50 protein-coding genes (1 of these 50 cut by a window edge) are annotated in these 57,127 nt (G+C 54.4%); 29 read left to right on the top strand and 21 right to left on the bottom strand.

Translation table 11 applies throughout. The annotated features are described in order from the left end of the window. Positions 1-52 precede the first annotated feature (52 nt). Positions 53-1,249, bottom strand: a complete 1,197-nt coding sequence (locus HNQ92_RS17270) for a molybdopterin molybdotransferase MoeA (RefSeq protein ID WP_184175456.1) — start codon at positions 1,247-1,249, stop codon at positions 53-55. Positions 1,250-1,339: 90 nt separating this feature from the next. Here HNQ92_RS17270 and moeB point away from each other — a divergent pair, with 90 nt between their 5' ends. Next, positions 1,340-2,419 (top strand): HesA/MoeB/ThiF family protein, encoded by a 1,080-nt coding sequence (moeB, locus tag HNQ92_RS17265; protein ID WP_184175455.1) that lies wholly within the window; start codon positions 1,340-1,342, stop codon positions 2,417-2,419. A gap of 19 nt (positions 2,420-2,438) precedes the next feature. On the opposite strand, the gene HNQ92_RS17260 is transcribed toward moeB, so the two are convergent. Genes HNQ92_RS17260 through HNQ92_RS17240 form a run of 5 tightly spaced genes read right to left on the bottom strand, consistent with a single transcriptional unit; the run spans position 2,439 to position 7,630 of the window. Next, a complete protein-coding gene (locus HNQ92_RS17260; RefSeq protein WP_184175453.1) occupies positions 2,439-3,365 on the bottom strand; it encodes a glycosyltransferase family 2 protein in 927 nt (308 codons plus the stop codon). A 3-nt stretch (positions 3,366-3,368) separates the two neighbouring features. After that, complete coding sequence (locus HNQ92_RS17255; RefSeq protein ID WP_184175451.1) at positions 3,369-4,580, bottom strand: FAD-dependent oxidoreductase; 1,212 nt, start codon at positions 4,578-4,580, stop codon at positions 3,369-3,371. Between the two features lie 34 nt (positions 4,581-4,614). Then, positions 4,615-6,141, bottom strand: coding sequence for a lipopolysaccharide biosynthesis protein (locus tag HNQ92_RS17250; protein ID WP_184175449.1), 1,527 nt, complete (start codon positions 6,139-6,141; stop codon positions 4,615-4,617). A 9-nt stretch (positions 6,142-6,150) separates the two neighbouring features. Next, positions 6,151-6,672 carry a cupin domain-containing protein gene (locus tag HNQ92_RS17245; RefSeq protein WP_184175447.1) on the bottom strand — a complete coding sequence of 174 codons (522 nt, stop codon included), beginning with the start codon at positions 6,670-6,672 and terminating at the stop codon, positions 6,151-6,153. Positions 6,673-6,715: 43 nt separating this feature from the next. Then, a complete protein-coding gene (locus tag HNQ92_RS17240; protein ID WP_184175446.1) occupies positions 6,716-7,630 on the bottom strand; it encodes a glycosyltransferase family 2 protein in 915 nt (304 codons plus the stop codon). A gap of 630 nt (positions 7,631-8,260) precedes the next feature. Here HNQ92_RS17240 and HNQ92_RS17235 point away from each other — a divergent pair. Next, on the top strand, positions 8,261-8,860 hold the full coding sequence (locus tag HNQ92_RS17235; protein WP_246440330.1) for a lytic transglycosylase domain-containing protein: 600 nt from the start codon (positions 8,261-8,263) through the stop codon (positions 8,858-8,860). Positions 8,861-8,952: 92 nt separating this feature from the next. Here the strand turns inward: HNQ92_RS17235 and HNQ92_RS17230 are convergent, their stop codons facing one another. After that, positions 8,953-12,138 carry a S41 family peptidase gene (locus tag HNQ92_RS17230; RefSeq protein ID WP_184175442.1) on the bottom strand — a complete coding sequence of 1,062 codons (3,186 nt, stop codon included), beginning with the start codon at positions 12,136-12,138 and terminating at the stop codon, positions 8,953-8,955. Positions 12,139-12,304: 166 nt separating this feature from the next. On the opposite strand from HNQ92_RS17230, the gene HNQ92_RS17225 reads away from it, so the two are divergent. Beyond that, positions 12,305-12,748, top strand: coding sequence for a peptidylprolyl isomerase (locus HNQ92_RS17225; protein WP_184175440.1), 444 nt, complete (start codon positions 12,305-12,307; stop codon positions 12,746-12,748). A 225-nt stretch (positions 12,749-12,973) separates the two neighbouring features. Here the strand turns inward: HNQ92_RS17225 and HNQ92_RS17220 are convergent, their stop codons facing one another. From HNQ92_RS17220 to HNQ92_RS17205, 4 genes are all read right to left on the bottom strand, one after another. Further along, positions 12,974-13,492, bottom strand: a complete 519-nt coding sequence (locus tag HNQ92_RS17220) for a peptidase associated/transthyretin-like domain-containing protein (protein ID WP_184175438.1) — start codon at positions 13,490-13,492, stop codon at positions 12,974-12,976. 195 nt (positions 13,493-13,687) lie between these two features. Further along, positions 13,688-15,307, bottom strand: coding sequence for a sodium:solute symporter family transporter (locus HNQ92_RS17215; protein WP_184175436.1), 1,620 nt, complete (start codon positions 15,305-15,307; stop codon positions 13,688-13,690). Positions 15,308-15,421: 114 nt separating this feature from the next. Next, positions 15,422-17,482 (bottom strand): sensor histidine kinase, encoded by a 2,061-nt coding sequence (locus tag HNQ92_RS17210; RefSeq protein ID WP_184175434.1) that lies wholly within the window; start codon positions 17,480-17,482, stop codon positions 15,422-15,424. A 99-nt stretch (positions 17,483-17,581) separates the two neighbouring features. Beyond that, entirely contained in the window at positions 17,582-18,415 is an 834-nt protein-coding gene (locus HNQ92_RS17205; RefSeq protein WP_184175432.1) for a hypothetical protein, read from the bottom strand. A 143-nt stretch (positions 18,416-18,558) separates the two neighbouring features. Between HNQ92_RS17205 and HNQ92_RS17200 the strand changes: the two genes are divergently transcribed. Beyond that, positions 18,559-19,527: an NAD(P)/FAD-dependent oxidoreductase gene (locus HNQ92_RS17200; protein ID WP_184175430.1), complete on the top strand. Its 969-nt coding sequence runs from the start codon at positions 18,559-18,561 to the stop codon at positions 19,525-19,527. Between the two features lie 113 nt (positions 19,528-19,640). Here HNQ92_RS17200 and HNQ92_RS17195 read toward each other — a convergent pair whose 3' ends face one another. Together HNQ92_RS17195 and purH are read right to left on the bottom strand one after the other, a co-directional pair. Then, complete coding sequence (locus HNQ92_RS17195; protein WP_184175428.1) at positions 19,641-20,372, bottom strand: lysophospholipid acyltransferase family protein; 732 nt, start codon at positions 20,370-20,372, stop codon at positions 19,641-19,643. A gap of 137 nt (positions 20,373-20,509) precedes the next feature. Beyond that, positions 20,510-22,030: a bifunctional phosphoribosylaminoimidazolecarboxamide formyltransferase/IMP cyclohydrolase gene (gene purH, locus HNQ92_RS17190; protein WP_184175426.1), complete on the bottom strand. Its 1,521-nt coding sequence runs from the start codon at positions 22,028-22,030 to the stop codon at positions 20,510-20,512. A 123-nt stretch (positions 22,031-22,153) separates the two neighbouring features. Here purH and HNQ92_RS17185 point away from each other — a divergent pair, with 123 nt between their 5' ends. From HNQ92_RS17185 to HNQ92_RS17150, 8 genes are all read left to right on the top strand, one after another. Then, the gene (locus HNQ92_RS17185; RefSeq protein WP_184175424.1) at positions 22,154-23,542 is read left to right on the top strand and encodes a cytochrome P450; all 1,389 of its coding nucleotides are present in this window, start codon (positions 22,154-22,156) and stop codon (positions 23,540-23,542) included. A gap of 183 nt (positions 23,543-23,725) precedes the next feature. Continuing rightward, entirely contained in the window at positions 23,726-25,072 is a 1,347-nt protein-coding gene (locus tag HNQ92_RS17180; protein WP_184175423.1) for a Na(+)-translocating NADH-quinone reductase subunit A, read from the top strand. Positions 25,073-25,137: 65 nt separating this feature from the next. Beyond that, positions 25,138-26,295, top strand: coding sequence for an NADH:ubiquinone reductase (Na(+)-transporting) subunit B (locus HNQ92_RS17175; RefSeq protein ID WP_184175421.1), 1,158 nt, complete (start codon positions 25,138-25,140; stop codon positions 26,293-26,295). Further along, entirely contained in the window at positions 26,288-26,995 is a 708-nt protein-coding gene (gene nqrC, locus HNQ92_RS17170) for an NADH:ubiquinone reductase (Na(+)-transporting) subunit C (RefSeq protein ID WP_184175418.1), read from the top strand. The genes HNQ92_RS17175 and nqrC overlap by 8 nt, the downstream gene beginning before the upstream one ends. 5 nt (positions 26,996-27,000) lie before the next feature. Then, complete coding sequence (locus HNQ92_RS17165; RefSeq protein WP_184175417.1) at positions 27,001-27,672, top strand: NADH:ubiquinone reductase (Na(+)-transporting) subunit D; 672 nt, start codon at positions 27,001-27,003, stop codon at positions 27,670-27,672. A 33-nt stretch (positions 27,673-27,705) separates the two neighbouring features. Then, positions 27,706-28,320, top strand: a complete 615-nt coding sequence (nqrE, locus tag HNQ92_RS17160; RefSeq protein ID WP_184175416.1) for an NADH:ubiquinone reductase (Na(+)-transporting) subunit E — start codon at positions 27,706-27,708, stop codon at positions 28,318-28,320. 12 nt (positions 28,321-28,332) lie between these two features. Further along, positions 28,333-29,583, top strand: a complete 1,251-nt coding sequence (gene nqrF / locus HNQ92_RS17155; RefSeq protein ID WP_184175414.1) for an NADH:ubiquinone reductase (Na(+)-transporting) subunit F — start codon at positions 28,333-28,335, stop codon at positions 29,581-29,583. After that, positions 29,567-30,598 (top strand): FAD:protein FMN transferase, encoded by a 1,032-nt coding sequence (locus HNQ92_RS17150; RefSeq protein ID WP_184175413.1) that lies wholly within the window; start codon positions 29,567-29,569, stop codon positions 30,596-30,598. Before nqrF ends, HNQ92_RS17150 begins: the two co-directional genes overlap by 17 nt. Positions 30,599-30,612: 14 nt before the next feature. Here the strand turns inward: HNQ92_RS17150 and HNQ92_RS17145 are convergent, their stop codons facing one another. Then, positions 30,613-30,837 carry a hypothetical protein gene (locus HNQ92_RS17145; RefSeq protein WP_184175411.1) on the bottom strand — a complete coding sequence of 75 codons (225 nt, stop codon included), beginning with the start codon at positions 30,835-30,837 and terminating at the stop codon, positions 30,613-30,615. Positions 30,838-31,000: 163 nt separating this feature from the next. Here HNQ92_RS17145 and HNQ92_RS17140 point away from each other — a divergent pair, with 163 nt between their 5' ends. The 11 genes from HNQ92_RS17140 (at position 31,001) to HNQ92_RS17090 (ending at position 41,383) form a co-directional block, all read left to right on the top strand. Beyond that, positions 31,001-31,435, top strand: coding sequence for a CBS domain-containing protein (locus HNQ92_RS17140; protein ID WP_184175409.1), 435 nt, complete (start codon positions 31,001-31,003; stop codon positions 31,433-31,435). A 177-nt stretch (positions 31,436-31,612) separates the two neighbouring features. Next, on the top strand, positions 31,613-32,401 hold the full coding sequence (locus tag HNQ92_RS17135) for an SDR family oxidoreductase (RefSeq protein ID WP_184175407.1): 789 nt from the start codon (positions 31,613-31,615) through the stop codon (positions 32,399-32,401). Positions 32,402-32,506: 105 nt separating this feature from the next. Beyond that, the gene (locus tag HNQ92_RS17130) at positions 32,507-33,634 is read left to right on the top strand and encodes a redoxin domain-containing protein (RefSeq protein WP_184175405.1); all 1,128 of its coding nucleotides are present in this window, start codon (positions 32,507-32,509) and stop codon (positions 33,632-33,634) included. A gap of 18 nt (positions 33,635-33,652) precedes the next feature. Then, positions 33,653-34,633: a DUF2961 domain-containing protein gene (locus tag HNQ92_RS17125; protein WP_184175403.1), complete on the top strand. Its 981-nt coding sequence runs from the start codon at positions 33,653-33,655 to the stop codon at positions 34,631-34,633. 94 nt (positions 34,634-34,727) lie between these two features. Beyond that, positions 34,728-34,994: a hypothetical protein gene (locus HNQ92_RS17120; RefSeq protein WP_184175401.1), complete on the top strand. Its 267-nt coding sequence runs from the start codon at positions 34,728-34,730 to the stop codon at positions 34,992-34,994. A 60-nt stretch (positions 34,995-35,054) separates the two neighbouring features. Further along, on the top strand, positions 35,055-35,600 hold the full coding sequence (locus HNQ92_RS17115) for a hypothetical protein (protein WP_184175399.1): 546 nt from the start codon (positions 35,055-35,057) through the stop codon (positions 35,598-35,600). A 150-nt stretch (positions 35,601-35,750) separates the two neighbouring features. Further along, a complete protein-coding gene (locus tag HNQ92_RS17110) occupies positions 35,751-37,058 on the top strand; it encodes a TolC family protein (protein WP_184175397.1) in 1,308 nt (435 codons plus the stop codon). Positions 37,059-37,116: 58 nt separating this feature from the next. Then, positions 37,117-38,208, top strand: coding sequence for an efflux RND transporter periplasmic adaptor subunit (locus HNQ92_RS17105; protein ID WP_184175395.1), 1,092 nt, complete (start codon positions 37,117-37,119; stop codon positions 38,206-38,208). A gap of 83 nt (positions 38,209-38,291) precedes the next feature. Further along, entirely contained in the window at positions 38,292-39,542 is a 1,251-nt protein-coding gene (locus tag HNQ92_RS17100; RefSeq protein WP_184175393.1) for an ABC transporter permease, read from the top strand. 37 nt (positions 39,543-39,579) lie between these two features. Continuing rightward, positions 39,580-40,296: an ABC transporter ATP-binding protein gene (locus HNQ92_RS17095; protein ID WP_221307475.1), complete on the top strand. Its 717-nt coding sequence runs from the start codon at positions 39,580-39,582 to the stop codon at positions 40,294-40,296. After that, positions 40,253-41,383 (top strand): sensor histidine kinase, encoded by a 1,131-nt coding sequence (locus tag HNQ92_RS17090; RefSeq protein WP_246440328.1) that lies wholly within the window; start codon positions 40,253-40,255, stop codon positions 41,381-41,383. The genes HNQ92_RS17095 and HNQ92_RS17090 overlap by 44 nt, the downstream gene beginning before the upstream one ends. A 579-nt stretch (positions 41,384-41,962) precedes the next feature. Here HNQ92_RS17090 and HNQ92_RS17085 read toward each other — a convergent pair. From HNQ92_RS17085 to atpA, 4 genes are all read right to left on the bottom strand, one after another. Further along, positions 41,963-42,505: a YceI family protein gene (locus HNQ92_RS17085; protein WP_184175389.1), complete on the bottom strand. Its 543-nt coding sequence runs from the start codon at positions 42,503-42,505 to the stop codon at positions 41,963-41,965. A 508-nt stretch (positions 42,506-43,013) separates the two neighbouring features. Further along, positions 43,014-43,748, bottom strand: a complete 735-nt coding sequence (locus HNQ92_RS17080) for an outer membrane lipoprotein-sorting protein (protein WP_184175387.1) — start codon at positions 43,746-43,748, stop codon at positions 43,014-43,016. Positions 43,749-43,982: 234 nt separating this feature from the next. Then, entirely contained in the window at positions 43,983-44,870 is an 888-nt protein-coding gene (gene atpG / locus HNQ92_RS17075) for an ATP synthase F1 subunit gamma (RefSeq protein WP_184175385.1), read from the bottom strand. Positions 44,871-44,969: 99 nt separating this feature from the next. Then, positions 44,970-46,550, bottom strand: coding sequence for a F0F1 ATP synthase subunit alpha (gene atpA / locus HNQ92_RS17070; RefSeq protein ID WP_184175383.1), 1,581 nt, complete (start codon positions 46,548-46,550; stop codon positions 44,970-44,972). Positions 46,551-46,893: 343 nt separating this feature from the next. Here atpA and bamJ point away from each other — a divergent pair, with 343 nt between their 5' ends. Together bamJ and HNQ92_RS17060 are read left to right on the top strand one after the other, a co-directional pair. After that, positions 46,894-47,604, top strand: a complete 711-nt coding sequence (gene bamJ / locus HNQ92_RS17065; RefSeq protein ID WP_246440325.1) for a BamJ family beta-barrel-assembly machinery protein — start codon at positions 46,894-46,896, stop codon at positions 47,602-47,604. Between the two features lie 9 nt (positions 47,605-47,613). Next, positions 47,614-49,722, top strand: a complete 2,109-nt coding sequence (locus HNQ92_RS17060; protein ID WP_184175379.1) for a carboxy terminal-processing peptidase — start codon at positions 47,614-47,616, stop codon at positions 49,720-49,722. Between the two features lie 88 nt (positions 49,723-49,810). Here HNQ92_RS17060 and HNQ92_RS17055 read toward each other — a convergent pair whose 3' ends face one another. Continuing rightward, positions 49,811-50,971 carry a cysteine desulfurase family protein gene (locus tag HNQ92_RS17055; protein WP_184175377.1) on the bottom strand — a complete coding sequence of 387 codons (1,161 nt, stop codon included), beginning with the start codon at positions 50,969-50,971 and terminating at the stop codon, positions 49,811-49,813. Positions 50,972-51,053: 82 nt separating this feature from the next. On the opposite strand from HNQ92_RS17055, the gene HNQ92_RS17050 reads away from it, so the two are divergent. Further along, a complete protein-coding gene (locus HNQ92_RS17050; protein WP_184175375.1) occupies positions 51,054-51,806 on the top strand; it encodes an SDR family NAD(P)-dependent oxidoreductase in 753 nt (250 codons plus the stop codon). Here HNQ92_RS17050 and HNQ92_RS17045 read toward each other — a convergent pair. Continuing rightward, positions 51,794-52,453, bottom strand: a complete 660-nt coding sequence (locus HNQ92_RS17045; RefSeq protein WP_184175373.1) for an alpha/beta hydrolase — start codon at positions 52,451-52,453, stop codon at positions 51,794-51,796. The two genes, HNQ92_RS17050 and HNQ92_RS17045, sit on opposite strands and share 13 nt — an antisense overlap. Before the next feature lie 55 nt (positions 52,454-52,508). Then, a complete protein-coding gene (locus HNQ92_RS17040; protein WP_184175371.1) occupies positions 52,509-53,453 on the bottom strand; it encodes a Ppx/GppA phosphatase family protein in 945 nt (314 codons plus the stop codon). A gap of 131 nt (positions 53,454-53,584) precedes the next feature. Here HNQ92_RS17040 and rpsU point away from each other — a divergent pair, with 131 nt between their 5' ends. From rpsU to HNQ92_RS17025, 3 genes are all read left to right on the top strand, one after another. Then, positions 53,585-53,782 carry a 30S ribosomal protein S21 gene (gene rpsU, locus HNQ92_RS17035; protein ID WP_184175370.1) on the top strand — a complete coding sequence of 66 codons (198 nt, stop codon included), beginning with the start codon at positions 53,585-53,587 and terminating at the stop codon, positions 53,780-53,782. A gap of 111 nt (positions 53,783-53,893) precedes the next feature. Next, on the top strand, positions 53,894-54,766 hold the full coding sequence (locus tag HNQ92_RS17030) for a tyrosine-type recombinase/integrase (RefSeq protein WP_184175368.1): 873 nt from the start codon (positions 53,894-53,896) through the stop codon (positions 54,764-54,766). A 69-nt stretch (positions 54,767-54,835) separates the two neighbouring features. After that, positions 54,836-57,127, top strand: partial view of a phosphoenolpyruvate carboxylase gene (locus HNQ92_RS17025; RefSeq protein ID WP_184175366.1) — the 5' portion only. The gene runs 294 nt beyond the window's last position; the window shows 2,292 of its 2,586 coding nt (coding positions 1-2,292); it begins with the start codon at positions 54,836-54,838; the stop codon falls past the right edge of the window.

Here is a 57,127-nt window from a genome sequence, read left to right as displayed (position 1 = left end):
TTCTGGTGTATTGATGAAGTAAAACTAAAAACGCCAACGGATTATTTTTCCTTTAACAAAAAAACGGGAGCAAATGTACCTCCACGAGCTCACCCGGCTGCACCGATGGCTGCGAGGCCGGAAGGTAGATGAGGGCGTTGGCTACGGCAAAGGAGCGGAGTATGAACGATTCCTGGCCTTCCAGCGGTGTGACGCCCGTGGGCGTGGCGGTGGCTTTGAGCAGCTCGTCGCGCTCGCCCCGAAACGAGTACGGGTGCGTAATGGGGAGCTGGAAGGTAGGCAAAAAACAGTCGGTACGGCCCGTGAGTCGGCGTAGCGCCGGTAGTACGTACTCGTAAAAACAGACCAGCGAGGCGGCGGGATTGCCCGGAAGCGCAAAAAAAAGTTTCTCCCCTTTTTTGCCAAAGAGCAGCGGCTTGCCGGGGCGCTGCCGCACTTTATAGAAAATCGTTTCGACACCTACCTGACCCAGCGCCGTGCCCACAAAGTCGTACTCTCCCACCGACACGCCGCCCGTGGCCAGCACCACATCATGCTGCTCGGTGAGTTGCTCCAGCGCCTGCCGGGTGGCCTGGGGGTCATCGAGCACGCGCTGCACACTCACCTGCGTGATGCCTTCCTGCAGGAGCGTGGCTACCAGCATGGCCGAGTTGGATTCGTAAACTTGCCCAAAGCGCAGCCCTTCGCCCGGCTGAATGAGCTCGTCGCCCGTGACGAGGATACCCACGCTGGGCTGGCGATGTACCTTTACGTGCAGCACGTTCATACCCAGCAAAAAACCCACCGAGCCGGGCGTAAGAAAAGTACCTGCGGGCATGGCCAGGTCGCCCTCACGGATCTGCTGGCCTACGTTCCGGATGTGCTGCCCGGCGGCCACGGGGTACTCCTGAATGTGCACGGAGCCATCCTGGAGTTCGGTTTTTTCCTGAATCACGATGGCCGTGGCACCCTCGGGCACCGGCGCACCGGTGAAGATCCGGATGGCCGTGCCGCGCGCCAGCGTCAGCGGCTGCGAAGTACCTGCCCGCGACTCCGCCACCAAAGGCAGCCAGGTACCTGACGGCGTAATGTCTTCGTGATGAACCGCGTAGCCATCCATCGACGACTGCCGGAACGCAGGGAGCGCCAAAGGCGAAAGTACCTCCTCGGCCAGCACGTAGCCCACGGCCTCCGTTACGGCGCGATCTTCCGGCGGCAGCGGGAACGTATTTTCCAGTACCTTTTGTTTTGCTTCCTGAACAGTGACCATGCGCTGCTGTTTACGGGTGGATGGAAGCCGAAATTTACGTACCTCAACCCGGAATGCCTACGAACGATTCTATCAATTTTACGTTACGCCATGCTTACTTCCGCCGACCGCTCCTTTTACGCCCGTCAGATCTCGCTTCCTGAGTTTGGAACCGAAGGACAGCAACGCCTCCAGGAGGCCAGTGTACTGGTGATTGGGGCGGGCGGACTGGGTTGCCCGGTGCTGACGTACCTGGCCGGAGCGGGGGTAGGTACTTTGGGTGTCATTGATTTTGATCGGGTGGAAATCAGTAATCTGCACCGGCAGGTACTTTTTTCGGTGGCCGACGTAGGACGGCCCAAAGCCGAAGTGGCGGCGGAGCGGCTGGGTACTTTGAACCCAAACATCCGGTTGAAAGCCTATACCGAAGCCCTCACGCCCGACAACGTCCTGCGCCTCTTTGCCGACTACGACCTCATCGTAGATGGCTCCGACAACTTCCCGACCCGTTACCTGGTCAACGACGCCTGCCTGCTGTTGAACAAGCCGCTGGTGTTTGGTTCTATATTCAAATTTGAGGGGCAGGTGAGCGTCTTCAACTACCAAAACGGCCCCACCTACCGCTGCCTGTACCCCGTGCCGCCCGCCGAGCACGAAGTACCCAACTGCGCCGAAATAGGGGTACTTGGGGTGCTGCCGGGCGTAGTAGGTACGTTGCAAGCCGTGGAAGCCATCAAGGTACTTACGGGGATTGGGGAGGTACTTAGCGGGAAAATCCTGGTCTATGACGCCCTGCGGGCTTCGTTCCAGACGTTTCGGTTTGCGGCCAATCCGACTACGCGGCAGGAGCGCGGCCTGCGCGCCGACTACGGCCTCCAGTGCGCCGCGCCGTTGGCTACCGAGATCGAAGAAGTGACCTACGATGAGCTTCTGGAGCTTCTGGAAAGTGAAAATCCGCCTTTTTTCATCGACGTACGCGAACCCCACGAGTACGACCGCTTCAACCTGGGCGGCGAAAACTGGCCGCTCAAAACCCTACCCCAGCACTTGCCGGAACTACTTAGCCATCCCGACATCGTACTTTGCTGCCAGTCGGGCGTGCGCAGCCGTCAGGCGGCCGAGCTGCTGGCCAAGGAATTTCCTGAGCACAGCCTTCGCCACCTGCGAGGCGGGGTGGGTGCCTGGGCGTGAGGGGTACTTGCGGGGCGCTTTACTCGCTGGACCCTATTCTTTCTTGCTTGGCGGTTGAGCGGTAAAAAAGCTTAATGCCAACCCATTTTTTAAGAGGCTCTTTTAAAGCTAAAGGAAAGAGCTTCAGGATTTTTTTTAGCATGTAAGTACCCCCAAGCGCAGCGTATACGGCTGTTTTTTTCGTAGCTGATAAAGGAGCATATTGAATGTATTCTCGAACCGTCCGATAGGATCTTCTTGAATAGTAATTGGTTGATTTCCAGTGATAATGGGTGCTATTTGTGTAGTGTAGCTTTACGCACAGCTGGCGCGTATTGTAAAAGAGCTTGCCGTGTAGTCCCAGTGCAAATACCCAATACAAGTCCGCATACTGATCATTCGGAGTGGAGTGACGGATCAGCAGATTATGCGCAAGTACCCGGTCTCGTCGAAAGACACCCCGAAAGGCAATACCCGGATTGTAGGTCGCCGCCAGCCGAACGCTATGTAGGGGGTGCCAAGGCTTATGATTGTAGTTGAGGTTGTCGGGTAGGTAGGAGAGTAATTTTGTTTTTTTTTCCTTATGAATAGCATACATATTGCCAAAGCTTAGCCAGGCTTCGGGATGGCGCTCCAGATCATGTACCAAATCAGCTACGTAGCCAGCGGGAAAGGTGTCGTCGTGGGGCATCCACATAAAGTACCTCCCCGAAGCCTGTTGAAGCAAGGCATTGTAGTGATCTACCCAGCCGATACCATCGTTGGTTTGTAAGAATCGAATGCGAGGATCATCCCCGAGTTCCTGACGTAATAAATCAAGGGCATCATCTTCACTGTGTCGATCAGAAATAAGGATTTCCACGTTGGGTAGGCGAAGCCTGCGTACGTTATGCTTGATGACGCGCACAAACCGTTTCGATCGGTAGAGCGGGATGGCTACTGAAACGAGGGGGGCATTAGGTACCATGGGCTATATTTTTTCCAATAACTGATGGGCAAAAAATGGTGCGGAGGTAAATTTTCCTGTATCTATTGAGTAATAGCCATCATGCGCATGGATACCGATTTTAAAACGGCGGTGCAGTTCGCTGCCGTGGTCGTCGATGTCGGTATTGCCCCAAGAAAAAATAGTACCAGCGTCGATATGTTGTATCTTAAACTGATCCATCCCCGGGAAGAAGGTAGTAAGGCCTTGCAGGGCTTCTTGGGCCCAATCCTGGTGCTCATCAAAGCTGGATAAGCCCCGGCAGGCATCTTCCCATTGTTTTGGAGGCGATACTTCCTCCGACCAGCCGCGCATACAAGATGGGTACCACGAAAGGTACGTGAGGCCGGTAGGGTACGTGACGATATCACCGAAGGGCCCCAGCACAAAGGTGTACGACTGAATAGAGGATAGATGCGCAGGAAGTTGCCCCAGCAGGCGGTACTTAAGGCGATAAATCCACTTTGGCTTGGTAGGGGCTAAGCCTAGCGTGGCATCGATTTGGAGCCGATTGTCCCAGAGGCAATTTACAATGATGCCCGCGTCTTCGGTCCAGGCCTTTCCCTCGTGGGTCTCACCCTCTACCCGAAACCCAAACGATGTCTTTTGCACGGCTTTGACCGTTCGGTTGGCTTCTATCTTTATTTTTTTGCTTTGAACAATCTGCGTAAGTAGCGCTTTAAATTTACGTAAATCAATGGCGAGCTCCTCGGTTTGAAGGGTACTTGTCACGGCGTTCTTATTCATGAGCCGGTGGGAGCGCTCGGGCTTTTGCCAGAGCGCGTCGGGGCGTCCCCCCAGGTAGTGATGGTAGGGTGTTTTGTACGCCTGGTAGTAGTCCTGCAAGGCTTGGTAGTGCCCCAGCAGCTGATCCAGCGGGACCATCGAATCTTTATGAATAACATAAGTAAACTTATTGGATATAAGCCGGTTCCAGTCAATTTTTTCGCAGGACCATTCTTCCAGCAAGGGCGCAAATAATAAAGATGACTCCAGCATCAGGGAGGCCGTTTGAAAGCTAGGGTCGTTGGCATACACAAAACCCATGTGAATCTTGCCCTCATTGCGGAGGCTGGCCCGGTTAAAAAGTTCGGAACATTTATCAATGAGCGTTACATCGTATCCTTTGGTTTGTAGAGCAAGAGCACAGGCAATGCCTTGAATACCGGCTCCGAGAATTAGCGCTTTTTCTTTCATAAGTTAGGTAGTTGAGGGTGCTTTATAGGTAGGTTTAACGTTGATTTTTTCGACGCTTGGGACTACCGGTACGAGCTAAAATACCGGCTATTTTTTTCTGCCTTACCCAAATTAGCAAACGCCAATAGAGCTTGCGGTCAAACCAATAGATGAGCGTGAGGTAGGTAGTGAGGCCCGTCAGAACCGTAATGATAAGCTCGGCTTCGTCTGCTACGTAGGAGGTAATAAGGTACCGGATACCAACGACGGCTACGAGCAAGATGAAGCTAAAAGCGGAACTCTTCGAAATGGCCCCGAAAACGGCCCGGTTGGTGAGCGGGATGAGTTGCCCTACGAAGTAGTTGAAGAGAAAGAAATTAAGCATACCGCTGACAACCAAACTAACGGCCACTCCGATCAATCCAAAGGGTAATGCTACGAGAATACCCAGAATGGTTAAGAAGCGGGTAGCCAGCATGGCCCGAAAGAAGAGGTCTGTCCGGCCTACAGCCTGATACACGGAGCCGGGAGAAATACACACTTCAAACAGGGAGGCCAGCCCCAGAAGCCGGAGCACCGGCACCACCTCCCGCCATTGCTCTCCCATGACGAGCTGCACCACCAGGTCACTTGTGGCTCCAAAACCAATAATGACGGGAAAAGAGAGGTAGGCAGTTAGCGACGTAAGCTTTAAGTAATACCGACTAATGGCCTGAGGATCGTGCTGTACCTTGGTCAGGGCCGCAAACGAAACCTGCGCAATGCGGCCCTTGATGTTAGCCAAGGGCCATAAGTATAAGCTATAAGCCATGCTGTATATTCCCAGGCTGGTGGTCCCGATCCACTTGCCAATCATTACGTCGTCGATCCGGCGGCCAACCAGCAGCACCAGCTGCGTGAGCGATTGGGGAATGCCAAAGCGGAGCAATTCTTTTATTTCCGCCCACCCTAACTCCCACCTGAAACGCGGCCAGGCCAAAAAACAATAGCTGATGGTCTGTATCAATTGAAAAGCAATGGATTTAGCGACCAGGGCTTTCCAGCCTAGGCCCTGACTAGCCAGGTATACCGCCAATATTCCAGACAGAAAGGTACTTATAAAATCAATGACAGCGATACGGTTGAAATGCAGGGAGCGTTGCAGCAAGGCCACCGGGACCGACCGCACTAGCCCGAACGGCAGCGTAAGGGCAAAAGCGTACAGAATCCACTGAATTTCGGCCTGCTGGTAAAAAGAAGCCACCAGGGGCGCTGCGACCCACATCAGGAGCATAGCGGTGCTGCCCGTAATACCCATGATCACGAAAGCCGCCGTGTAGTATTTATCGTTCAGCGTGGGCCTTTGCGTGAGGGCGGCGGTACTTCCTAGCTGTCCCAGTAAATCAACGACGCTCGAAAAGGCCAGGGCAATGGCTACTACTCCGTAATCTTTAGGGAGGAGTAGCCGACTAAGCCATAGGGTAAAAACAACGTTAATAGCCTGACCCAGTAGCGAAGCCACCAAATTCCACCGGATTCCGGATTGGATCGATCGTTCGAGGCGGCGGCTGGCACTACTCGCCCGCTCGTTCTCGATTTGCATACAGCTCGGTTAGGAAAATTGATAGGGAATGTGCGGGGTATTGCCCGGAATTCGCCAATGGTCCGGATCTTCGTACTGGTACGCCTGATCGACGATATTAAGCAGGCTGGCTGTAGTATCGGTGTAGTTTTGCACACCGTGCCATACCTGGGGCGGCACGATAATCAGCATGGGGCGTAGCGTGCCGCCACGGAATTCGTTGATCATGCCATAGGTTGGGGAGCCTTCGCGGCCGTCGTAAAGTACCACTTTGATGGAGCCTACATTGACAAAAATACGGTCAGTCGTAAATTGGTGAGCGTGCCAGGCCGAAATACCCTTGGGAAGCAGGGTAACCTGAAACACCTGATCCACAGGCAAGCCATCAACCTCCCACTCCTTCCGGTAGATTTCGGTCAGGTAGCCGTTATTCTTCAATACATTTTTTACTTCCTTCACCTGTACGCCTTCAATTAGCGTGAGCGCGGAGGGCGTCCAGTCAGCGGTGATACTCTGGGGATCTTTTTCGGTACCGGGTAAATTCCAGTTCATAAAGGGGGTGTTTTATTGTGTTAAACGTTTTGAGGACTCGCTATTAATCCTTGGGTGCCAGGCCGCGTCGTTGGCGGTAGAGCCTCAAGATGCCACCTTTCCCAAAGGTATAGCGACTTCGTAGTTCGGTAGAGTTAATTCCGAAGCTAATTAGTAAAGATTTTATTTTCCGGCGAAAAAAGCGGCGGAGGTATACCTTTTCGTCATAGTAGTGATCTTGCCCCCACTCAAACAGGATTTGCGTCAGGAGCTGCTCCCGGAAGCGCGAGTTGTGCTTTACTTGCTGATAGTACTTTTCGTTTTCGAGGTAGGCGCGGTCAAGGTAGGCATTTCGGCGTGAGCTGGAAGGCAGGGCGAGTACGGTAATTTGTTCCGTAAAGGCAATTTTTTTACCTAGTTTGTGTACCCTTTCCAGCCAGTCGTGGGAGGGAACCAGGTAGAGGTCCCGGGCGGGGCGCCAGAAACCTACTTCCTGAATCAGTTCTTTCCGAAAAAGCCAGTTGGAAGCGGGTACAAACAGCCGGGCAGGATGAAACCCGTGCTGCCGGGAAGGTAGCCCGCTAATGTCAAATTTTTTTCCGTCAGTGTAATCGATGATGCCTGCGGCCAGCATCAGATCGGCCTGTTTTTGCCTTAGACTATCCAGACAAACCTGAAGGTGATCCTGAAACCAAAGGTCATCGTGATTCATGAAAGCGATAAAAGGACCCCGGGCCTTTTTTAATCCTTCGTTATTGGGGCCCGACTGCTCACCAAAGTTTTCGGGAAGGTTGATGAACTGAATCCGGCTATCCTCAAAGGCGGAAACTACCTCTTGGGTATTGTCGGTGCAGCAGTCGCCAACCACGATCAGCTCCCAGTTGGAGTAAGACTGCTCGATGATGGAGCAAATGGTAAAGAATAGGACATTACTTCGATTGTAGGTAGCTAAAATAATCGAGATAAGGGGGGAATCCATCGTGATAGAGCAAGGTTAATCAGGGCAAAGGCATTAATCAAGATACGCCGCCTACTGGCTTAGGTACCTTTTAAAGCGTTTTTGTATACTAACTGAGGAAGATATTTAGCGTGTGAATATACTTGTTTGCGCCAATCATTCGTTCCAAAATTTGGAATTAGCTTTATTTCCGCAGCCCACCCCTCTTCAAAATTCGGACTGACCTGCCGAAACTCCGGTAAACGATTATTTGGCCAGGTACCTTTTCTTTAGAATTTATCTCCATTTGTACAATAGAGATATGAGACTCCTTGGTGTACTTCAGTAAGTACCATAGTGTGGATAGTGTTCCTCCTGTTAATCAGTTTTTTAGTGAACGGTAAAACTTTTTTATTTCTATTGCGTTATACTTGTTCATTATAAATAAATGTAGAACGAACGAAACCATGCATGATTCGAATTCTGTTTTTAGTAATTTCGATTATGTCTTTGGGCGTTTTTACAGTAGGCAAGCGTGAGAAAAAAGAAGTAAAAGTAGAGGAAGAAGTTGCCTATCCTGTTAAGCCAACCGAGGTTGAGTTGATCGCCATTCACTTTTGCGGTGATACAATTCCCTTACAAGAGACATACGTAGCCCGACGCTATCAGAACATGATTAAGAGCTACGACAACCCGACCTTCCGTCGCATGAGGGCTCGCTCCCGCCGGGACATGAAGGTCATTGAGCCCATCCTGAAAAGGTACGGAATCCCGTCCGACTTCAAGTACGTTCCTATTATCGAAAGTGCGATGAGCCCCTCGACCACCTCGCCCCGCGGGGCCGCTGGTTACTGGCAATTTATGCCCGAAACGGCCCGTTCACTGGGATTGACCGTAGACGAAACGGTGGACGAACGCAACAACCTGGTTAAGTCCACGCACGCGGCCTGCAAGTACCTGCGCCGCCTGCACCGCCAGCTGGGCTCCTGGACGCTCGTAGCGGCGGCTTACAACGCGGGCCCTACCCGCATCCAGCGGCGCATGGATGAGCAGGGCAAGGAAGACTACTACGACCTGCGCCTGAATCCCGAAACGACCAAGTACGTCTTTAAGCTGGTGGCCGTGAAGGAGTGGTTTACGAATCCGACGCGTTGCCTTGAGTGGACTGACGATACGGTTTTTGCCCGCGTGGCAGAAATTGACCGCTTGCAAAAGGTTTTTGAGGAAGCCAGCCAAAAAGTGATCGCCGAAGCCGATTTTGGCTCCTATTAGCTGGTAAGTACCTCCATTATACCAAGAAGCCCTTTCTCAAAGTACCTGAGAAAGGGCTTCTGTTTGAAATAGGTACCTGCCTTACCAGGTACCTATTTTAGCGATTTCATGATTTCTTCAATGGCTTTGTCGAGCTGAGGGTCTTGCTCGTTCAGCCGGTGCATGAAGGTTTGTTTGACGTAAATATCCGGCGTTACGCCTTCTTTTTCAATGTCTTTTCCGTCCAGCGTGTAGCAACCCCAGGAGGGCAGCCGGTAGAAGGAGCCATCCACCAGCCCTTTGCCCGAAGTGAAGATAATCCAACGGTAGGTTTCGGTCCCGATGATTTTGCCAAGTTGAAGTGCCTTGAAGCCGGTGGCGGTCATCTCGGCGTCGGAGAGCGATTGCTCGTTAATGAGCAGTACCATGGGCTTGGCGGCCACGCCGAAGTTGGGCTGGGGCGTAGGCTTACCCTCGCGGTATTTCCACTGTAGGTAGGGGCGCCGCGAAAGAAAGTCCAGCACCAGGTCGTGCACATTTCCGCCGGTATTGTAGCGAAGGTCCAGAATGAGCGCGTCTTTCTGGTACCAGTCGCGGGTCATGTCTACCACAAAGTCTTCGTACTCGCCCATGCCCATGTTTTTCATGTGTACGTAGGCAATCCGTTTGTTGCTGGCCTTGTCTACGTAATCCTGGTTCCAGTCCTGCCATTCGTCGTAGAGGTTTCCGTCCAGCGACGACTGCGGGTGCAGCCGTACGGTGTAGGTAGTATCGACCTTGTGGCGCAAGAAGGTCAGCTGCATTTCCTCGTCACGCGAGGGCTGGGTAAAGTACCGGTCGCGGTTTTGCGTGGTATCTACGGCTACCTGATTGACGTGCGTGAGGCGGTCGCCGGGCAGGATGTTTTTCTCGTGCTTGTCGGCGGCGCTCCGCTTTACTACCCGCTGTACCACGTAGGGGCGCTGGTTGTCAAACAGGATGCCCGTTTCGGCCGTGGCCTGCTTGTAAAATACCCGCTCTTCGGGCCCATTGGAATAAAAACCCAGGTGCGAGGCATTGAGCTCACCCAGCAGGTCGTTGAAGAGCGTCCGGAAGTCGCCGCGGTTGGTCAGGTAAGGCAGGAAGGTCACGTACTTGTCGCGCAGGGCTTTCCAGTCGTTGCCGTGGAAGGTTTCGTCGTAGAAATTTTCCTCCACGCCCGCCCAGGCTTCGTAAAACATCTGCTGAAACTCGCTTTCCATATTGCGCCGAAAAGTATACGCTATTTCGATGGGCTCGGCTTTGCCTTTCTCGTAGTCTAGCTTATGCAGCTGCCCTTTGGCCAGCAGGTAGTAGGTTTCGCCCGCGCGGGCCACTTCGTAGCCGTATACATCGTCAGTGACCTTCTCGGTTTTGGGCTCTTTGAAAGGCTCGTAGGTCGTTCGCCAGAGCGACGTCTTGCCTTCTTGGTGGTTAGATACGTAAAAAATATACGTTTTATCGTCTTTCTGAATCACGTAGGGCGTCCCCTGCTCCCCAAAAGACGGGCTGATCAGCTCCATGCGGTCCAAAAGGCGGTCTAAGTCTAGCTCCAGCGGCTCGGCTGGTTTTTCTTTTTCTGCGGTTTTTTTGGCGCTCGCTTTTCCTTTTTTCTTTGGTTTTTCTTCCGCTTTGGGTTCTTCTTTTTTCTCTTCGGGTTTAAAGAGCTCGTCTAATTTATCGGCGCGGTAGGGCTCATCGAGCTTGGTGAGCGGGAGCCGGTAGATTTTCTGGTTCCGGCTACCAAAGGGATAGCTGGGGTTCAGGCGGTCGCAGGCAAAAAACAGGTACTTGCCGTCGGCCGACCAAACGGGCTCACTTTCGCTGACGCCGGTTTGGGTGAGGTTGGTGGTTTCGTTTTTCTTGAGATGATGCAGGAAAATATCCCGCTCAAAGTCCCGGTAGGCGGTAAAGACCACGTACTCGTCGTTGGGCGAAAAGTAGGGTACATCGTTGTAAAAAGCCCAGAGCTCTTCCTTCAGCAGCGTTTTGCTTTCAAAGGTCTTGAGGTCCATGGTACGTACCTCGCTGCGGCCGCTCAGGTACACGCCCAGGCTACGGTCTTTATTGAGGCTGAGGTTGCGGTTGCTCTGGGTGTCGGTGGTGAGCTGCTTTTCGGTGCCCTTGCCGTCGGCCCGGAGCGTAAACCAGTTGGGGTAGCCCGCTACCGTCTGGCTGTAGAGCAGCGTCAGGCTGTCGGCCAGCCACTTTACTTCCAGTACCCGCTCGTTGGGCCGGGTACGTAGCTGCTTCACGAAGGTACCTTCCACGTCCGACACAAACAGCTCGCCCCTGGATACAAACGCCAGTTTTTTATTGTCGGGCGCTACGTCAAAGGCCGAGATGTTGCCCTTTACGTCGAAGTCCTGGGCCTTGGGCAAGGTAAAATGGCGCGCCAGGCTCAGGCGCAGCGGGCGGGTACTTCGGGTGGGGACGTCGTACAGCCAGAGCTGGTAATCTTTCTCAAACACCACCAAATTCCCGTTGGCGCTCACCTGGGGCCGCTTGATGGACTCCTGAAAGCTGGTAAGGGGTACTTTGGAGGTACCTTCAAAGGTGTACAGGTTATACTGCCCGTTGGCCTCGTCCGACACGAAGTAGAGCTTGTTGTTGCGGTCCACGGTGGCCCACATGTCCTTGCCCCGGTAGTCGGTGTAGCGCTTGTATTCCTTGGTCAGCAGGTTGTACGACTGCACGTCGGGATTAAAGTCACCCTTATAGTTTTTGCGCATGGCCTGGTAATCGCTCTCCCAGGTGTCGTTGAAGAACAGCTCACCGTTGGGGGCCAGCGCTACGTTATGGAGGCGGTTGAAGTAGTGGCCCAAAAGCCGCTGCGGGGTACCTCCCGAGATGGCCACCGAGTAGGTAGTACCGCCGTTCTGAGCCCCGGATTCAAAGTAGATCGTTCGCGAGTCCCAGGACCAGCTCTCCACCAAATCATAGGTACTATGGAAGGTCAGTTGACGAATCACCCCGCCCGCTACGGGCATCAGGTACACATCCGGATTGCCGTTTTCGGTACCCGAAAAAGCCACCCACTGGCCGTCAGGCGACACGTGCGGGTGGGTTTCGTTGCCTTGCATGGCCGTCAGGCGCGTGGCCTGGCCGGTGCGCACGTCGGCTTTCCAGAGGTCCGACTCGTAGCTGAAAATGACGGTTTGGCCGTCGGGGGTGAGGGTAGGGTAGGAAGCGAAATACACTTCGCCGGACTGAGCCCAGGCGGTGCTACTCAGCAGCCAGGCTACCAGGCTACCTATTTTGGCTAGGGTACTTTTGTTCATAGGGAAAAAAGAGCGAATGGGTAGAGGGATTGGATCATGCAACAGCTCCGTAAATTAGCAATATGGTTGCAAATCCCAATCGCTCCTGCGTACCTTTGTTGACGAACGGCTCGCTAAGTAGTGCGAGCGGTTTTTCTTTATCACCCCATAATTCGTTTTTATCCTTATGACAAAGGCAGAAATAGTGACCGACAAGGGTACCATGCAAGTTGAATTCTACGACGATGACGCCCCCAATACCGTTAAAAATTTCGTGGAGCTTTCTAAAAAAGGCTACTACGACGGCCTGAACTTCCACCGGGTCATCCCCAACTTCATGATTCAGGGCGGGTGCCCGGAAGGTACCGGACGCGGCGGCCCCGGCTACAAGATCAACTGCGAGCTCGACGGCGAGAAGCAGCACCACGACCGGGGGGTACTTTCAATGGCTCACGCCGGGCGCAACACGGGCGGCTCGCAGTTTTTTATCTGCCACAGCCGCCAAAACACCGCCCACCTCGACCGCAACCACACCTGCTTTGGCAAAGTAGTGGAGGGCCTGGAAGTCATTGACGACATCCGTCAGGGCGACAAGATCCAGAAGATCACCATCATCGAGGAAGAGGCGTAGCCTGTAAAGGTACTTTGTAAAAAACGCACAAGTCCGAGCTGGGAAGTACCCTGGCTCGGACTTGCGCGTTTTTGGGGAGGGATGTGCTGGGTTTTGCGAGCTAAGTTTTACAGTTTGCTTCACTTAAAACTTCCAGCAGACCCCACGCGGTCCATTTCTATAGGCTCAAAAGGGGAAATTCGGTTTAGTTAACCTGAATTTGATAAACATTTTGCCTTTTTATTTCTAAGGCACTGGTGATAAAGCAGATGATTTCCCTTCTATTCCCTTCCTGATCTTTTCAATCTCTGTTTTTGTATCCTCTTTTGCTAAGTAGATACTTAACGTATCCCCTGTCTTGAATTCTTTACTCCACTTGTCAATCCAAGTTCCTGTTATAAATGTCCCACGGTTATTCGGATCAGGATAAACGGGCTTCTCATAGTCGATAAATATGGATTCTGACTTAACAATATAACTTGTTGCGTCTCCATTTCTCTCCTTAATTTTAAGCTGAAAGGGCTTATATCCGTCTTTTGTTATAAGAATGATTGGGTTCTGAAAAGGGCGGGTATCAGAAGAAACTTCAAAATATCCATTGGTGTTTGTTTTTTTTATATCCTTCCCCTCTAGTAGATTAACGGTAGTTCTTGCTAATGGAAGCCCTGTCTCTTTGTCAAAAACTCTTCCTAAAACTTTAACCGAGAAGTTACAGGCTTGAAGCGGAAGTAAAAGAATACAAACAAGGAAATATTTCCTGTGCATTTTTTCTTTTAATATTTTGACTACTAATTAAATGTATACGACTAGAAGCACTAGAAGCGGGTTTCAATCACCCAATCTTAAAAAGTATAAAGAGATATAAGTCACTTTCCCATTTTCAAACAACCACAAATCACCATAAACTACCCCCGCCAGAACTCTAAATAAAAGCTCTGGCGGGGATAGAAAGTACCCTCCTTACCAGTAATAAGCGTACAGGAAGGTAATGATAGAAATGACGATGATGGCTCCGACGGTGAAGGTGCGGTTGGTACGGAACATGCTGGCGTCGATGGCGAGGCCTTTCTTTTCGTCGGGCAGTACCAGGCCCAGCACCACCATACCTACCACGCAAATCACGAATACCCAGCCCATGCGGTCGAGGAAGGGGATTTGCTCCCAGCCCGTGAAGGGCGGCCAGCCGTTGTGCATGGCCAGCGCGGCAGCGAAGCCCCCCACAATGGCAAACAGCGCCCCGGCGGAGTTGGTACGCTTCCAGAAAAAGCCCATGATGAACGACGCGAAGATACCCGGCGAGAGTAGCCCCGTCATCTCCTGAATAAACTGAAAACCACCCTTCTTGTCGATGCCCATGTAGGGCGCTACCACGATGGCCAGCACCATGGCGACCACGATCACGATGCGGCCAATGTACACGAGCTGGGCTTCGGTTTTGTTTTGGCCCAGGTACTTTTTGAAAATATCCAGCGTAAAAATCGTCGAGATACTGTTGGCTTTCCCGGCCAGCGACGCTACCACGGCAGCCGTGAGGGCAGCGAAGGAAAGGCCCTTGAGGCCCACAGGCAGAAGGTTGAGCAGCACGGGATAGGCTTTGTCGGCGTTGAGGGTACCGTCGGGGCCGGTCATTTCGGCCTGGAACATCCCCTTGCTGTAGAGCGCGTAGGCCGCAATACCCGGCAGTACCACGATCACGGGCATGAGCAGCTTCAAGAAAGCCGCGAACAGGATTCCGTTGCGGGCGGTTTTGAGGTCGGCTCCCAGGGCGCGTTGCGTAATGTACTGGTTACAGCCCCAGTAGTTGAGGTTCACGATCCACATCCCGCCGATGAGTACCGTTAGGCCCGGTAGCTGCGAGTAGAAGGGGTTGGTTTCGTTGAAGATCATGTGGAAGTGATCGTCGTGGTTTTGGGTCATCATGTTAAAGCCCGTCATGAGGCCGTCCAAACCCGTCTCGCCCGACACCAGGTTGACGGCCAGGTAGGTCGTGGCCAGCCCGCCGATTACCAGGAAAAGTACCTGCACGGCGTCGGTGTAGCCGATTACCTTCATACCACCCACCGTGATGATGATGGCAAACGCCGCCAGTCCCCACATGCACAGGTTAAAATCGAGCCCCGAAATACCCGACACCGCCAGCGCACCCAGGTACAGGATGGAGGTCAGGTTGACCAGAATGTACAGCCCCAGCCAGAACACCGCCATGATGAGGCTCACCGTGGGGTTGTAGCGCTGGTTGAGGAACTGCGGCATGGTGTAGATCTTGTTTTTCAGGTAGATAGGCATGAAAAACACCGCCACGATGATGAGCGTAGCCGCGGCCATCCACTCGTAGGTAGAGATGGCGAGGCCCATTGAGAAGCCATTGCCCGACATCCCGATGAACTGCTCCGCCGAAATGTTAGAAGCAATGAGTGAGGCGCCAATGGCCCACCAGGTGAGGGAGCCCTCGGCCAGAAAGAAATCGGTGGTGGAAGCTTCTTTCGATTTTTTTTGGTAGTAAACCCAGTAGCCATAGCCCGCTACAACCACAAAATAGAAGAGAAAAACCAGGTAGTCCAGGGTTTGTAACTGTTGCATAGAGATTTGGTATAGAGAAAAGTTAGGTTGATTCAGGAAACCGGAACGAAAGGTACATTTTTTTCCAAAAATAGTGCAGGCTTAGGTAGCTACCAACAAGATTCTTTGAAATAGCTACAATACCAGCGGCAAACTGATGCGGATGAGCGTACCCGTTTGGCCCGCTTGCTGCTCGGCTTTGTCAAGTACCTCAAAGGCGGTCTTAAGCTGGGTGTGCTGGTCCCAAAGCCGGAAGTACTCCTTCGTGATCGACATCCCCTTCGACTGGTGGGTACTTTTTTTGCGCCGCCGGGACTCGTGGTACCCAATGCCGTTGTCTTCCACTTCGCAGAGCAGGTGGTCGTGGCGTTGGCAAAAGGTGATCTGTAGGTACTTGTCGCCCTCTTTGTCCAGCAGGCCGTGCCAAATGGCATTTTCGACGAAGGGCTGCAGCAGCATGGGCGGGATCTGGAGGTCTTCGTCGGCTTCTTCGCCTTCGTAGTGGATGGTAAAACGGAAATCCCGCCCGAAGCGCAGGCGCTCCATCTCGACGTACATGCTTAGGTACTCCATGTTTTGTTTTAGGGCCACAAAGCGCTTCTGAGAGTTTTCGAGGGTAAGGCGCATCAGGCGCGCAAACTTCCCGATGTAGTCCGAAGCCGCCTCTTTTTTATCTTGTAAAATAAGCAGCCGAATGGCACTCAGGCAGTTGAAAGTAAAGTGGGGGTTCATCTGCGCCTGGAAGGCCATCATCTGAATCTGCGCGAGCTCCTGCTTGTACTGAGCCTCCAGCTTTTGCTGTTTTTCCTGCTCGAGCTGCTGCGTTTTGAGTACCACCTCCTGCGTGCGCTCGGCTACCTTTTGCTCCAGCTCCCGGTTGGCTTCTTGGATGAGTTGCTTGTTGCGCTTGAGCTCCAGGATGTAGGCCTGCTGTACGTTGGTTTTTTCCTCACTTTCCAGGAGCATTTGTCGGCCCAGGCCCAGCGAAAAAAAGATCACCTCCACAAAAGTACCCAGCTGGGTGTAGGTATTGGGAAATAAGCCCGGCAGCCGGTAGTCCATCAGCTCGGTGAGGGTACCGGCCAGGTTGCCCAAATACAAACATAAAGTACCCCAGAAAATATAGCCGTAGTACTGCTGGTGCCGCAGCGCCCCCAGCCGCCAGATGATGTACCCGTAGAGCGGCAGCAGGAGGTACAGCACGTAGCTGTTGGCCTGAAAAAGCAGGTGCTGCTGGCCGAGCGGCAAACCGAGCGAAAGTACCCCCACATTGATGAGCACGAAGCCGAAAAAGAGGTAGTTGACAACGCGTAGCGTCCGAAAGACCGTCGGCTCGGTGTAGCGAAGGTCCAGGAAGTGCATGATGAACAACTGGTAGGAGATCAGGTACCCGTACACGAAGGTTTCCTTTAGATTAAGGCCGTAAACGGGAAATTCCCAGATGAAGAGCCGGTGGTACTTCAGGGGGTAGTCGGCAATGAGCACGAAGCCAAAAACGAAAAAAAGGTACCCGGCGTAGTACAGGAAATTAACGGCCCGGCTCTGGAAATACACCAGCAGCATGAACAGCGTCATCACCAGCAGGCAGCCCAGAAACCCCAGCGAAATGTACAGGCTCGGCTGGGTGGCGGTGCGGTAGGCCTGCCCGAAGGCCAGGTACCCCTCGGCACTAAACCACCGTAGCTGGGTGTCGAGTGGCTTGATGGAAGTACCTGGCAGGAGTACCTCGGCCCGGATGGCCTGGCGCGGTGCCAGCGTAAGGGCTATGGCCTGGAGGTCGGGTGGGTAGGCTCTTTGCGAGGCAGGTACCCCTGGTCCGTTGCGCAGAGGTACCTGGCCCGGCAGGCTAAGTACCACCGCCAGGTTGACGCCCGCCTTCATCCGGAGCAGGTCCACGGAGCTGGCGTAGAGGGGGTCTGAGGTACCCGCGCGCAGGTACAGCGTGTAGGGGGCGTCGGTGTCGTTGAGGAGCCAGTAGTGAGCCAGCCGGTGCGGCCCTTCGGCGGCCCAGCCGGGCAGGTACCTGGCGGTGCTGGGGGGGACTTGGGTGGTTTCGGTAAAAGAATTTTGGGTAAAATGAAGGGTACTTTCGGTTTGCAAGTGGCTCGTGCGCAGGGTATCCTGGGCCAGGGCGGGTACTTTTAGCAAGAATAAAAACAGACTTCCGGCCAGGAAGTACCAGGCTCTGAGCACCATGGGGTAGGTCGGGTAAGGGTCTACGGGATTAGTAATGTACCGGCTGTGGATAGGGTGGTCATGAGGTTGGCGGAGCTCGTTTGAATCTAAAAGCCTAACTCAGGGCGCTACTACTTTGGGTCGAAGCGGATTTTCGGGTACCTGAGGCGACAACCGGGCGGCCTTGGGGTGGGTTGCTGCCGCCTCGTAGGCCTCTTCAAAAGGTACCTGGCTGGCGTCCAGTTGCTGCGTCAGGGCCGCGACTCCTTCTTTCCCTGCCCGCGCCAGCCAGTACGACACCTCCAGGCCGGCCGTGACGTACGCGAGCATCACGTGCTGCTGATTTCCGTTAAAAAAACCTTTCATGCTTTCGATGTTTTTCAGTTCCAGTATTTCCTGGGCACCGTGGGTGAGGTAGAGCCACTCTTCGCGGTAGTCGAGGTAGCGCTGCACGGGCTGGGTACTTTCCACAAACCGCCGGTCGAGCATGAGCGCCAGGCCCTCGTTGAACCACTGGGGTACCTGCGTGGTGGTTTTCCACCAGCCCAGGCGGCTGAAGAGCTCGTCGTGGCACATTTCGTGGCTGATCACGTCCACGTTGAGCCCGTAAGGGTTCAGCACAATGTACGAAGTACCCCAGGGCGTACCCAGGCTACAGCCCGCCCCCTCGCGGCTGTGGCAGTACTTTTCGTACTCCTGCGGGCTGCTGCATAGAATAAGGGTAGGCTGGCCTACGGGAGCTCCCCACAGGCTGGCTACCCGCTGGCGGCTTTCGTGGATGGCGCGGTAGATGGGCACGCGCTGCGCTTTGGGCAGGCCGGGGCTTACGTAGAGGGTAGGGTTGATTTTCTCAAAATCCGAAAAGCGGATCGTTTGGCAATAGAAGAGGTGCGGAAAAATAAAAAAGTACCCCACAACGGTAACGAGCAGGCCGACGAGGAGAAACTTTCCCAAGCGAATGATCCAGTGACGGAATGTGGAGCGACCCTTCAACAAAATCAGTTTTTTATTGTTGTGAGTAAAAGTAGCAGACAGCAACTACGCGGCAAGTTAGCCAAGACGTTCGACTTACAAAACCTCATCTAAAAACATAACACATGGCTTCTTGTATCATTGTTGGGGCCGGCATGGCCGGACTCACGGCAGCCCGCGAGTTGGAAAACCACGGCTGGGAAGTCACGATCCTGGATAAAGGACGAGGCGTAGGCGGGCGCATGGCCACCCGCCGGATCCCGCCCAGTCGCGCCGACCACGGCGCGCAGTACTTCTCGGTGCGCACCCGCGACTTTGAGGAGCACGTAAAGCAGCTGCAGGCGGCGGGGGTAGTGAAAGAATGGAACCTGCAGGAAGCCGAAGTGACGCATCCGCGCTACATTGGCGTGAAGGGCATGAGCGATGTACCCAAGTACCTGGCCGAAGGGCTGACCATCCATACGGGAGCGCGCGTGGTGCGCCTGGAGGAAACCGGACAGGGCTGCACCGTCCACACGGAGTCGGGAGGTACCTTCCAGGCCGATACGCTGCTGCTAACCATTCCGGCCCCGCAGGCCTACGCGCTGCTGGAAGGCAGCCAGATCGACCTGGCCCCGGCGGAGCTTTTGGCCTTTGAGTCCATCTCGTACCAGCCCTGCATTGCCGTCATAGCGGTACTCAACCAGCCCAGCCTCATCCCCTTTCCCGGCATGATCAAGTTTGAGAGCGGGCCCATCAGCTGGGCCGCCGACAACCAGAAGAAGGGGATCGCCGACGAGATGCCCACCGTGACCATTCATGCCAGTGCCAGGTACAGCAGCGAGAACCTGGAGGGGGATTTGAACCAAGTAGGGGAGAAACTACTGACCTACCTGGCCGAATGGCTGCCCGCCAACGCCATCACGAGTTTTCAGGTACATCGCTGGCGCTACAGCCTGGCCGACCGTCGGCACCCGCAGGCCTACTTGGTGTGCCAGACACCCTTCCGGCTCCTGCTGGGCGGCGACGGCTTCGGCATGGGCAACGTAGAGGGCGCTTTTCAGTCGGGCTTACAAATGGCCAGGTACCTTATTGAAGAAGAAAAAACTAACTAAAAGTAGAGGGGAGTTTGCAAGGGGCATAGGGTTCGGGGCATTGGGCTAAAAAGGCTTTATTCCCAGCCCTTTCTCCGGCGGAGAAAGTACCCTGCGCCCCCTGCCCCGAACCATTAACCCTTTGCCAGCAGGGTACTTTGTACCACCTGCCGCCATTGCTCCATCAGGGTAGGTACATCGGCTTGGGTCAAACCTACCGTTTCGATGGGCTCGTGTACCACGGCCCGGACGGTACCCGGCCGCATCCGGAGCGGGGGGCGGTCGGGCAGGAGCTGGTGGTTGGTCAGTAGGGTAATGGGTAATATAGGTACCTGCCGCTGGATGGCCATCGTGAAAGCTCCCTTTTGGAGTGGCAAGTGCAGCCGCGGGGGGTACTTGCTGGCGATCCCGCCCTCGGGGAAAATCATCACGCTTCGGCCCGCGGCCAGCGTGCGCAGGCATTTGCTGAGCGAGTAGGCGCGGCTGGTTCCTTTCTGTCGATCTACCTGAATGTGCAGCTTGGAAAACATGTACCCAAACAGGGGTACTTTCTTAACCCCGTGCTTGCCCACGAAGGCATAGTAGTGGGGTAGGATTACGCCCATCACGGCGATGTCCAGGTAAGAAAAGTGGTTAGCACAAAAAACGTAAGTACCCCGCGGCTCGGGCCGGAAGCGGTAGTCTACGGCAAACGAAATGCCCACGAGCGGAAAGAATAATTTTCCCCACAGCCGGTTGAGGTAGTGGGCGTAGGGCTTCCAGGCTTCTTTTTGTAAAAAAAGGTAGGTAAACGGAAACAGTATGGCAAACAACGTAACCAACCATAAAGCGCACCAGGCGGTGTAGAGTAGCGAAAGGAAACGCATAGGAAAGTACCCGTCGGCTGGTGATGAATCGTTTTAACTAAAAGTACGTATATAAAAGGCGTTCAAACATGAGCGGGCAGGAAAAACCCCCGCCTGACGGCGAGGGATAGGAGTAGCTCATACCCGCAAAGGGCCGTTTAGTGCTTGAAATGCCGCACGCCCGTCGTGACCATAGCCAGGCCGTTGGCGTTGCAGTAGTCGATCGAGTCCTTGTCGCGGATGGAGCCTCCGGGCTGCACCACGGCCGTAATGCCCGCCTCCTTGGCAATCTCGACGCAGTCGGGAAAGGGAAAGAACGCATCCGAGGCCATGACGGCCCCTTCGAGGGAAAAGCCAAACGAATTTGCCTTGTCGATGGCTTGCCGCAGGGCATCCACGCGCGAGGTTTGGCCAGTGCCGCTGGCCAGAAGCTGGTTTTCGCGGGCCAGCACGATGGTGTTGGACTTGGTATGCTTACACACTTTCAGCGCAAACTCCAGCGCCCGCAGCTCGGCCTCGGTAGGTACCTGGTTGGTGGCGGTCGTCATTTGCTCGGCGGTTTCGGTAGCCAGGTCTTTGTCCTGCACCAGCACGCCGTTCAGGATGGTCTTGAACATTTCGCCGGGCAGGGCTATTTCTTTTCTTTTGAGAAGAATCCGGTTTTTCTTGGACTGAAGTACCTCCAGGGCCTCTTCGCTATAAGCCGGGGCAATCAGGATTTCCATAAAGAGTTTGTTGAGCTCTTCGGCGGTCTCGCGGTCCACGTTGGTATTGGTAATAACCACCCCGCCGAAGGCCGACACCGGGTCGCAGGCCAAGGCGTTGAGGTAGGCTTCGCGGGCCGTCTCAGCCGTAGCAATGCCGCAGGCGTTGGTATGTTTGATGATGGCAAAGGTAGGTCCCGAATCCCGGAATTCGTCGATCAGGCTCACGCAGGCGTCCACATCCACGAGGTTGTTGTAAGAAAGCTCCTTGCCGTGTAGCTTGGTAAACATCGCGTCCAGGTCGCCGTAGTAGGTGGCTTTCTGGTGGGGGTTTTCGCCGTAGCGCAGGCTTTGGGCCGGGGCACTCCGGAAGTCGTAGATGGCGTCGGCTCCCAGGAAGTAGTTGTTGATGGCCGTGTCGTAGTGCGACGACGTCGCGAAGGCCCGCTGGGCGTAGGTACGGCGGTCGTCGAGGTCGGTGGTGCCTTCTTTTTGTACCAGCAGCTGCAGCACGTCGGCGTACTGCTCCCGGCTCGACACGATGAGCGTATCCTTGAAATTCTTGGCCGCCGCCCGGATGAGCGAAATCCCGCCAATGTCGATTTTCTCGATAATGTCGGCCTCGTCGGCACCCGAAGCTACCGTTTCTTCAAAAGGATACAGATCCACCACCACCATATCCAGAGCCGGAATGTTGAACTCCGCAGCCTGCGCTACGTCACCCTCATGGTCGCGGCGGTAGAGGATTCCTCCAAAAACAGCCGGGTGGAGCGTTTTGACACGCCCGCCAAAAATAGAAGGGTAGCCAGTGAGGGATTCCACGGCCGTAACCGGAATGCCCATTTCTTCGATGAACGTTTGGGTACCGCCCGTGGAGTACAGGCTTACGCCTTGCTCGTACAGAAACTTCACGATGGGTTCGAGCCCTTCCTTGTAGTAAACCGAAATGAGCGCAGAGTGAATTTTTTTAGACATTGTAAGAAAATCGACGATATTTAGAAAAAATGGTCATACAGCGAATCCGGTGCGGGCTCAGGTACCTTGCCTGGGCTTTTGAAGCCGCAAAGATAGTGTAATCTTGTCTAAATAATAGAAGCGATGTCATCCCCGCCTACTTCCTTTCGAAGACTTCCCGCTCATCCGGGGCTCCCCCTGGTGGGGAATACCTGGCAGTTTGTCAAAGACCCGCTGGGCTTTTTGCGCCAGCTTCAGGCCCGGTACGAGCGCGCGGTTCGGGTAAGCCTGGTGGGGCGTGACATTACGGTACTTTTCACGGCGGAAGATTCCCGACAGGTACTTCAGGAAAACAACCGCAACTACCAGAAGAGCGAGGCCTACCGCGTACTGGCGATCTTCCTGGGCAACGGCCTGCTCACCAGCGAGGGCGACTTCTGGCGGCGGCAACGCAAGCTGGCGCAACCGGCTTTTTACAAGCAGCGGCTGGCCCTCATGGCCGACATGATGGCGCAGCAGACCCAGCAGCTCCTTTCCGACTGGCAAACCCACGACCCGGCCCAGCCGCGTAACATCTCCGCGGATATGCTGGGCCTGACGCTCAACATCGTGACCAGGGCACTTTTCAGTACCGACGTCGGCGAGCGGGTGGCGGGTATTTCGGCGGCCCTCGACGACATCATGCACTACGCCGACCACGCGCTCAAAAGTTTTGTTCAGGTACCCCTCAAGTACCCCACGCCGCGTAACGTTCGCTTTCGAAAGGCCGTTGCCAAGGTGGAGGCCATCATCTACGACATTATCCAGAACCGACGCCAGCAAAAGATAAAGTACCCGGAGCTGCGTTACGACGACTTGCTGGACATGCTAATGGACGCCCGCGACGAGGAAACGGGCGAAAGCATGTCGGACCAGCAACTCCGCGACGAGGTGACGACGATCTTCATGGCGGGCCACGAAACCACGGCCAACGCACTTTCCTGGGCGCTGTACCTGCTGGCGCAACATCCCGACGTGGCTGCCCGCGTGCGCAGCGAAGCCCACGAGGTACTTGGCGAGGCGGGGGTACCTACCTTCGACAGCGCGCGGCGGCTTACGTATACTTTGCAGGTAGTACAGGAGGCCATGCGGCTGTACCCACCCGCCTGGATCGTGGGGCGGCGCGCCCTGGAAGTAGACTACTTTGGTGAATATGAGCAGCCTAAGGACGGTATCGTGCTGGTGAGCCCGTACCTGCTGCACCGCAACCAAAACTACTGGGACCGCCCCGACGTGTTTGATCCCGAGCGCTTCTCCGAAGCGGCTTCCAAAGCCCGCCCCAGCTACGCCTACCTACCCTTTGGCGGCGGCCCCCGGCTGTGCATCGGGAATAATTTTGCGCTGCTCGAAATGCAGATTGTGCTGGCGCTCCTGGTACGTGCATTTGATTTTCAATTACTTACTTCGGGCCACCACGTGGCCCCGGAACCTATGGTGACAATAAGGCCTCAGGGGGGATTACGATTAAGAATCCGAACTTCTTTCAAACATTGAGGGGAACCTCGTGTTAGATTTATGTATATTAAGCCAAAGAAAGGCGCTTTGTGCAGCCAGGATAGTATTTTTTTATTTTTTTTTTGTATCTATGTACATTATAATCTTATAATTCCTTTTCTTTATTCAAGAATAAATTAAGCGGTTACAAGGCGAGTATTTAACCAAAACGTTTGAGTACCTATGACTAAACAGATCTCAATACGCCGAGGCTACGATATCAAATTGGTAGGTTCAGCAACCAGTACGCTTACAGATCTTCCCCTCTCGAATATCATTGCGATTCGTCCCCCTGACTTTCCGCTTTTCTTTCCCAAGCTACTCGTGGAAACGGGCGACGAGGTGCAGGCAGGTAGCCCTCTGTTCTTTGATCGAAACCACCCCAACCTCCGCATTCCTTCGCCGGTCAGCGGTGAAGTGACCGAGATCGTACGGGGTGAGAAACGCCGGATCATGGAGGTGAGGATTCTGCCGGATCAGAAAGAAACCAGGTACCTGACTTTCCTGGAAAAACCCACTACCAACCTGGATCGCGAGAAAATCCTGGATATACTTATTGAAAGCGGCTGCTGGTCGTACTTCCGCCAAAGGCCGTTTTCCATCATAGCCAACACCGCCGACCAGCCCAAGGCGATTTTTGTTTCCTGCTTTGATTCATCCCCTTTGGCCCCCGACCTGGCCTTTGTTTGCTCGCAGGAGCCCGAGAGCTTCAAGGCTGGCCTCGAGATATTGCGCGCACTGTGCCAAAATGTACACCTGGGCGTGCGGGCGGATGATACCTCCGACGTATGGACGCAGCTACCTGAGGTACACATCCATAAAATAAGCGGGCCGCATCCGGCGGGTAACGTGGGCATCCAGATCCACCACATAGACCCCATCCGCAAGGATGACATCGTCTGGTACATTCATCCACAGGACCTGCTCATCATCGGGCGCTTGTTTCGCGAGGGCCGCTACCGCGCCGACCGCATCGTGGCCTTGACGGGTAGTTGCGTCAAGCAGCCGCAGTACTACCGCTTGCAGACGGGCCAGCCGCTCCAGGACATCCTCAACGACCAGCTTACCGGCGAGAAATGCCGGATCATACAGGGCAACGTTTTATCCGGTAAAAAAGCCGTTGCCGAAGACTTCCTGAGCTTTAACACCAACCAGCTGACGGTGATCCCCGAAGGCGACGAGCCGGAGTTTCTGGGCTGGCTCCTGCCGGGCTTTAAAAAACTGAGCCTGTCGCGGACCTTCTTCTCGTGGCTGGCCAAAAACAGAACCTACGACCTCGACACCAACCTGCACGGAGAAGAACGAGCCTTTGTGCTGACGGGCCAGTACGAAAAGGTACTTCCCATGAACATCATGCCGGTGGTTCTACTGAAAGCCATTCTGGCCAAGGACATCGAGCAGATGGAGCAGCTCGGGATTTACGAAGTGGCGGAGGAGGACTTTGCGCTTTGCGAATTTATATGTACCTCCAAGATCGAGGTGCAGCGCATTATCTCCGAAGGCCTGGAGCTGGCTCGTACCGAGACCTAGCGGGCCGCCGTTCCGTCAGAGGAGCGTAGTTTATCGTTTTTCAAACCCTTAATGTACTTACTATCGTGAAATGGATTCGACGTACTGTTGATTCAGTGAAACCTAATTTTGGCAAGGGAGGACGCTTTGAAAAATTCCACTATCTGTTTGATGCCTTCGAAACGTTTCTTTTTGTGCCCGGCACCACCACCTCCCACGGTGTGCATATTCGGGACGCCATGGACCTGAAACGTACGATGATGACGGTCATCATCGCCCTGGTACCTACCCTGCTTTTTGGCATGTGGAACGTGGGCTTCCAACACTACCGGGCCTACGGCATGGAAGTGAGCCTGCTGGATAATTTCCTCTTTGGCTTCTGGAAGGTACTTCCCATCATCATCGTTTCTTACGCGGCGGGTTTGGGGGTAGAATTTGTATTCGCGGTGCTCCGCAAGCACCCCGTCAGTGAGGGGTACCTGGTCACCGGACTGCTGATTCCGCTCATTGTGCCGGTTACGATTCCGCTCTGGATGGTGGCGTTGGGCGCTATTTTCTGTACCCTGCTGGGCAAGGAGATTTTTGGCGGTACGGGCATGAACTTCATGAACCCGGCGCTGCTGGCCCGCGCCTTTTTGTTTTTTGCGTTTCCGGCTTACATGTCCGGCGAGATCTGGACGGACCTGTCGCAGGAGCCGGGCCGGGCGGTGGTCGATGCGTATTCGGGCGCTACCAACCTGGCCATCTTCGACGAAAATTTTCTGGAAATGGACTCCGCCCGCGATATGTTTTTGGGTACTATTCAGGGCTCCATCGGCGAGACGAGTACCCTGGCGTGCCTGATCGGCGCGCTGATCCTGATCGTGACCGGCGTGGGAAGCTGGCGCATTGTCCTCACCGTTTTTGCCGGGGGGTACCTCATGGGCCTGTTCATGAATGTCCTCGCTCCGGCGGACGTCCCGTTGCACGCCATGCATACCCCGGCTTACTACCACCTCATCATGGGTGGATTTGCCTTCGGGGCCGTTTACATGGCTACCGATCCCGTTACGGCTACCCATACCCAGACCGGGAAGTACATTTATGGGTTGCTCATTGGAGCCTTTACGGTAGTACTGCGCGTCTTCAATCCGGCCTATCCGGAAGGTATGATGCTCAGTATCCTGTTTATGAACGTTCTGGCTCCGCTGATTGATCATCTGGTAATTCAACAACACATCAAAAAACGAATGAGCCGTGCATAGCAACCAATATACCTTTTTGTTCGCCATCGGGATATCGCTCTTTACCGCGCTTCTGCTGTCGGTGATGGCCGTTAGCCTCAAGCCCCGCCAACAGGCCAACGAAGCGCTCGACCGCAAGTCTAACATTTTGCAGGCGCTCCGCCTCAGCTCCGATGACCCCGAGAGCATCGAGAAGCTCTACAACGAGCGGGTAGAAGAGATGGTGGTGAGTGCCGAAGGCAAATCCCTGGATGGTGAGGAACCCGCCGACGTGGATCTTCGAAAAGAAGTTATGAAGCCCGCCGAGCAACGTCGGCTTCCGCTGTATATCTACAAGGACGACAAGGATCGCTCCTTTTACGTGGTGCCGGTCCATGGCAATGGTCTCTGGGGGCCGGTTTGGGGTTTTGTGGCGCTGGAGGATGATTTCAATACCATCTACGGGGCCAATTTTGATCACAAAAGCGAAACCCCCGGCCTGGGTGCCGAAATATCCGAATATGCTTTTCAGCAACAGTTTGAAGGCAAAAAACTCCTCGATGAACAGGAGAAATTTGTGTCGGTGCGGGTCACGAAGCCCGGCGAAGCGGGCCGCTACCCGGCGGAGCACCGGGTCGATGCCATCTCGGGAGGTACCATCACCTCGCGCGGCGTGGATGCCATGCTGCAACGATGCATCGAACCTTATTATACCTATTTTTCAACCCTGAAAAACGAATAAGCATCATGAGTACGGAAACCGCAACCCCGCAGGAAAAAAAGGCAGAGCCTTTGTTTTCCAAGAAAAATATAAAAACCATCAAAGATCCCCTGGACGACAACAACCCCATTACCGTACAGGTACTTGGGATTTGCTCGGCCCTGGCCGTGACGGTGCAGGTAAAGCCCGCCATGATCATGTCGCTGGGGGTGGTGTTTGTGATGGCATTCGCCAACCTCATCACGTCGCTGATCCGGAAGTCCATCCCAAACCGGGTCCGGATCATCGTGCAGCTGATCATCATTGCCACGCTCGTGACGGTAGTGGATCAGTTTCTGAAAGCTTTCATGTTTGACGTCAGCAAGGAGCTCTCGGTTTTTGTGGGTCTCATCATCACCAACTGCATCGTGATGGGACGGCTGGAAGCCTTTGCCCTGGCCCAAAAGCCCTGGCCCTCGCTGCTGGACGGTATCGGCAACGCCGCGGGTTATGGTTTGATCCTGGTCGTGGTGGCGGTTTTCCGGGAGTTCTTCGGATCGGGCAGCCTGTTTGGCATCCAGCTCGTGCCCCAGTGGGCCTACGACATGGGCTACGAAAACAACGGACTGATGGTACTTCCACCGGCGGCTCTTTTTGTCATCGGGGTGTACATCTGGGTACAGCGTAGCCGTAATCCTAAACTCAACAATGTCTCCTAACGCGTTGGTAGGGCATTAATCCAAGTTATAACCATGCAACATCTCATCAGTATTCTCATCAAGGCCATCTTTGTCGAAAACGTGATCTTTGCCTTCTTTCTGGGCATGTGTTCGTTTTTGGCCGTCTCCAAAAAAATCAATACCGCTTTTGGATTAGGCCTGGCCGTGATCTTCGTGATGGTCCTGACAACCCCGCTCAACTACCTCATCATGAACTACATGCTGAAGGAAGGGGCGTTGTCGTTTATCCATCCTTCCCTGGCCAGCGTCGATCTTACGTTTCTTTCCTTCATCCTGTTCATCTCGGTCATTGCCGGGGCGGTGCAGCTCGTGGAGATGATCATCGAGAAGTCGCTGCCTGCGCTGTACGGCGCACTCGGGATCTTCCTGCCGTTGATTACCGTCAACTGCTCCATCCTTGGTACTTCGCTCTTCATGCAGGAAAGAGAATATAACATGGCCGAAACAACCGTGTTTTCGCTCGGCTCGGGCATTGGGTTCTTTCTGGCCATTGTGCTCCTGGCTTCCATTCGTGAGCGGCTGCGCTACTCCAACATACCGGCACCGCTACAGGGGCTGGGCATTGCGATGATCATCACCGGACTGATGGCCCTGGCGTTTTTAAGTTTCTCAGGAATCCAACTTTAAATTCTCGGAACTATGCTCCCTGTACTCACAAGCAGTGTCATTATATTCATTCTCGTTATTCTTTTTTTGGTGGCGCTCATCATCGTAGCCAAAGCCAAGCTCCTCCCGCAGAACGACGTGCAGCTGGTTATCAACGGCAACGTGGACGAGCCCCTGGTGGTGAAGCCGGGTAATTCGCTGCTGTCTACGCTGTCGGCGCACGACATCTTCCTGGCCTCGGCCTGTGGCGGCGGGGGTACCTGCGCCATGTGCAAGTGCCACATCATGGAGGGCGGCGGCGAGGTACTTTCTACCGAAACCAACCACCTCAACCGCCGCGAAGTAGCCGACAAGGTACGGCTGGCGTGCCAGGTGAAGGTGAAGGAAGACATGGAGATCAGAGTGCCCGATGAAGTATTTGGCGTAAAAAAATGGGAGTGCGAGGTCGTGTCCAACGATAACGTATCCACTTTCATCAAGGAATTTGTGGTGAAACTACCCGAGGGCGAAAACCTCAAGTTCAAATCAGGTGACTACATTCAGCTCGATATTCCGGTTACGTCCATCAGCTTCCAGGAAGATCTCTACGACATTACACCTACCTTCAAGGACGACTACGATAAATTTAACATCTGGGGCCTGCGGCTGGACGTGGACGAGTCGGTGTTTCGGGCGTACTCCATGGCCAATCACCCAGCCGAAGGCAACATCATCATGCTGAACATCCGGCTGGCTACGCCCCCCTGGGACCGCGAGAAGAACGCCTTCAAGGATGTGTCGCCGGGAATTAGTTCGTCCTACGTGTTTTCGCGTAAACCGGGCGACAAAGTCACGATCAGCGGGCCGTTTGGCGAGTTTCACATTAAAGAAACCGAACGCGAAATGGTGTACATCGGCGGAGGAGCCGGGATGGCACCGCTGCGCTCGCACATTTTCCATTTATTCCATACCCTCAAAACCGACCGCAAAGTATCCTACTGGTACGGCGCGCGCAGCAAGCGGGAGATTTTCTACGAAGAAGACTTCCGGAAGATCGAGGAAGAATTCCCGAACTTCAAATTCCACATAGCGCTGTCCGAGCCCCTGCCCGAAGACAACTGGGACGGCTACAAGGGCTTCATTCACCAGGTAGTACTGGACAACTACCTCGACCAGCACCCCGAACCCGAGGAGATCGAGTACTACCTCTGCGGCCCGCCGCCGATGCTGGATGCCGTGCAAAAAATGCTGGACAACCTGGGCGTACCGCGCGAAAACATTGCCTTTGATGACTTTGGTAGTTAGGGCGCTGAAGGGGGTACTTTGGGTAGTAGTAGGGGTACTTGGGCTAAGCACCTGTCAAAAAAAAGCCCCTGCGTCATCCTACAACTACCTCGAAGGCGACGCGCAGGGTACTACGTTTCATATTACGTATAAAGACTCCCTGGGCCGGGATTTCTCGGGGAGCATCGACAGCCTCTTCCGGGTACTTGACCGTAGCATGTCGCTCTGGGACAGCACGTCGGTGATTCGCCGGATCAATAACCACGAGCCAGGGGTACTTCCCGACGCCCACTTTTTGGCCGTATTCCGGCGTTCGCAGGAGATCTCACAGCTGACCAACGGCGCTTTCGACGCCACCGTGGCTCCGCTGGTGCGCGCCTGGGGCTTTAGTTTTAAAAAGCAGTCCGCTCCGCCCGAGCCGTCCCAGGTAGACAGCCTGCGGCAGCAGGTAGGGTATCTCAAAGCCCGTGTGGTAGCAGGGCGCGTGGTTTTTGATGACCCCCGCATGGAGGTCGATTTCAACGCCATTGCGCAGGGTTACACGGTGGATGTCCTGGCCGATTTCCTGATAGAAAAGGGCGTTAGGCACTTTCTGGTAGAAGTAGGCGGTGAGGTACGTGCCCAGGGGCGCAACGAGCGCGGCGAAGTATGGCGCGTCGGAATCGACAAGCCCGTGGCGGGCGAGACGCCGGGGCGGCCGCTCCAGGCCGTGGTCCGGCTCGACGGCCGATCGCTGGCTACTTCGGGCAACTACCGGAAGTTTATCGAGCGCGACGGCAAGCGCTACAGCCACTCCATCGATCCGCAAACGGGCTACCCCGTTACGCACACGCTGCTGAGCGTGTCGGTCCTGGCCGACGACTGCATGTCGGCCGATGCCTTCGCGACGGCTTTTCTGGTGATGGGTACCGACCGCGCCTTTGCGCTGGCCGAGCAACTGAAACTACCCATTGCGTGCATCTACGAAAACGCGCCGGGGCAGCTTACTTTTCGGGCTAGCCCGGACTTCGAGCCGTGGATGATTGAGCCGGAGTAGGAGCGAAAACTACCCTAGCTACTGGCTACCAGGGGCTGAGTGTCTTTTTGCTCGTCGCAGGGCTCGCCGGCGGTCTTACCACAGACGCCGCAGGTCACGCCTTCTTTTTGCAGGAACGGATTATTATTGGCGCAGGTACCTTTGAACTCGCCGTTTTTTACGAGCAGTACCCGAATCCCCATGAAAATAAAGGCCAGGCCAACAAGCGCTATGGATACTAGGATGACGGGTAAATACATGATCTTTTGGGTTGGTATGCGTTGCTAAATTCTAGAGGTACTTATTCTTACTAATAGAATTTTAGCGGCAAGTGTTTGAATTAAAATAATTTCTCGTTAGATTTAATTATTAAAAATACAAAGTAATTGGTTGATTGTCAAACCTTATTTTACCTAAACCGCAATGATAACCGTAGAGCAACTCGTAAAGGACAAAGTAAACCAGGAAGTGTGGTCGGTGACGCCCCATACCACGGTCATTGACACGCTGCACCTATTGGCCGAAAAGAGCATTGGGGCCGTGCTGGTCATGGACGGCGAGCGCCTCGTGGGCGTATTTTCGGAACGTGACTACGCCCGGAAGGGCATTGTGCAGGGCCGCAAAGCCAAAAGTACCCCCGTGGCCGAGGTAATGACGCCCCGCGTATACACCGTATCGCTGGACATGAACATTCAGGATTGTATGCAGCTGATGACTCAGCGCAAAATCCGCCACCTGCCCGTGCTGGACGACGGAAAAGTAGTAGGCGTGCTGAGCATTGGGGATATCGTGATGGCCATGATCCAGGAGCAGGGCCACCATATCGAGTTTCTGGAACAATACATTACGGGTATTTGATCAGCTACAGGTACCTTCTATAGATCATAGCGCAGGCCGCTGGTATCCTACCGGGTTCCGGCGGTTTTTTTTATACAAAAAAATAAACCAGGTACCTTTGAAATCCACGGGGGTACTTTCGGGGTTATTGGTAGGAGTGAACCGATAAACCAAACCAACTACCTATTTTCAGCTCGTATGAACCTAGATCTTACCGGAAAGACCGCGCTCGTGTGCGGAAGTACCCAGGGAATTGGCTACGCCTCGGCGGTGGAGCTAGCGCTAATGGGTGCCAACGTGACGCTGATCGCCCGCGACGAACAAAAACTAATGGATACCGTAGATACGCTGGATACCGCCAAAGGGCAACTTCACCGGTACGTAGTGGCCGATTTTTCAGACTCCGAAGCCGTGAAAAAAGCCATCGACGAGTACCTGAGGTTGGTACCTGAGGTACATATCCTGGTGAATAATACGGGCGGCCCGGCGGGTGGGCCCATCATCGAGGCGGACGTAGAACAGTTTATGCAAACCTTCCGGATGCACCTCGTCAACAACCAGCTGCTGGTGCAGGCCGTAGTACCCAGCATGGAAAAGGCGGGCTTCGGCCGGATCGTGAACATCATCAGTACCTCCGTGAAGCAGCCTATCGTGGGCTTGGGGGTGTCTAATACCATTCGGGGCGCGGTAGCCAGCTGGGCCAAGACCCTCTCGCTGGAGCTGGGCAAACACGGCATTACCGTGAATAACGTCCTGCCCGGCTATACGCGCACGGCCCGGCTGGACGCCGTACTGGCCATGCGCTCGGAGCAGCAGGGCAAAACGCCGGAGCAGATCGCCGCCCAGATGGAAGCCGAAATTCCCAGTGGTCGCTTTGCGGAGCCCGAAGAAGTAGCGGCAGCGGTGGCCTTTCTGTGCAGCCCGGCGGCAGCCAGCATCAGCGGCGTGAACCTGCCCGTGGATGGCGGCAAAACGGGTAGTTTGTAGCCGATAGTCCTGGATAAAAGTACCTGCCAGGCAGTAAGAAGGCGGAGATCTTCCTTTTAGCAATAGGAGTAAAGTGTTTTCAGTACTAAATCCTTACATGAAACCATGATACCACGGATTCGTCAAAGTACCTTACTGCTTGGCTGGCTGCTTCTGGCGCTGAGCAGCACGGCCCAGGAGCACGCCCAGCCGCTGGCCATCGGGGCCGCCGCGCCCGACTTCCAACTACCCGGCGTCGATGGCAAAACCTACTCGCTGGGTACTTTCAAGGACGCCTCGCTGCTGGCGGTGGTCTTCACCTGCAACCACTGCCCCACGGCCCAGGCCTACGAGGACCGCCTCATCAAGCTGGCGCAGGAGTACAAAAGCCGGGGCGTGGCCGTAGTAGCCATTTCGCCCAACGACCCCCTGGCCGTGCGGCTCGATGAGCTGGGATATTCCGACCTCAACGATACCTACGAAGAAATGAAGCTGCGCGCCCAGGAGAAAAAGTACCCCTTTCCCTACCTCTACGACGGCGACAAGCAGCTGACGGCGCAAACCTACGGCCCCGTGGCTACGCCGCATATTTTTATTTTTGACAAAGCCCGAAAACTAAGGTACCAGGGCCGGATCGACGACGTGGAAAAACCCAGCGGTACGCCCAACCATACCGATGCCCGCAACGCCCTTGAAGCCCTGCTGGCCGGGAAGGAAGTACCCGTGGCCACGACCAAGACCTTTGGCTGCTCCCTGAAATGGGCCGACAAACGCCCGAGCGTAGAGGACGAGAAAAAAGCCTGGGCCAAAGAGCCTGTGGCCGTGGAGATGATCGACGAGGCGGGCATCCGGGAGCTGCTCCAGAACAAGTCGGATAAGCTGCGGCTCATCAACGTGTGGGCTACCTGGTGCGGGCCCTGCGTCACGGAGTTTCCTGACTTCATGACGATCCACCACATGTACCGCCAGCGTGACTTCGAGCTCGTGACCATCAGCGCCGACACGCCCGATAAGCGCGACAAGGTACTTAAGTTCTTGCAGGGGAAAATGGCTTCCACGAAAAACTACCTCATCAGCTTTGAGGACAAGTACAAGCTCATCGAGGCCATCGATCCCAACTGGCAGGGCGCGCTGCCGTACACGATCCTGGTCGAGCCCGGCGGCAAGATTGTCTACGCCAGGCAAGGTACCATTGATCCCTACCCAATGCGCAAGGCGATTGTGGAGAATAAGTACGTGGGCAGATACTATTAATTTACAAAAAATAAAACCATGACAAAATGGAGAGTACTGGTGCTGCTCTTGGTCCTTAGGGTACCTGGCAGCTATGCGCAGTCGTTCAGTACGCTCAAGACCTTCGGGACCATGGGCAAGGAGGAAAAGGTACTTGGAAAAGGCGTGGAGGCCGAGCTCTTTCAGTACCAGGGCCAAGGTTGCCTCACCCACATGTGGTTTGGCGGAGCTTTCAAAGGCGTGGAGCAAACCCTGATTCGGGTGTACGTCGACAACGAAACCACGGCTTCCATTGAGATGGAGCTGTTTCTGGGACACGGCATCGGCTTCAACGACAGCGATGCTCCCTGGGGCGTGGCCCGCATGGGCAAAACGGGCGACAAGAGCGGCGTGTACAATACCTTTCGGATTCCTTTTGGAAAAAAGATTCGGGTCACGGCCCAGCGCGCGCCGGAGGCCGAGGACAACCCGTCCTTCTGGTGGATCATCCGGGGTACCGAACACCTGCCGGTGGAGCTGGGCGGCGTACGCCTGCCAGACAAGGCTCGCCTCAAGCTCTACAAAGTACAGGAGCAGGTGTTTCAGCCGTTTGAGGAATTTGCCCTATGTGACGTCAAAGGGGCCGGAGCGCTCTACCTCGTGACGATGGCCGCCCAGGGGCTACGTACCCTGCCCAACCCCAACGACCGCTGGAAAGACCTCAGCTACCAGGAAGCCTGCGTGCGTGCCTACCTCAACGGCGCCAGCCAGCCGATGTTCCTGTCGTCGGGCCTGGAAGATTATTTTCTGGGTACGTACTACTTCCACAAGGGGCGCTACCACAACCCCGTAGCGGGGCTGACGCACTTCAACGCCGAGACGAACGCCTTCTCGGCCTACCGCTTCCACGAGGATGACCCGATCTTTTTTCAAAAAGGCTTACGGCTCACCAACCGCGTGGGTGAGAAAATCGGCGACCGGGCCTTTCACGATCCACCTCCCACCCGCTACACTACCTACGTGTGGGTGTATAGCTGGTAGGGTAGTTTAGAGAAAATACGTACTTTTAAGAGCAAAAGAAGCGGTGGGAAGTACCCGCCTGCTGGTATCCATTCACCTCTATTCAACTAAAAAGATGACAAGAGCAAAGTACCTCGGACTACTGATCGGCGGGGCGGTTTCGCTGGGCCTACTTTCATTGATCGTGCCCGAAGGGTATGCCGAGAAGGTCATGGAAATGGGCGGCACACTGCTTATTATTCTCTTCATCCCCATCCTGGCCATCATACGGATGCGGTACTTGGGCATGTCGGGAAAGGAATTTTTGCTGTCCTTCATTCCCATTTACGGAGCCAAGTACCGTTACAAAAGACTTTTCTCCAATAAGAAAAAAGGAGAGTAGTAGTGCTGTTGATAATCAGGTGCTTGATTTAGTTTCAATCCTTTTTATAACCAGCTTGAAATGATGATCAAGTACCTTACCTACCTGCTGCTTTTGGGATTGGCCGCCTGCGCCGGCAAAGAACCGCCCGAACCCACGCGGTACGAAGTACCTACCTCGGTAGCGCCCTACGTGGCGCGTTTTGTGGAAGAGGGCCAAAAGCGGGGCGTCGTTGTTACGCTCGATAACCTCATCGTTAGCTTGCAGGCCCAGCCGCCGGGCGGGGACGACGTATGCGGTGCCTACTTCAAGCCAGCGCGGCCGGGTGGGCAGCGGCGCATCACGCTGGTAGAAAGCAGCGCCTGCTGGATGGGTACCTACGACCAGAACCGCGAAGCGCTGGTATTTCATGAGCTGGCGCACTGCTTCCTGGGTCGCGAGCACCGCAACGACCTCCTCCCCAACGCCGCCCCGGCCAGCCTCATGACTACGCGCCTGAACGGCCCGTACGAACCCTGCGCCTACCCCATCGACAACACCTCCGACTGCGACCGCCGCTCCCGCCGCGACTACTACCTCGACGAGCTTTTCAACGCCGCTACGGGGGTCCCGGCCTGGGCCCGGTAGGTAGCTGGCGTGATACGATACTTCCCGGCGGCCGTTTCATCCCGGTTTTTTGGCGGTTCGTCTCTATTCTTTTTCTGGTTTGGGTACTTTGCCGGACTTTTGGGAAGCCAATCGGGCCGGGAATCACGCGCCCCTAGCTTTGCCAATACCATGAAACGACTTTCCTTTTTTTTGCTTTTCGTCTTTCTTTTCGGGCATCGAATCCAGGCCCAAAGTACCCTTCGTAGCGTAGAGGAAGCCCTTACGCTGGCCGAGCAGCACAACCCTGACCTGCGCGCGGCCCGCCAAACGGCGCAGTGGCAGGCCGGGGCGGTAGAGGTAGCCAGGGCCGGGCGCTTGCCTACGCTGAGGGCCTACAGCTCCCTGGACTTTAACTACGCGCTGCCCGTGCAGCTGGTACCGGCCGAGTTTCTGGGCGGGCCGCCGGGCGAGTACCAAAAGCTGCGCTTTGGCCTGCCGTACATTCTTTCGGCGGCCGTAGAGGCCAACTACGCCCTCTGGAACCCGGTACTGGGCCACGAGGTACGCCTGGCCGACCTCAACCGCCAAACCGCCGACCTCCAGGCCCAAGCCCAGCAGGAGCAGCTTAGCACGCAGGTCATACGGGCCTACTACCTCACGGCCCTTAGCCGCGAAGCGGTGCGTATTTCGGAAGAAAATCTACAAAGTACCGATACCCTGCTCACTCTGGCCAACGAGCGCTACCGCGCCGGGGTCATCGAGCAGCTGGACCTGAACCGAATCAGAAGTACCCGCCTGTCGCTGGCCGACCAGCTGGAGCAAAACCAGCTGGCCTACCTCAACAACCGCCGCCAGCTAAGCCTGCTGGTAGGGCAGGAGGTAGAGGTACCCGCCGAGGCCGCCCAGCGCTGGACGGAGCTGGGGCCGCCGCAAGAGCGGCTAGGTACCCTCGACAGCTACCCCCAGGTCAGGCTGCGCACCAGCCAGCTAAGCTACTACGAGGCCATGACGCGCCGGGAGCAGGCCACGCGCCTGCCGCAGCTGTCGCTCTACGGGCGGCACACGGTGCAAGCGCAGCGCGATGCGTTCAATTTCCTGAACGTTGGTGAACCCTGGTTTACCATTGGGCTGGTGGGCGTGCGGTTGGATGTACCTATCTTCAACGGGGGCCAACGGCTGCGCAGCGTGGAACGTGCCAGGGTACGTACCCTCGTGGCCCGTACGGAGCTCGAAGCGGAGCAAAAACGCCAGCAGGCCCAGGACGACGAGTGGCTGGCGTCGTTTACCCAGGCCAGCCGGTCGCTGACGCTGAACCGGGAAAATATGGAACTGGCTACCCAAAACGTGGATCTGGCCCTGATCAAGTACCAGGCGGGCGTGTATACCTACGACCAGTACCTAAACATTTTTAACGAAAACCTACAGGCCCAAAACCGGTACCTGCGCACCCTGGCCGACGGCATGATCTACGGGGCGCTGCTGCGTACCCGGCAGTAGCCCAAGTACCTCCGTTTAGTCTTTCTAGCCATTCAGTTTATTTTCAAAAGCGTATTCCATGAAAGCCAAGTACCTATTCAGTATGCTAGCCCTTACGTTGGTCGCCTGCGGCTCGGGCGAGGAGGGCATTCACCCTGCCTACAAGGAACTCACCGAGGCCGTGTACGCCTCGGGCAACGTGTACCCCCAAAACGAATACAAGCTTTTTGCCCAGGCCGACGGGGTACTGACGCAGCAACTGGTCAACGAAGGGGATTCCGTAGGTCAAAATCAGCTGCTTTTTGTGCTGGAAAGCGGCGCGATGGAAGCCCGCTCGCAGGCCGCTACCAACGTATACCGGCAGTCCGAAGCGAACTTGTCAACCAACTCGGCGGCGCTGACGGAGCTGGAGGTGCAGGTACGAAACGCCCGCACGCGCCTGGCCAACGACTCCATCAACTACCTGCGACAGAAAGATTTGTACGAAAAGAATGCGACCTCCCGCGCCGAGTTCGAGCGGGCAGAGCTGGCCTACCAAACGACCCGCAATGACGTGGCCGCCCGGCAGCAAACCCTGCAACGCACGCGCAATCAGCTGTACGTAGAGCTACAAAACGCCCGGAGCCAGTACCGTGTCACGGCCGAAGACGCGCGCAACTTCCGGATGCGCAGCTTTGAAGCGGGAAAGGTGTACGAAATCTATAAAAAGCCCGGCGAGCTGGTGCGGCGCACCGAAGCGATGGCGCTGCTGGGTAGCGGCAAGGAAGCTTACGTACAGATGGCCGTGGATGAGAGCGATTTTACCAAAGTAAAAGTAGGGCAGGAGATACTGATCAAGGTAGATGCCTTTGACCAGAAAGTGTACAAAGCCCAGGTAGCCAAGCTCTATCCTTCGATCAATAAGCTGGATCAGACGTTCCGCGTCGATGCGCACTTTACCGACGAGGTACCTGACGGCTACTACGGCCTCACCGTGGAGGCCAACATTGTGGTGTCGCACAACCCGCGCGCGCTGACGATCCCGAAGTCGTACGTGGTTGGCAACGATAGCGTGTGGGTGGAGCAGGACGGTGAAAAAAAGAAAATACGGTTTGTAAAAGGAACCGAAAACCTGGATCTGGTGGAGGTAAAGGGTGGCCTTACCGAGCAAACGTTGCTTTTCAAGCCCTGAGCAAAGCGATGCAAGGTACCTGAGCGGGGTACTTTCCCCGCCGGGTAGTTAGCGATTGAAGTACTTAAAATACGAATGACAAGATGGATCTGAAAATAGCCTACACCATTGCCCAAACGCACCTGCTTTCTAAGAAAAAGCAAACCCTGGTGGCCATGCTGGGCGTTACGTTTGGTATTGCGATGTTCATCGTCATGATTAGCTTCATGCAGGGCGTCAACCAGTTTCTGGAAGACTCCGCCCTGGATGCCTCGCCGCACGTCCGGATCTACAAGCAGCTGACCTCCGACCGCCCCAGCCTAATCGAAACCCTCCGCCCCGACGGCTTCAACGTCATTCACCACCAAAAACCCAAGCAGGAGCTCGCCAAAATCAAGAATGGCCTGGTGATAGCCCGGCACATCGAGGCGCAGCCGCAGGTACTGGGCGTATCGCCGCAGGTAAGTACCCAGGTTTTTTTCAACGTGGGCTCGGTGCCCATTCCGGGTACTTTGGCCGGGGTGGATGTACTGCGCGAGGAGAAGCTTTACCGCCTCAGCCAGCGCATGAAGTCCGGAAACATCGAAGACCTCCGCGCCAACGCCAACGGTGTGATTCTGGGTAGACTACTGGCCCGGAAGCTCAACCTGAAGGTGGGCGACAAGGTGAACGTCACCTCCTCTACGGGCGGAACGGCCCTGCTGCGGGTAGTAGGCGTTTTTAGCTTCGGCATCCAGACCGTCGACGACGCCCGCGGCTACGTCAATATGCCCAAAGTACAGGAGCTGATCCAGAAGGACGCCAACTACATCACCGACCTGCACATCAAAATGAAAGACCCCTTGCAGGCCATTGACTTTGGGAAGCAGCTGGCGCGGCAGTACGACTACAAGGTAGAAGACTGGGCCGCGGCCAATCAGGCCATTCTGGCGGGGGAGCAAATCCGGGGCGTCATGACGTTTGTGGTATCCTTTACGCTGCTGGTGGTAGCGGGCTTCGGGATTTACAACATCATGAATATGAACGTAATCAACAAAATGAAGGACATCGCCATCCTGAAAGCAACGGGTTTCAACGGCCGGGATGTCGTGGCGGTATTCTTGATCCAATCCATGATTATCGGACTTCTGGGAGCCATCCTGGGCGTTACGATTGGCTTCTCGCTAAGCTACCTGCTGTCGGTCACCCCGTTCGATTCCGGCGATTTTCTGGCCATCGATACCTTTCCGGTGAAATTTGACGTCGGCTACTACCTGCTGGGAGTCGCTTTCGGGGTTATTACCACGGTCCTGGCGGGGTACTTTCCCTCCAAAAAAGCTGCTAAAATTGACCCCGTTGCGGTTTTGAGGGGGTAGTTTGACCACTAAAAGTACAAACGCTATGAGCGCCAAAATGAGTCCAGAGAAAAAAAGCCCCGTGGTGCTTAGCGCCACGAACGTCAACAAGTACTTTACCGATCCGGTGCGTTTTCAGGTACTCAAAGAAATTACGTTCGAGGTGCAAAGAGGCGAGTTTTTGTCCATCGTGGGCAAGTCGGGTTGTGGAAAATCGACGCTGTTATACATTTTATCTACCATGGACACCGACTACGAAGGGACCATCGAGATGAACGGGCAACGGCTGACGGGCCTCAGCCAGGATACATTGGCGGCTTTTCGCAACGAGCACCTGGGCTTTGTGTTTCAGTTTCATTTTCTGCTGCCCGAGTTTTCGGTTTTGCAGAACGTCATGCTGCCGGCCCTGAAGCTGGGAAAGTACCCCCGCAAGGAGGTCGAGCACCGGGCCTACGAAAAGCTTAAGCTCGTTGATATGCAGGAGCACGCCCTCAAGGCCTCGGCCAAGCTTTCGGGGGGGCAGCAGCAGCGGGTGGCCATTGCCCGGGCCCTGATCAACGACCCCACCATCGTGATGGGCGACGAACCTACGGGCAACCTGGACAAAAAAAATAGCCAGATGGTCTTTGATATTTTCAAGGAAATAGCCCGCGAAAACGGCCAGACGATCATCACCGTGACCCACGACCCCGACTTTGCCGCCGGGGGAGACCGCATCATTGAAATGTCAGATGGAGCTATTATTTCGCACGGCCATGAAAATTCCGTTCAATAAGTACGTCGAGGCGGGCTTCCTATTGTTGTCCTTGGGGGGCTTTGTGGCGCGCTACTGGGCCATTCCGCAAATCACACTCAGGGAACATATTTTTCACTTTTTCGTCCAGTTCGCCATCCTCAATCTGATCTGGACTTTCTACTACTGGCTCGATTATACTTTAAATAAAATTTTGCCCTACGAGAAGAGCACGACCAGGCGAATTGCGCTACAGGTCATCATTGGGTGGGGTACTTTAAAGGTATTCATGCTGATCGTAGGTACTTTCTTTTTGGTATACTTTGTCCCGCCTGACGCCATTCAATTTAATAAGCTAAACCTTATATTCATCGCACTGACGGCTTTTTTTGGAAGTACCCTGATGAATGTGGGGTTCATTGCCAACCATTTTTTTAAGCGTTGGAAAGAAAACGCCTTACGCGCCGCTCACCTGGAGCGTGAAAAAACGCAGGTACAGTTTGATAACCTGAAAAACCAGGTCAATCCGCATTTTCTGTTCAATAGCCTGGCTTCACTGGACGGCCTCATTCAGGAAAATCCGCTACTAGCCCGGAATTTTTTGCGCCAGCTTTCCAAAGTATACCGATACGTGTTGCAAAGCCAGGAGCAAGGCGTCGTGACCCTGGAAACCGAAGTGGAATTCGTCAAGAACTACATCTTACTGCTCGAAACCCGCTTCGAAGGGGCCTTGCGGGTAAGCATGGCGATTGAGGAGAAGGCCTACGAGCGGCTCATTGTTCCCGTTACTTTGCAAGTTTTGATTGAAAATGCCATCAAGCACAACACCGTAAGTACCCAATACCCCCTGGAGATCAGGATCAGGGCCGACGACCGGTTTCTTTACGTAAGTAATTCTACGCTCCACCGGCAGCAGCCCGATACCTCCAACCAGCAGGGACTACAAAATTTGCAGGCGTTATATACCTACCTCAGCAAGGAGAAAGTGGAGATCGTGGAGTCGGAAACAAACTTTGAAGTGCGGGTACCCTGGGCCGAACAAAAAGAAAGAGCCGAACAAAATGCCCGGCTCTTTACTACATCACACTATACTAATATGGTTTTCAAAAGAATGAAATCACGCTTGTAATGCAGCTAGGTACCTAATGGTGCCTAAATGGAATTAACTTTAATAAATAAACGGTGACTTTAAGAAAATATTGTATCCTATAAAGTAGCCGGTACCGTATGAGGGTATCCTTAAGGGACTTACGGGCATGGAAGTAGACGATAGTCGGCGTAGCAAATAGAGTGCCAATTTTGTAGCTACGGGCAATTACTCCCCCGTAGGAGTGAAAAAGACACTTCCTACGAGGGAGTAATGAAAGAGTAGATCGCTTTTTGTCATGAAATAAAAATAACGTTGAGTAAAATGAACTTCTGAGTAATCTGCAAATACTAATAATGGTTACAAATATAATACTTATTATTGTACAATAGAAAGATTTTCTTTGATTCTATTTTTTAAGTAACCAAATATACTGTTGTATAAACATAAATGCAAGTAATAATTGCTATTTATTATTTAATTATTTTTTTCTAAGCCTAGACCAAATTAACAAAAAGGGTTATTGCATGTATATAAAAGTAGGCGCAAAAATTATGCCAAAAATGCGCCCTGATTGCTGGAAAGAAGAGCGCATTTTTGGCAAGAAGGCAATCGTAAGTCTTAGGCGGGCTTAGCTACCTGAACATTAATGGCCAATTTTACATCGTCTGCTACGACTATGCCACCGGCTTCGGTTACAGCATGCCAGCTAAGACCAAACTCTTTGCGGTTTATCTTGCCGGTTAATTCAAATCCAGCTTTGTGGTTACCATAAAAATCCACCATGCTGCCGCCGTATTCGGCTTTCAACTCCACGGGTTTAGTAACGTCCTTGATTGTCAAATCGCCCAGAATCTTGTAGGTATCTTCCCCGGTTTTTGTAACGTTCGTTGACGTAAAGCTGAGCTTGGGGTACTTTTCGGCATCGAAGAAATCGGCGGAGCGCAGGTGCTGGTCGCGCTGCTCCATGTTGGTATCTACGCTGGTCACGTCGGCCGAAAACTGGATTTTGGCCGTTTCAAAATCTTCGCCTTCGGTTTCTACGGTCCCTTCAAATTGTCGGAAGTAGCCCGTAACTGTGGAAATCACTAAGTGTTTTACCTTGAACTGGATTTCGGAATGCGTGGGATCAACAGACCATACGGTTTTGGTTGCGGTTGCCATAGTGTATTTTTGTTTAAGATTTATGTTTTTACATTTAATGTATATACATGTATCCGCATAGAAAAGTTTCGCTTCCTAAAAAAAAGATCCGATCTCGCTGAGTTCAAGATCGGACCCATAGGTACTTAGAAGGTAATTTTTATTTTTTGGTACGATCCTGATCCCGCTCATCTTCCTCTTCCGGGTTCGGAACTACGGTAGGAGGGGATGAAGGTGGTGTATTGGTCGGGTAGGACGGATACACCGGGGGTTCAATAATGGGTTTTCCCGTGGCGGGTATAGCTGGTTCTCCTCTTCGACGTGCCATAAGATATCAAGTTTTAGTAAAATGAATCATTATCTGGTTCATTCAGAACAAAATAACCATTCCAATACCTTTAAAGTACCTTCTTTAAGCCGGATGGGGAATTCCTTCTATTGATGATGTGGAATGCCTTGCTTGTATTAACACAAAGGCCTCCGCTACTTAGGAAGGCCTTTTGTCTTAAAAAAAAGATTAGCCAGGTACCTAGTTTTTAGGCATGGCAAAGATGCTTTCATCGACGGTAGGATTCACCTGCACGGACTTGATAGTCATAGTCATGGCTCCGCCAGGCATCGCTGCCGACTCAATTTCGGTGGTGAAGGGGAGCGTAAGCCCATCCACTTGCTTGAAATTGGAAAAGGAGGTGTTCACAACCATATTCTGCCCCTCAGCCTGCACGTTCGTGGCTGTCTTCAGAATGTAGTTAGTTTCCTTGGAAATGTAATGAGTGGTCTCCATACCGTTGTTGAGCTTTACCTTTACTACGTATACCGGAGCGCCATTGACCTTATCTTCCCCCGCCAATTGAGCGGTGTGACCTTTTTGCTTGTAATTGTAAAGGCCAGTCAGATCTAATTGCCCTGCTGAGAGCTTTACTTGTTCCTCGGGTAGGGCAACGGCCGTATTCTGGCCCGCCATGGGGTTGATCATCCAGCCTTTATCGCCATCGAGTGCGTTCACGATGGTCATGCCCTGCACGGTTGTTTCACTGCGCAGGCCGCGGCCCTGCACTACGGTGGTCGAAGACGGGAATTCCATTCCCATCACTTGGGCGGCGGCTTCCATCTTCATACTTTTCAAACTAGCAAGCTTGCTGGCTCCGCCCATGGCGGCAATGTGCTTATCGATCACCTCATCAACGGTTTGCGCCGAAGCCGTACGGAGGGCGGTCGCGAGCAGCGCGACACAAAGAAGCCGGATCATTAAATAATTACGCATGATTGGTTTGGGAATGGATTGAATAACTGAGTAACAATGCAAAAAAGAAATAAGGTGAGCAAAGAATCCCTGAATATAGATGACTAAGTGCAAAATCATATCTTTTGTTTGGAAAAACTACGCGGACGGTTCGAAGAGCAGTTGAATTGGAACTCTATTCATATGAATGGGGAGCCAAAAAAAGACGCGGTACAACTACCGCGTCTTTTTTTGGCTCCCCTACGCTTAGCATTACTAAGCGGAGAGTGCTTCGGCACCACCCACAATTTCGAGAATCTCTTTTGTAATGGCTGCCTGACGCGTGCGGTTATACACCAGCTTGAGCTCTTTGATAAGCTCCTGGGCGTTATCGGTTGCTTTGTCCATGGCCGTCATACGGGCACCGTGCTCAGAGGCGTTGGATTCCAGGACGGCCCGGTACAGCTGGACCTTGAGCGTTTTGGGAATCAGCTCCGTAATAATTTCTTCTTCGGAGGGCTCAAATAGGTAGTTTACGGACGAAGCACTACCCGCCGGACCAGGCGTGGTGTCGCTGCTGATGGGCAGGTACGGCTCGGTCCGAACGATTTGCGTAGCCACATTCTTGAACTCGTTGAAGACCAGCTCTACGGCATCGTACTGGCCTTCCGAGTAGGCGGCCATAATCTGTTCGGCGGCTTCTTTGACGGCCACAAAGCTAAGGCGGGTAAACAGATCCGTATAACGGGTATCTACTTTATACCCTCGGCGAGCCAGCGCTTCGGCTCCTTTTTTTCCGATGGCCAAAATCTCCACCTGACCCCGGCGAGCCTGCTCGGCGTAGCGGGCTTCGATGCGGTTCAGGGTTGCTTTCAGTACATTGCTGTTAAAAGCGCCGGCCAGACCCCGATCCGAAGTCACAACGATCATCAGTACTTTCTCTACCGGACGGGCTTTCTTGAGCGGACTTTCAAAAGCCGTCTCCGTACCGGCCGAAACCGTCGCCAGCATTTCCCCGAGCTTTTGGGCGTAAGGGCGCATTTGCATGATGCTGTCCTGAGCCCGCCGTAGCTTGGCCGCCGACACCATCTTCATCGCTTTGGTAATCTGTTGGGTGGAATTGACGGAAACAATCCGGTTACGTACTTCTTTTAAGCTTGCCATACTAAGACATGAATAGGAGGAAGGCAGGGAAGAAGAGAGAGGCAAGTACTCGTAGGGTACTTCTCCACGCTCTTCTTACCCCGCTATAAATGACAATGATCAGGCTATGTACTTGGCCGCAACCTCTTTGGCTACTCGTTCTACTACACCAGTAATCGTGTCGTCGAGCTTACCAGCGCGCAAAGCCGACAGGGTGTCGCTGTATTGCCCAGCCAAAACGGTCAGGAATTCTTCCTCGAACTCCCGTACTTTTTCCACGGGTACCCGGTCCAGCAGCCCCTTCGTAGAAGCATAGATGATGGCTACCTGTTGTTCTACCGTGACGGGCGAGTACTGAGGTTGTTTCAGTACTTCCAGGTTACGGCGTCCCCGGTCGATGGCCAGTTTTGTGGCGGCATCGAGGTCAGAGCCAAACTTGGCAAAGGCTTCCAACTCGCGGAACTGCGCCTGGTCCAGCTTTAGGGTACCTGCTACCTTTTTCATGGACTTGATCTGCGCATTACCTCCCACGCGTGATACCGAAATACCTACGTTGATGGCCGGACGAATACCGGCGTTAAAGAGGTTATTTTCCAGGAAGATCTGTCCGTCGGTAATCGAAATTACGTTGGTAGGAATGTAGGCCGACACGTCACCCGCCTGGGTCTCAATGATGGGGAGAGCCGTCAGCGATCCGCCTCCTTTCACTTTGTTGGCCAGGGAGGGAGGGAGGTCGTTCATGTTTTTCGCGATGGAGTCATCGGCTACAATCTTAGCGGCCCGCTCCAACAAGCGGCTGTGCAGGTAAAATACATCCCCGGGATACGCCTCACGTCCGGGAGGGCGACGAAGCAGCAGGGACACTTCACGGTAGGCTACAGCTTGCTTGGAAAGGTCATCAAAAACCACGAGTGCCGGACGGCCCGTATCGCGGAAGTACTCTCCGATAGCAGCGCCCGTAAACGGAGCAAAGAACTGCATGGGAGAAGGATCGGAAGCACTGGCGGCTACGATTACCGTGTAGGACATAGCGCCGTAACGACGCAGCGTGGCTTCTACCTGCTTTACGGTAGAGGCCTTCTGACCGCAGGCTACGTAGATACAGAAAACGGGCTCACCCTTGTCGTAAAACTCTTTTTGGTTGATGATGGTATCGATACAAACCGCCGTTTTGCCGGTTTGGCGGTCACCAATCACCAGCTCGCGTTGGCCACGACCGATGGGGATCATGGCGTCGATGGCCTTGATACCCGTTTGCAACGGCTCGGTAACGGGCTGGCGGAAAATAACCCCCGGTGCCTTGCGCTCCACGGGCATTTCGAACAGCTCACCCTGGATGGGGCCTAAGCCGTCGATGGGCTCGGCCAGCGTATTTACTACGCGGCCCACGATGCCATCGCCTACTTTTACCGAAGCGATTTCCTTGGTGCGCTTCACGGTAGCACCCTCGCTGATTTCACTGTAATCTCCCAGGAGTACCGCCCCAACGTTGTCTTCTTCGAGGTTAAGCGCTAAGGCTTTCAACCCGTTTTCGAACACCAGGAGCTCTCCGGCTTGTACTTTGGAAAGGCCGTAGATGCGCGCCACGCCGTCACCAACCTGGAGCACCGTACCTACTTCTTCGAGTTCGGCTTCCGTTTTAGCGCCTGCAAGTTGCTCACGCAAAATGGCTGAAACTTCGTCCGGTCTAACAGATACCATAGTATAATTGACTTATTTTGAATGTAGAAGTACGTTTTTGAAAAACTGCCGCAAATTTAGGGTTTTATTTCCTTAATATATAGTTATTCATTTTAAAAAAATAGAACTTAGTAAATTATACTTTTCTAAGTTCAGAATGCTCACCCATCCAGGTACCCTAAAAGTGCTAAATTAACCCTAACTAGCTGCACTTTAAACTTTTTTAGGGTTATCTTGTGTTTTTTAGCTAAATGTTTTCGTTTTTTATCCGTCTTATTCAATTAGTATTCAATCCGCAGTTTTAAACCATCGAATGTACATCCCTTTTAGAACCTTAGTAGCCACCGTAGCCTGTACTACCTGGATGGCAACCCTTAGCGTAGCTCAAACCTCTAAGACTTCACCCAAACCCGCTTCAACGGCCAAACCTGCGACCCAAGCCGAGAAACCGGCGGCCAGCACAGTGGCCCCCGTGCTGAAAACCCAGCTTGACTCCGTAGCCTATTCCATTGGCATCAGCGTAGCGGGCTCTCTGAAAGGGCAGGGCCTGGCCGAAATCAATACGGAGCTTTTGATGAAAGCCATTAACGAAACCCTGAAGGGGGGTACTACGCTGTTGACGGCCGAGCAGGCCAACCAGTGCATTGGGGAGTACTTTCAGGAGCAATCTTCCCGGGTGGGGAGAGAAAATAAAGAAAAAGGGGAAAAATTCCTGGCCCAAAACAAGACCAGAACCGGCGTACAAACTACCCAGAGCGGCTTGCAGTACGAAGTTATCAAGATGGGGGAAGGCCCCAAACCGTCCGAAACTGACCGCATAAAAGCACACTACCATGGTACTTTAGTGGATGGAACGGTTTTTGACAGCTCAGTGGAACGCGGCGAGCCCGTCGAGTTCCCGGTCAACGGCGTCATTCCCGGCTGGCAGGAAGCCCTGCAACTGATGCCCGTAGGCTCCAAATGGAAGCTGTACCTACCGTCGCAGATTGCTTACGGGGAGCGGGCCGCCGGACCTGCCATCGGCCCTAACTCGGCGTTGGTTTTTGAAGTAGAGTTATTAGAAATCCTAAAATAGACATTGCTTATGAGAAAGTACCTGATCACGCTGATACCCGTGGTATTGCTGGGATGGCAACGGGGCCCCGCGCCGGAGCAAAGGGCGGAGTTTGTCCCGTCGTCAACGACCATCGAGGAGGAGCTAAAACCCACCAATGCCCAGTATCGGACCGAGCAGCTCGTTACGCGTATCCTGACTAACTATCATTACCGGAAAACCAAGCTGAACGATTCGCTGTCTTCGGTGATCTATACCAAGTACCTCGACGATATAGATCGTAGTCGGCTGTACTTTCTGGCTTCGGACGTGGCGCAATTTGAAAAGCACCGCTACTCATTTGACGACTTCCTGACCAAAGGCGAACTGGACGTACCCTACGAAATCTATAATTTGTTCCGGAAGCGCTATAAAGAGCGGAGCGACTACATTCAGACGCTCCTGGCCGATACGAAGCCCTTTGATTTCTCCACGGACGAAACCTTGAATACGGATCGTGAAAAAGCGGCCTGGTCCAAAAATGCCGAAGAGCTGAACGATATTTGGCGGAAGTACCTCAAAAGCGAAGCCCTGGATCTGAAACTGGCCGGGAAGCCCGATTCGACCGTGGCCAGTACCCTGCGTGATCGCTATAAGAACCGCGACCGCGCCCTGGCGCGTATCCGTTCGGAGCAGGTATTTCAGATTTACATGAACGCTTTTGCGGAGTCGCTGGACCCTCATACCGACTACATGTCGCCTACCTCGGCGGATCGCTTCAAGCAGGATATGAGCCAGTCGCTGGAAGGCATTGGTGCCATCTTGCGTGAGGAAGATAACTACATTAAAATTGTAGACGTGATTCCTGGCGGGCCTGCTTTCAAAGGCAAGCAAGTGAAAAAAGAAGATCGTATCATGGCCGTAGCGCAGGGAGATGACGGCAAGATGGTAGATATTGTGGGCTGGTTTGTGGACGATGCCGTGAAGTTGATCAAAGGTGCCAAAGGTACCGTGGTTCGGCTGCAGATTTTGCCCGCCAATGCCCTGCCCAACACCCCGCCCAAAGAGATCCGGATTGTCCGGGAGAAAGTAAAACTCGAAGAGCAGCGGGCTAAAAAAGAAATTGTATCCATCAATCAGAACGGCAAAGATTATAAGATTGGGGTGATTGACGTTCCCATTTTCTACCGGGATTTTGAAGGAGCCCAGCAGCGCGAGAAAGAGTTTGCCAGCACCACGCGTGACGTACAAACTCTGATTGCCGAGTTGCAAAAAGAAGGCGTGGAAGGCGTGGTAATTGACCTGCGTAACAACGGCGGAGGCTCCCTGGTGGAGGCGATTTCGCTCACGGGTCTCTTTATTAACAAAGGCCCCGTGGTGCAGGTGAAGGAGTCGATGGGAGACATCGAAGTGCAGTCCGACACCGACCCGATGATTGCTTATAACGGTCCGCTGGCCGTGATGGTAAACCGTTTCAGCGCGTCGGCATCGGAAATTTTCGCGGCGGCTATTCAGGATTACAAGCGCGGCATCATTGTGGGTGAGCAAACCTACGGCAAAGGTACCGTACAAACGCTCATCGATCTGAACCAGTGGGCACCCAAGGAAAGCGAGCAACTGGGACAGGTGAAAATGACCGTAGCGAAGTTCTACCGCGTGAATGGTAGCAGCACCCAGCTGCGCGGCGTTATGCCCGACCTGGAGCTGCCGACCGCCTTTGCGGCCAATGAGTTTGGCGAAGGCTCGCAACCTAGCGCCCTGCCCTGGGACCAGATCGCTTCTGCCCGCTATGAACTGACTAATAACATCAGCGATAAGCTGGTCGCTCGTTTGCGCGATAACTACCAACAGCGCCTGAAGTCGGATGAAGAACTGAAGAAGCTGGCAGAAGACCTGGCGAGTTTCCGCAAGGCCCGGGAAAACAAAACGGTGTCGTTGCTGGAAAGTAAGCGCAAAAAAGAACGTGAAGAGGCCGAGAAAAAACGTGCCGCGCTGAACCAGCTGGGTGAAGACGAGGGAGACGAGGACGAAGATGCGCCAAGTACCCCAACCACCCAGGCTAAGAAAAAGGATATTTACCTCACCGAAACGAGCCGTATTGTGGCGGATCTGATCGTACTGTCCAAAGAGCCAAACCTGGTCGGAACCAAGAAGAAGTAAATAGTCATTTGGATTTTCTAAGTACCAAAGAAAAGCCTGTCCTCCCGGAGGACGGGCTTTTTATTTGGAAGGGTACTTTGAAAAAAAACTACGCGAAAGGTACCTGGTTCCGCATCCGGGCTACTACCTCCTGTACGTGCCGGGCGGCGGCTACCACCTCGGCTTCGGTTGTGAAGCGCCCGAGGCTGAAGCGGAGCGAAGCGTAGGCCAGGGCGTCGTCCAGTCCAAGTACCTTCAGAACGTAGGAGGGCTCCACCGAAGCGGAAGTACAGGCTGAGCCGCTAGACACCGCCAGGCGGTTGAGGTGGAGCAGAAGCTGCTCGCCGTCCACTCCACCGAACGAAATATTGGTCACCTGCGGCAGGCGGTGCGTCCTGTGGCCGTTGATGCGGGTATCAGGTACTTGTTGCAAGATTGTTTCTTCCAGCAAATCCCGCAGATACTTGAGGCGCGGGCTTTCGGTACTCATTTCCTGCGCAGCCAGTTGGCAGGCTTTTCCCAAACCCACAATGCCCGGTACGTTCAAGGTACCTGAGCGCAGGCCGCGCTCGTGGCGGCCGCCGTCCAGTTGGGCGGTCAGCTTCACTCCTTTACGAACGTACAGCGCACCCACGCCTTTGGGTCCGTAGAATTTATGTGCCGACAAGCTCAGCAGATCAATGGCGTCGGCCTGCACATCAACCGGTATTTTCCCCACGGCCTGCGTGGCATCAGTATGAAAAAGTACCCCGTGCGCCCGGCAAAGGGCGCCGATTTCGCCAATAGGCTGCACCACGCCGATTTCGTTATGCGCGTACATCACCGACACCAGCACCGTATCGGGGCGAAGTACCTCGGCGATCTGGGCGGCGCTAATAAGCCCGTCCGGGCTGGGAGTAAGGTAGGTAACGTCAGCGCCCCACTGCTCCAGGTGCCGGAAGGGATCGAGTACCGCTTTGTGTTCGGTCGCTACCGTAATATAATGGTGGGTACCTTGCGTCCGCCGGGCTTCAAAAGTACCCTTAATGGCCAGGTTGTTGGCTTCGGTAGCGCCACTCGTAAAAACGATTTCCTTTTCGCTCGCCCCCAGGGTACTTGCCAGCTGGTTCCGTGCCTGGACTACGGCTTCTTCGGCCTCCCAGCCGTAGAGGTGGGTGCGGCTGGCGGCGTTGCCAAAGTGCTCCGTAAACCAGGGTAACATGGCTTCAAGTACGCGCGGGTCCAGAGGCGTGGTCGCGTTGTAGTCCAGGTAGATGGGGCGGGTAGGCATGTTTTTTATGGCTTTGAATAGCTAGAATACACCGCTTTTCGCATATTTGTTCAAATCTATTCCCATCACAAACCAAAGCCTTATGTCACGCATTGCCCTTATTACCGGCGCTACCTCCGGCATCGGAAAAGCCACCGCCGAAGCCTTTGCCCAAGCCGGGATTGACCTCATTCTGTGCGGACGCCGCCAGGAACGCCTCAAGGAACTAACCGTGGCGCTGTCGTCGCAGGTACGGATCACGTCGCTCGTATTTGACGTCCAAAATCAGGAAGCGGTCGTGAAAGCACTGGATTCGTTGCCTTCGGCCTGGCAGGAAATCGACATCCTGATCAATAACGCCGGTAATGCGCACGGCTTTGGCCCCCTCCACGAAAACGACCCCGCCGACTGGGACGCCATGTTGGACAGCAACGTGAAAGGACTGCTGTACGTGACCAGGGCCGTGACGCCGGGCATGGTGGCGCGCGGGCGCGGGCACATTGTCAACATCAGCTCCATTGCGGGCAAGCAAACCTACGCCAACGGAAGCGTGTACTGTGCTTCTAAGGCCGCCGTAGAAGCCCTGAGCGAAGGCATGCGGCTGGACCTGACCCAGCACGGCATCAAAGTTACCAACGTAGCACCCGGTGCCGTAGAGACGGAGTTTTCCAATGTACGCTTCAAAGGCGACGAAGCCCGCGCCGCCAAGGTCTACGAAGGCTTCGATCCGCTGCGGGCCGAAGACATCGCCGACGCCATCCGGTACGCCGTCAACGCACCCGCGCACGTCACCATCGCCGACCTCACGATCCTGGCCGCCGCACAGGCCGCCGCCACGACAGTTTACCGAAAGTGAGCCGCCAGTACCTCCGGATTGATACTATGGCCGCCTTCGTACGCCAGTACCTGCAGCGAAGGTACTTCACGTTGTAAGTTGGCCAGGTACTTGGGGGCGTCCAGCTTGGCCAGGTACTCGTCGCGCGTGCCGTAGACGTAGTAGGTACTTTGGGCGGGTAGCTGGTCAGGATTAATGAGATTGGTGAGGCCGTGGGCAAAGTACCCCGCCCAGAGGATGAGCCGCTGGCAGTGTGGTCGGCCGCGGTCGAGCCAGCGGCAGGCGGTGGCGGTACCCTGCGAAAAGCCCAGAATCGTGACTTCCACCTGGTCATCGTCGTAGCCCTGAAACACGGCCTGGTACAGCGCGTCGAGGTAGGCCACGTAGTCGTCTATTTCACTTTGGCGTTCTTCGCGGGTCATCCAGCTGGCCCCTACGCGCTCCGAGGTACCTCGCGAAGAGGTACTTTGAGAATAAAAGCGCGACAACGCTTCGGGCGCAACGATGAGCGTATGCTCGTCCTGAAGTACCTCAAATTTGCGCAAGAAATGCTCCGCCAACTGCCCGTAGCCGTGCAGCACAAACCACACGCGGCGGGTACTGGCTTGTAGCTCACCCAGCGTAAAGTAGCGGGCCGTGCGGGAGACTACCAGGTTGTGTTGCTTCATGGGGTACTTTATCCGTTTGTAAGGTACTTTGATTTTATGAAATAAAAAGAAAGCCTCATAAGTCCAGCTCTAGTCCTTTTTGGGCCAGTACGCCTTCCTTTAGCGCGTAGGTAGACACGCGCATCTGGCGGAGTTCGTAGGCACGCAGCAGGTAGTCGATCAGGCACACGGCCACCACGATCATGTCCACGCGGAGCTCGATCATGCCCGGTAGCTGCAGCCGCTCGTCGTGCGAACGGGTGAGCAGTAATTCGTAGCTCCGGTAAAATTCTTCTACGGGTAGTTCGAAGCCCGTCTGGCTGCGCGGCGGCCATTCGCCCAGGCGGTGCTGGTAGTCCATATCCACCAGCGTATCAAAGGTACCTGAGGAGCCAATAAGAAGGCTAGGGGCGTACTGGTGCACGGCGTTGGTCAGCGGAATGAGTTGCTCCTCAAAGTACCCATAGAGCCGTTTGCGGTCGCTTTCGGTGAGCGGGTCGTGCCGCATGAAGCGTTCCATGAGCCGTTGGCCACCGATCTCGAAGCTCTGCTTCCAGAAGAGCTGCTCCTGGTTGCCGATGATAAACTCCACGCTACCGCCGCCAATGTCCACGATGAGCGCGTTGTCGGAGCCCAGGTCCAGGGCCGAGCGTACCCCGTGGTAGATGTACTGCGCCTCTTGGTCGCCGTCGATGACGGTGACGTCGATGCCGGTTTCGTGGAGGATGGTGTCGCAAAATGCCGCCCTGTTCTCGGCGTTGCGGATGGCGCTGGTGCCAAAGGCGTGGGTGCGGTGGGCAGGTACCTGGTACTGGTCGAGGGTTTCCCGAAAGTAACGAAGTACCTCCAGTGCCCGCGCCAGGGCGGCCTCGGTGATGGTGCGTAGGTTGATGCCGCCCTGGCCAATGCGGGCCGGTCGGCTTTCCCGAAAGAGGGTAATAAGGCCCGCGCTCGTCTTTTCGACAATGAGCAGGTGGAAGGTATTGGTACCTAAGTCAATGATACCCAAACGACGGTTCATAGCGGAGCAGTGATGGAACGCCCAAAAATAAGAGAAAATTAGATGCGTGAGCCCTTGATTTTCTGCTAAATGTATATTTCCTTTGCAGTCCCAATTCAGAAACTATAAAAACATCATATTTTATTTTCCTTATGCTTATCATAAACATTAAAGACAACGAATCGATCGACCGGGCGCTGAAACGCTACAAGAAGAAGTTTGAAAGAACGGGTACCATGCGCCAGCTACGCGCTCGTACGTCGTTTGAGAAGCCATCCGTAAAGCGTCGTTTTGAGATTCTGCGTGCCGCGTACAAAGAAAGAATGTACGGCAACCACCACGAAAACTAGGATCCGGCCGGTAACTTTGCGTGTACTAAAGTAAAGTACCCTGGGATCATTGTATATATTTAGTAAAAAGGCCGTCTTGGCAAAGACGGCCTTTTTTTGTACGTTGGGGCCATGATAGAATCGTTTCTGGAACACCTGCGCTACGAGAAGCGCGTCAGCGACCATACTCTGACGGCCTACCGCCTCGACCTCGACCAACTGGCCAAGTACCTGCTTTTCCAGTACGAACTTGCCACGCCCGAAACCGTCACGCCGCCCATGCTCCGTTCCTGGATCGTGAGCCTGGTGGAGGAAGGTCTTAACCCGACCTCGGTAAACCGCAAAATGGCCACGCTGCGCTCCTACTACAAGTACCTGCGCCGGAAAAGTCACATCCTGAAAGACCCGACACAGGGCCTCAGCTCGCTTAAAACGCGGCGCAAACTACCTGCCTTCGTGGAAGAGAAAGCCATGACGCTACTCTTTGAGGAAGTACCTTTTCCGGAAGGCTTCGCGGGCCTGCGCGACCGCCTGCTGCTGGAGCTGCTGTACGGCACCGGCATGCGGTTGTCGGAGCTCATCGGGCTGGAGGTAGGTCAGGTAGACACCGAAAGCCGACTGATCCGGGTGATGGGCAAGCGGGCCAAGCAACGGCTGATCCCCATCAGTCCGAGCCTGGCCCGGCTGCTGGAAAGGTACCTGCCCGAGCGCGTGCCCGATGAAAGTACCCCGGCGCTGCTGCTCACCGACAGCGGCAAAGCGACCTACCCGGTCTTTGTGCAGCGCACGGTCAAAAAGTACCTCTCGGCCGTCACCACCCTGCAACAGAAGAGCCCCCACGTGCTGCGCCACACGTACGCCACGCACCTGCTCAACCGCGGAGCCGACCTGAACGCCATCAAAGAACTACTGGGCCACGCCAACCTGGCCGCTACGCAAATTTATACCCACAACTCCATTGAAAAGTTGAAAAAATCCCACCAGCAAGCCCATCCCAAAGCCTGAAACCAATTATTTTGGGGTATCTTTGTGGCCGAGAAATAGGATTCAAAATATAATTCTGCTCCACTCGGTATGAACCACGTTTTCCAGAATGCTGTCGTTACGAAGTACAATATTTTTAATAGCCTTTTCCTGAGTTTGCCCTATCGGGGTATTTTCCAGACGGGCTCCCTGCTGCCGCTGCTTACCCAGCGGAGCGAGGAAGGATTTCAGGCCGGCAAGTCGCCCCGCGACATCATCGAGCATTTTTTTAGCGAACACCTGGAAAGCGCCACGCCCAAAGAGCGCGTAGATTTGCTGTTTGCCTTCATTCAGTACATCGAGCGGCAGGTGGTCCTTTTTGATTCGGTGGAAGACGCCGCCTTTGACAGTACCCACGAGATGAACGGCAAAGGCTCGGTGACCTACCTCATGGACCGCCTCGATAGCGACGCCCTGCGGAAGAAGATGCTGGCCAAGCTCAAAGACTTCAGCGTTCGGATTGTCTTGACGGCCCACCCCACGCAGTTTTATCCCGGCAAGGTACTTGGGATCATCAACGACCTGGAGGCGGCCATCCGCGAAAATGATTTTACGGCCGTCAATCAGCTGTTGCTGCAGCTGGGCAAAACGGCCTTCATCAACCACACCAAGCCTACGCCTTACGACGAAGCCCTAAGCCTGGTTTGGTTTCTGGAGAATGTCTTTTACGAGGCCATTCCGTCGATTCTGCTCAAGCTCATCCAGAACCTCAAGCTGTCAGCCCACGAGTGGCCTTACCCGCAGGTGTTTCGGCTGGGCTTCTGGCCGGGCGGCGATCGCGACGGGAATCCTTTCGTTAACGCCCAAACTACCCTTAAAGTAGCGGCCCGGCTGCGTGACTCGCTGCTGCGCGCCTACTACCGCGACCTCCGTAACCTGAAACGCCGCCTGACCTTCAAGGGCGTGGAGGATACCGTGGCCCGCGCGGAGCGAAAAATGAACAGCACCATTTTCGGCCCCTTTGAGGAGGGGTACTCCCACGTAGACGAGCTCACCCAGGAGCTGCTCGAGGCGCGCCAGGTACTGGTGGATAAGCACCAGGGGCTCTTTGTGGAATTGCTGGATGAATTTATCCTGAAACTAAAACTATTTGGCTTTTTCTTTGCCAGCCTGGACGTACGGCAGGACAGCCGGAAGCATACCAAAGCCTGGAAAGACATCCTGACGCGCCTGGAGAAAAAAATCCCGCTCCTGAAGTACAGCGATTACGAAGGCTGGGACGAAGCGAAAAAGATCGACCTGCTGCTCTCGCTGGACATCCCGCTGCGCGACGACGACTACGACGACGAGACGACCAAGGATATTCTGGGCTCGATCCGGGCCATCCGGACCATCCAGTCGCTCAACGGCGAAGCCGGAGCGCATCGGTACGTCATCAGTAATTCTACGCGGGCGCTGGACGTAATGGCGGTGGTAGCGCTGGCCAAAAACCTCATTGCGGACGAAAAAGGGTACCTGGCGCTGGACATCGTGCCGCTCTTCGAAACCGTAGATGACCTGGCGAATGCCGCCACCGTCATGCGTACGCTCTACGAAAACGACTACTACCGCGCGCACCTGGCCCAGCGCGACAACCACCAAACCATCATGGTGGGCTTTTCGGATGGCACCAAAGATGGGGGGTACCTGCGCGCCAACTGGTCTATCTATACGGCTAAGGAGGAGTTGACCAAGATCTCCCGCGAGTTTGATATCAAAGTAACCTTCTTCGACGGCCGGGGGGGGCCGCCCGCGCGCGGTGGTGGCAACAATCAGAATTTCTACGCCTCGCTGGGCAAAGACATTGAGGATAAAGAGATTCAACTCACCGTACAGGGGCAAACCATCAGCTCCAACTACGGCACGGTGTCAACGGCCGAGTACAACCTCGAGCGCTTGTTTTCCGCCGGGTTGGAAAACTACCTCTTCAGCACGGGCCGCAAAGACGAGCAGCTCAATGAGGCCGACAAAGCCCTGCTGGAAGAGCTGGCGGGAGTAGCCTACCAGGCCTACCTGGACCTGAAGAACCACCCGATGTTTGTCAAGTACCTTGACAAAAAAACGCCGCTCCGCTTCTACGGCCAAACCAACATCGGGAGCCGCCCCACCAAGCGCGGCAACGACGACGAAGGACTAAAATTTGAGGACCTGCGGGCCATTCCGTTTGTGGGGTCCTGGGCACAGATGAAACAAAATGTACCGGGCTTTTACGGTTTTGGGAGTGCCATCAAAGAGCTGAGCGAGCGCGGCAAGCAGGAGGAAGTACGGAAGCTGTACCAGAAATCGCTCTTTTTCCGCACGCTCATCGAAAATTCGATGCAGTCGCTTTCCAAAGCCTTTTTTCCGGCCACCGCCTACCTGCGT

The organism is Rhabdobacter roseus, assembly GCF_014202275.1.
GTDB lineage: Bacteria > Bacteroidota > Bacteroidia > Cytophagales > Spirosomataceae > Rhabdobacter > Rhabdobacter roseus.
Note: the sequence above shows the minus strand (reverse complement) of the source record. Positions and strands in the feature narration are given on the sequence as shown.

Excerpts from the sequence above, each read along its gene's own strand:
- HNQ92_RS17180 (WP_184175423.1), top strand. The coding sequence starts at position 23,726 with ATGACTAAACAGATCTCAATACGCCGAGGCTACGATATCAAATTGGTA.
- HNQ92_RS17255 (WP_184175451.1), bottom strand. The coding sequence starts at position 4,580 with ATGAAAGAAAAAGCGCTAATTCTCGGAGCCGGTATTCAAGGCATTGCC.
- HNQ92_RS17095 (WP_221307475.1), top strand. The coding sequence starts at position 39,580 with ATGAGTCCAGAGAAAAAAAGCCCCGTGGTGCTTAGCGCCACGAACGTC.
- HNQ92_RS17055 (WP_184175377.1), bottom strand. The coding sequence starts at position 50,971 with ATGCCTACCCGCCCCATCTACCTGGACTACAACGCGACCACGCCTCTG.
- HNQ92_RS17100 (WP_184175393.1), top strand. The coding sequence starts at position 38,292 with ATGGATCTGAAAATAGCCTACACCATTGCCCAAACGCACCTGCTTTCT.
- moeB (WP_184175455.1), top strand. The coding sequence starts at position 1,340 with ATGCTTACTTCCGCCGACCGCTCCTTTTACGCCCGTCAGATCTCGCTT.
- HNQ92_RS17135 (WP_184175407.1), top strand. The coding sequence starts at position 31,613 with ATGAACCTAGATCTTACCGGAAAGACCGCGCTCGTGTGCGGAAGTACC.
- HNQ92_RS17260 (WP_184175453.1), bottom strand. The coding sequence starts at position 3,365 with ATGGTACCTAATGCCCCCCTCGTTTCAGTAGCCATCCCGCTCTACCGA.
- HNQ92_RS17030 (WP_184175368.1), top strand. The coding sequence starts at position 53,894 with ATGATAGAATCGTTTCTGGAACACCTGCGCTACGAGAAGCGCGTCAGC.
- HNQ92_RS17040 (WP_184175371.1), bottom strand. The coding sequence starts at position 53,453 with ATGAACCGTCGTTTGGGTATCATTGACTTAGGTACCAATACCTTCCAC.
- HNQ92_RS17105 (WP_184175395.1), top strand. The coding sequence starts at position 37,117 with ATGAAAGCCAAGTACCTATTCAGTATGCTAGCCCTTACGTTGGTCGCC.
- HNQ92_RS17240 (WP_184175446.1), bottom strand. The coding sequence starts at position 7,630 with ATGGATTCCCCCCTTATCTCGATTATTTTAGCTACCTACAATCGAAGT.
- HNQ92_RS17050 (WP_184175375.1), top strand. The coding sequence starts at position 51,054 with ATGTCACGCATTGCCCTTATTACCGGCGCTACCTCCGGCATCGGAAAA.
- HNQ92_RS17090 (WP_246440328.1), top strand. The coding sequence starts at position 40,253 with ATGGAGCTATTATTTCGCACGGCCATGAAAATTCCGTTCAATAAGTAC.
- HNQ92_RS17220 (WP_184175438.1), bottom strand. The coding sequence starts at position 13,492 with ATGCACAGGAAATATTTCCTTGTTTGTATTCTTTTACTTCCGCTTCAA.
- HNQ92_RS17085 (WP_184175389.1), bottom strand. The coding sequence starts at position 42,505 with ATGGCAACCGCAACCAAAACCGTATGGTCTGTTGATCCCACGCATTCC.
- HNQ92_RS17230 (WP_184175442.1), bottom strand. The coding sequence starts at position 12,138 with ATGAACAAAAGTACCCTAGCCAAAATAGGTAGCCTGGTAGCCTGGCTG.
- purH (WP_184175426.1), bottom strand. The coding sequence starts at position 22,030 with ATGTCTAAAAAAATTCACTCTGCGCTCATTTCGGTTTACTACAAGGAA.
- HNQ92_RS17115 (WP_184175399.1), top strand. The coding sequence starts at position 35,055 with ATGATGATCAAGTACCTTACCTACCTGCTGCTTTTGGGATTGGCCGCC.
- HNQ92_RS17210 (WP_184175434.1), bottom strand. The coding sequence starts at position 17,482 with ATGGTGCTCAGAGCCTGGTACTTCCTGGCCGGAAGTCTGTTTTTATTC.
- nqrE (WP_184175416.1), top strand. The coding sequence starts at position 27,706 with ATGCAACATCTCATCAGTATTCTCATCAAGGCCATCTTTGTCGAAAAC.
- HNQ92_RS17130 (WP_184175405.1), top strand. The coding sequence starts at position 32,507 with ATGATACCACGGATTCGTCAAAGTACCTTACTGCTTGGCTGGCTGCTT.
- HNQ92_RS17120 (WP_184175401.1), top strand. The coding sequence starts at position 34,728 with ATGACAAGAGCAAAGTACCTCGGACTACTGATCGGCGGGGCGGTTTCG.
- HNQ92_RS17045 (WP_184175373.1), bottom strand. The coding sequence starts at position 52,453 with ATGAAGCAACACAACCTGGTAGTCTCCCGCACGGCCCGCTACTTTACG.
- HNQ92_RS17060 (WP_184175379.1), top strand. The coding sequence starts at position 47,614 with ATGAGAAAGTACCTGATCACGCTGATACCCGTGGTATTGCTGGGATGG.
- HNQ92_RS17150 (WP_184175413.1), top strand. The coding sequence starts at position 29,567 with ATGACTTTGGTAGTTAGGGCGCTGAAGGGGGTACTTTGGGTAGTAGTA.
- HNQ92_RS17245 (WP_184175447.1), bottom strand. The coding sequence starts at position 6,672 with ATGAACTGGAATTTACCCGGTACCGAAAAAGATCCCCAGAGTATCACC.
- atpA (WP_184175383.1), bottom strand. The coding sequence starts at position 46,550 with ATGGTATCTGTTAGACCGGACGAAGTTTCAGCCATTTTGCGTGAGCAA.
- HNQ92_RS17270 (WP_184175456.1), bottom strand. The coding sequence starts at position 1,249 with ATGGTCACTGTTCAGGAAGCAAAACAAAAGGTACTGGAAAATACGTTC.
- rpsU (WP_184175370.1), top strand. The coding sequence starts at position 53,585 with ATGCTTATCATAAACATTAAAGACAACGAATCGATCGACCGGGCGCTG.
- HNQ92_RS17215 (WP_184175436.1), bottom strand. The coding sequence starts at position 15,307 with ATGCAACAGTTACAAACCCTGGACTACCTGGTTTTTCTCTTCTATTTT.
- HNQ92_RS17185 (WP_184175424.1), top strand. The coding sequence starts at position 22,154 with ATGTCATCCCCGCCTACTTCCTTTCGAAGACTTCCCGCTCATCCGGGG.
- HNQ92_RS17165 (WP_184175417.1), top strand. The coding sequence starts at position 27,001 with ATGAGTACGGAAACCGCAACCCCGCAGGAAAAAAAGGCAGAGCCTTTG.
- HNQ92_RS17195 (WP_184175428.1), bottom strand. The coding sequence starts at position 20,372 with ATGCGTTTCCTTTCGCTACTCTACACCGCCTGGTGCGCTTTATGGTTG.
- HNQ92_RS17235 (WP_246440330.1), top strand. The coding sequence starts at position 8,261 with ATGATTAAGAGCTACGACAACCCGACCTTCCGTCGCATGAGGGCTCGC.
- bamJ (WP_246440325.1), top strand. The coding sequence starts at position 46,894 with ATGGCAACCCTTAGCGTAGCTCAAACCTCTAAGACTTCACCCAAACCC.
- HNQ92_RS17140 (WP_184175409.1), top strand. The coding sequence starts at position 31,001 with ATGATAACCGTAGAGCAACTCGTAAAGGACAAAGTAAACCAGGAAGTG.
- HNQ92_RS17225 (WP_184175440.1), top strand. The coding sequence starts at position 12,305 with ATGACAAAGGCAGAAATAGTGACCGACAAGGGTACCATGCAAGTTGAA.
- nqrF (WP_184175414.1), top strand. The coding sequence starts at position 28,333 with ATGCTCCCTGTACTCACAAGCAGTGTCATTATATTCATTCTCGTTATT.
- HNQ92_RS17250 (WP_184175449.1), bottom strand. The coding sequence starts at position 6,141 with ATGCAAATCGAGAACGAGCGGGCGAGTAGTGCCAGCCGCCGCCTCGAA.
- HNQ92_RS17080 (WP_184175387.1), bottom strand. The coding sequence starts at position 43,748 with ATGCGTAATTATTTAATGATCCGGCTTCTTTGTGTCGCGCTGCTCGCG.
- HNQ92_RS17145 (WP_184175411.1), bottom strand. The coding sequence starts at position 30,837 with ATGTATTTACCCGTCATCCTAGTATCCATAGCGCTTGTTGGCCTGGCC.
- HNQ92_RS17110 (WP_184175397.1), top strand. The coding sequence starts at position 35,751 with ATGAAACGACTTTCCTTTTTTTTGCTTTTCGTCTTTCTTTTCGGGCAT.
- HNQ92_RS17200 (WP_184175430.1), top strand. The coding sequence starts at position 18,559 with ATGGCTTCTTGTATCATTGTTGGGGCCGGCATGGCCGGACTCACGGCA.
- HNQ92_RS17125 (WP_184175403.1), top strand. The coding sequence starts at position 33,653 with ATGACAAAATGGAGAGTACTGGTGCTGCTCTTGGTCCTTAGGGTACCT.
- atpG (WP_184175385.1), bottom strand. The coding sequence starts at position 44,870 with ATGGCAAGCTTAAAAGAAGTACGTAACCGGATTGTTTCCGTCAATTCC.